The organism is Listeria floridensis FSL S10-1187, from assembly GCF_000525875.1.
In the GTDB taxonomy this organism is placed as follows: Bacteria; Bacillota; Bacilli; order Lactobacillales; family Listeriaceae; genus Listeria; species Listeria floridensis.
The window spans coordinates 287,046-344,716 of the sequence record NZ_AODF01000001.1; the positions used below are offsets into that span (position 1 = coordinate 287,046).

Consider the following 57,671-nt stretch of genomic DNA (forward strand, 5'->3'; position numbering starts at 1 on the left):
TTAACGCAATATTTGCAGAGCGGTTTGGATCGTATTCGATAGTTGCAACACGTCCAGGCACGCCATCTTTATTACGTTTGAAATCGATCACACGGTATTGGCGTTTGTGTCCGCCGCCGTGATGACGAACAGTTAACTTACCTTGGTTATTGCGGCCAGCTTTCTTTTTCAAAGGACGTAGCAAAGATTTTTCTGGAGTACTTGTAGTAATCTCAGCGAAATCAGAACTTGTCATATGACGGCGGCCGTTTGTGGTAGGTTTGTACTTTTTAATCGCCATGTTTTTCCCTCCTCGTTAGATTTTTTTATTCTAAACGTTCGTTTTAAACTTCAAAGAATTGAATTTCTTTACTATCAGCAGTAAGAGTAACAACTGCTTTACGGCGTTTGTTTGTATAGCCGACGTAACGACCCATGCGTTTTTTCTTACCTTTGTAGTTCATAACATTTACTTTCGTTACTTTTACTTCAAAGATTTCTTCGATCGCATGTTTAATTTGAGTTTTTGTAGCACGAGTGTCTACTTCAAAAGTATATTTCTTGTCATCAAGAATACTTGTAGATTCCTCGGTTACGACTGGGCGCTTAATGATGTCGCGTGCATCCATTACGCAAGCACCTCCTCTATCTTTTGGGCAGCTGCTTTAGTGATGATTAATTTATCATGACTAGCAACTTCTAGTACTGAGATACTTTCAGCTGGAATAACTGTAATGCCTTGAATGTTACGTGCAGATAGTTCTACATTCTCGCTTTCAGAAGCAACTACAATTAGAGCTTTTGTATCTACAGAGATATTTTTAAGGAAAGCTGCAAAATCTTTTGTTTTTGGCGCATCAAATGCTAAGTTCTCAAGTACAACAACGTTTTCGTCTAGTACTTTCGAAGATAGAATTGATTTAATCGCTAAACGGCGAACTTTCTTCGGTAATTTGTAAGCGTAAGAACGGGGAGTTGGTCCAAATACAGTACCACCACCACGCCATTGCGGCGAACGGATCGATCCTTGACGAGCACGACCAGTACCTTTTTGACGCCATGGTTTACGACCACCACCACGTACTTCTGAACGATTTTTTACTTTATGAGTTCCTTGACGTAAGGAAGCTCGTTGGCTCAAAATAACATCTACGACAACTTTTTCGTTTGGTTCAATACCGAAAACAGCATCGTTCAATGTGATTTCGCCAGCTTGTGATCCATCTTGTTTAAGTAAGCTTAGTTTTGGCATTCGTTAGTCCTCCTTTCCGAATTGGTTATTTTGCTTTTACAGCAGTTTTAATTTGAACTAATGATTTTTTCGCACCAGGAACATTACCTTTAATAAGAAGTAAGTTCTTTTCTACGTCTACTTTTACGATTTCCAAGTTTTGGATAGTGATTTGATCTCCACCCATACGACCTGGAAGAAGTTTATTTTTGAAAACACGGTTAGGCGCTACAGGACCCATTGAACCAGGGCGACGATGGTAACGAGATCCGTGGGCCATAGGGCCGCGAGATTGTCCGTGGCGTTTAATTACACCTTGGAATCCTTTACCTTTCGATACGCCTGTCGCGTCAACGATGTCACCTTCTGCGAATACGTCTACTTTGATTTCTGCACCAATCTCATACTCGTCTAAGTTTACATCGCGTAATTCGCGAATGAAGCGCTTAGGAGTAGTATTGGCTTTTGCTACATGACCTTTTTCGGGTTTGTTTGACAAAACTTCACGCTTGTTTTCGAAGCCAATTTGTACTGCTTCGTAGCCGTCAGTTTCAACTGTTTTCTTTTGAAGTACAACGTTATCCGCTGCTTCAATTACTGTAACTGGAATAAGTTCTCCGTTTTCAGTGAAAACTTGTGTCATCCCTACTTTTCTACCTAAGATTCCTTTGGTCATGAGTCACACCTCCTGTTAATAGTTAATTTTTCGAGCTTTTGTAGCTCATTTTTATTAAAGTTTAATTTCGATATCTACACCGCTTGGCAAGTCTAAACGCATCAAGCTATCAACAGTTTGTGGTGTTGGGTTGACGATGTCGATTAAACGTTTGTGTGTACGCATCTCGAATTGTTCGCGCGAATCTTTATATTTGTGAACCGCACGTAAAACCGTGTATACAGATTTCTCTGTTGGAAGTGGAATCGGACCAGATACAGAAGCACCAGAACGTTTCGCAGTTTCCACGATTTTTTCAGCTGATTGATCTAAAATACGGTGATCATAAGCTTTTAAACGAATACGAATTTTTTGTTTTGCCATTATTTTCCCTCCTTCTCGCCTATTTTTAAAATAGACATTCTCCATGGAAATTACCTGAGTACCCGCCATGGCAAAGCGGCCGGGTGTGTCAGCAACCTTCCACTTCATCACATCTACAACCACCCGTAACCGGGGGTCGTTCGCACAAAAGGGCAGACGAGTGCCTATCCATTTGCACTTTATCTATTATACACGGGTTACCCCTTGGAATCAACAGCTTTTTTTCAAAAAACTTTTCTATTCTTTTTATGACAGCGCTTTTTCATTTTGAAAGCTTTATATATAGAAGAAACAAAAAACCCTGGATAATTTCCAGAGTCTAATGTGCACGCAAAACAATTAACGCGGCAGTTAATAAGATAAAGACAAAGAGAGCCAGAATATCAATCCATTCCCAGTGCAGGACTTTAAATTTCGTTCGCCCCTCCCCACCGTTATAGCCACGAACTTCCATTGCATCTGCCAAGTCTTCTGCCCGGTTAAATGAACTTACGAATAGCGGAATGAAGATTGGAACTACGACTTTCATCTGTTCGAACAAGTTCCCTTCGCCGAATTCGATTCCGCGGGCGCGCTGCGCTTTCATAATTTTATCTGTTTCTTCCATCAACGTTGGAATAAAACGAAGCGCGACAGATATCATTAATGCAATGTCCGTTACCGGAACTTTGAGATACTTGAATGGCCGCAAGAGGTATTCAATGGCATCTGTCAGATCCATCGGCGTTGTCGTCAGTGTGATCGCTGTCGACAACACTATGATCAGGGTAAAGCGAATGAAGACATAAATTCCATTGATAATTCCAAAGGACGAAATCGTAAAAGGCCCAAAGTCAAGATAGATGGTGCCACCGCTTGTGAACAGCATCTGCATGATAACGGTAAACAGAATGAGCCAAAGAAGTGGCCGGATGCCCTTAATAAATACCTTGACGTTTATCCCCGTAAGCATAATGACACCTAAAGTAAAAGCGATCATCAGGCCGTAGGTTAGCGGATTGTTGGCAAGAAAAAGAATGGCAATGAAGTAGAATCCAGCTAACAGTTTGGTTCGGGCGTCTAGTTTGTGTATCCAAGAATCCCCCGGAACGAAACGTCCGAATATTAATTTATCGATCACACAAGACACGCCCTTTCATTTTAAATCAAATAGCTGATAACGACGCTCGCTGCCATTAGGATGACTAGTGTCGCATTGATCGTAACGAAGTTTTTGATCGCAATGACGAAGGTTTTCGATTTGACCTGCTCTTGATTGAACTTCTTCAGATTGCGGTAGATAATAGGAATTACTAGGAGCGCCAGCAACATTACCGGATTTAAGTAACCCAAAATTACAGCAGCAACTACGGCTGCAAATGACGCATAATACAGTGTGTTAAAAAGCACAACTCCCCACTTTCTACCTATATAATAAGGAAGTGTATATCTGTGGTTGCGTATATCTTCGTCGAGGTCACATAGGTTATTCGCGAGCATGATGTTTGCAATCGTGAAGATGCCCGGAAACGATACAATACCGATTTCAATAATCTCAAGCAGGTTGAAGCGGATATCGATCCACTCGCCGCGCCAAATCAAGTTGGCAATGCCAGCATCGAACGCGTTAACATACACGGCAAGGAAGAAAATTCCGAAACCCATTGTAACACCCGAGAAGATTTCACCAAGTGGCATACGCGAAAGCGGAACGGGGCCGAATGTATATAGAATGCCGATGCAGAAACAAACGAAGCCAATCAAGAGTACAAGCAAGTCCGTGCGGAAAACAAGCCACACGCCGAGACCTGTTGCGGTAAGAAACATCGCGAAAATCAGGATGATCACGTTTTTTTCGGGTATGCTAAATTGGCCGATAACGTTGCTTTTGACACGGTAGTCGTAATCGTGATTGTCAGTCGCTTTGCGGTAATCCATATAGTTATTAATCGCTGTAGTTGTTAAATCAAAAATCAGCATGGATGCAAAGAAAATAACGGTATTCATTACTTCAAGGTGATGCAGTTTATAAAGCACAAAGAGTGTTCCAAACATAAATGGATACACGCTCGCAATTTTCGTTCTGATTTCCACAAGTTCCAAAAACGCCTTGATAGACAACTTGCTTCCTCCTCTTACTCGATTAGTTTAAATGACTTGTCGCTCAGTTTGAAATTGTCTTTCAAACCTGAAGTCAGATAGATTTTTTTATCCTTTGTTACGAAGATCGCTTCGACATCCTTGAATTGTTCCACATATGCTAAGCCGCCCTTTACGCCTTTTGCAAACGCGGCAGTTGATAAGCCGTCGCCGTCAATGGATTTTTTTGAGATGATCGAAACACCAGCTACTTCATTATTGAACTGGTAGCCGGTAAACGGGCTCAAGATATGGTGATATTTGATGCCGTCAATTTCAAGGTAGCGTTCGTAGATACCCGATGTGACAACGGAAAGGTTCTTTCCTTCAAGTGAGCCGACTGTTTTCCCGCGGGCAAGTAGCGGGTTTTGGATACCGATTTTCCAGTCGTTCCCCCGAGCATTCGTTCCGCGAGCAAAGATATTGCCACCAAGGTCAATAATCGCTGAACGGACGCCAAGTTTCGCAAACACTTGATTCACTTCGTCCGCGATAAAGCCTTTTGCAATTCCGCCGAGGTCAAGCGACATCCCTTTTTTTGGAAGAAAAACGGTGCGGTCAGCTTCATTTAATTCAACTTGCTTGTAGCCAATCAGCGGCAAGACTTGCTTGATCTCCGCATCAGCAGGTTTGCGCGCATCCGGAAAGCCGATATGCCATAAATCTGTGAGCGGTCCGACCGAGATGTCAAAATCACCGCCGGAGGCTTTGCTATATTTGATGCCTTCTTGAATGAGACCGAATACATCTTTGTCGACTGACGTCGCTTTAATGCCGGCATTTTGATTGATCTTATCCACTTCGGATTTTCCATCATCGCTTGTCGTAATTGCGGCTGCTAGTTCCTTAATCCGGTCAAACCCTTTTTCGATCGCATCTTCTTTCCCTTTATCATAAACCTTGAGCGTAACAACTGTGCCCATCAAAAATTCTGTTTTTGAATACGGCTGGTCAAGCAGTTCTTTTTGGGGCTCATCAGTTGATGAACAAGCGCTAAGTGTGAGAAGTAGCGCGAGGCAGGCTAAGAAAAAACCCCCCTTTTTTCATCAAAAAATCCCCTTTCTCGTAATCTTTTCTAACGTTTCTACTATAGCGCAAATCGCGTTCGCGTGCCAGACTTTCTTGCAAAAAACCCCCAAAGTTAGAAACGTCTAACCTCAGGGGCATCTTTTTAGTATTTAAATCGAAACGTAAATCTTATTCTTCTTCAACTTTGTTGTAAACTTTGATTTCAGCTGTGTCGCCTTTTTGAGCGGCATTGATAAGTTGTGCTGCGTAGATTTTGAACGCGTCAGAAGAGTGAGTTGCACCAGATACTGTGTCAACGTCTGCTGCAGCTTGTTTATCAACTAGTGATTTGTTAAGTGCAGGGATGTATTCAACTGGGCCAGTACCCGATTTTTCTTTCATGCTCTTTTCGTATTCAGCATCGTCAGTTTTCTTTTGACCGTCTTTGTTTACATAGTTGTAATCAGATTCAGTAATTTTACCGTCTTTTACTTCAATCGAGAATGCTACACGGTAACCGTGCGAGTAGTTTTGTTCTTCAAGCGAATATTTACCGTCTTTAAGATCAGCTGTGTTGTCGATCTTAATTGTTGTAGTGTCGCCGCGTTGTGCTGCTTGGATCAATTGGTTTGCATAGTTGATGAAAGCATCTGAAGAGTGAGTTGCACCAGATACTACTTCAACTGCTCCAGCCGCTTGGTTTTTCACTAGCGATTCGTCAAGTTGTTTCAAGTATTCTTGAGGGCCAGTACCCACTTTATCTTTCATCATTTTTTGGTAGTCGGCATCTTCAGATTTCAATTTGCCGTCTTTATTTTTATAGTCATAGTTTGCTTTTGTGATTTTGCCATCTTTAACTTCGATTGACATGAAAGCTTTCCAGCCTTTATCATCAAAGTTTTGTTCTTCAAGTTTGTAAGTACCATCAGTCATAGTACCATCAGTTTTTGCATCAGCCGATTTCTTTTGTTCCGTTTGTTTCGGCTCATCGCTTGATTTCTTGTCAGAATCGCTGTTTCCGTTTCCGCAAGCTACTAATAACATACTTGAAGCTAATACAGCTGTAAGCCCCATTGCAACTTTTTTCAATTCCATAATTTGCTCCCACCTTTTGGTTTATTAAGAAATGTTTGTGATAACACGAGCATAGAAAGCTAAAACATGAGAAGCGCTATCACGAATACAAACAAATCATACCATCAACCATCTACTTTGTCTATAAGTTCCGTTAATGATTTAATTTAACAAATTTTCAAAATGAAACTTCTAAAACGTTGTTCTGCTTTGTTTTCTGTCATTATAAGGAAGTGAAGGGATAGATTGTAAACAAAAACACCGTTCCACCCAGAACCTACAGGGTATTTTGTCCCATGAAAACCGCCCCTTTTATGAGAAAGAACTATTTTTATGTTTTTACGATTTTTTTAGCTCAGATAGTGTAGACAAGCGGCCTTGATTTCTGTTACACTATGTTAGGTTATTATTGTACATTTTATATTGGACTAATTTATCATTTGTGAATAAAATAACAAGGAGTTGAGAAAGCATATGCCTGAAAAAAACATTGTTCTTATAGGGGCAGGGTATGCAGGTGTACACGCAGCGAAAAAGCTTGCGAAAAAGTACAAAAAAGATCAAGACGTTAAAATTACGCTGATCGATCGTCATTCGTATCATACGATGATGACAGAGCTTCACGAGGTTGCAGGAGGACGTGTTGAACCGACAGCCATTCAATATGATTTGCGTCGTTTGTTTAATCGTTCAAAAGTAAACTTAGTAACAGATAATGTAACAAATGTCGATCACGACAAAAAAGTGGTGACTACTGAACACGGTAGCTACCCATTCGATTACCTCGTTCTTGGTATGGGCGGCGAACCGAATGATTTCGGAACTCCGGGTGTTCAAGAAAACGGCTTTACGCTTTGGTCTTGGGAAGATTCTGTACGGTTACGCAACCACATCGAAGCAATCGTTACAAAAGCAAGCCGCGAGCAAGATGTTGAAAAACGTAAAGCAATGCTTCGTTTCGTTGTCTGCGGATCTGGTTTTACCGGAATCGAAATGGTCGGCGAACTGCTTGAATGGAAAGATCGTCTCGCAAAAGACAACAAGATCGATAAAGATGAAATTGAATTGATGGTTGTTGAAGCTGCGCCGACGATTCTTAATATGTTAGAGCGTCGCGATGCGGACAAAGCTGAGAAGTACATGGTTAAAAAGGGAATTAAAATTCTTAAGAGTGCTGCGATTGTTGAAGTAAAACCTGAAAGTATTCTTTTAAAATCAGGGGAAGAACTTCCAACGCAAACGTTAATCTGGACTGCCGGCGTACGCGCTAATTCGGACACGAAGGATTACGGCATGGAAACTGCTCGTGCTGGTCGTCTTAAAGTCAACCAATACATGGAAGCTGAGAAATTTGAGAATACGTATGTGATTGGAGACCTTGCTTACTTCGAGGAAGAGGAAGGCAAACCAACTCCGCAAATCGTTGAAGCTGCTGAACAAACTGGGATGACTGCTGCCAAAAGCATCATTGCTGAAATTAGCGGCGGGGAAAAAGAAGCATTCCAAGGAAAATATCATGGTGTTATGGTTTCCATCGGCGCGAAATATGGTGTTGCAAATCTTTCAGGAATGCACCTTTCCGGCTGGTTCGCTATCTTCATGAAACACATGGTTAACTTGTATTACTTCTTCGGAATCCGAAGCGGTTACTACATGTGGCAATACATCATGCACGAATTCTTCCACATTAAGGATCACCGTAATATTTTCCGAGGCTGGACTTCCCGCTATGGAAATGTCATCTGGAGCTTACCACTTCGTGTTTATCTTGGTTGGTTCTGGATTGATGAAGCTCTTGCGAAAATCTATGGCGAAGGAACGTGGGACAAAGTTAGTATCACTAACTTGAAACCAATGTTCCAAGGGCTTGGATCTGATTCATGGCTGACAGCTACAACATCGAAAATGCCATTTGACTGGCTTCAAACTGCAGCAACTTCTGGCGCGAGCCAAGCTGCTGGGGATGCTGCTGGTGAAGCAGCACAAAACGTTACAACACCGATTTTAAGCCACATGTGGGGCTGGTTCGAGTGGATCATGAAACTCTTAATGCCGAACCAAGATGTCGCTGTGTTTATGCAAAAAGTTGTGCCTTTCATCGAACTTGCAATTGGTCTTGCTCTTGTTGCTGGTTTATTCACTTGGCTTGCAAGCGTTGGAAGCATGGGCTTCCTTGCAATGTTCACACTAAGCGCAATGCTTGGATGGGATAAATTCTGGGCTCTTCCTGCTTCGTTCGCTATGCTTAACGGTGCTGGACGCACATTCGGTCTTGATTATTGGGTTGTTCCTTGGATTCAAAAACACCTCGGACATTTCTGGTACGGAAAACCTCGTGCAGTTTACAGAGATTCTGACAGGAAATAACGATACGATAAAAAGCAAGGAGCGAAGTCCCGTTTGTGGATTTCGCTCCTCTTATTTGTAAAAACGGTATATTTTTGATGATAAATCCTTTACAATGAGAGGGATAGAAAAAATGATTAGAGGGGGAAAAGTTGTGAAACCATATTTAAAAATGATCCGACGCTTCGATATTGTTATCATCGCTCTTTTGGTCATACTCTCTTTTTTTGCCTCTAGCTATTTTTTCATATGTAAAAGCAAATGAGCCGAAAGGTGCCGAAGATAACGGATTAATTGCTGTTGTCACGGTTGACGGCAAGGAATACAAGAAAGTTACGCTAACAGGACACAGCGGAACAGAATCATTCACCATTACACAAGATGACGGTGACTACAATACGATTGAAATAAAGGATGAAAAAATCCGAATTTCAAAAGCAAATTGCGGCGACCAAGTTTGCGTCCGTACCGGTGCTATTGGAAAACGCGGCGAGACAATTGTTTGTTTGCCGCATAAAGTTGTTATCGAAGTGAAGGCTTCTGATGGAAACTCCGGTGGTAACGATGACGATGATATGATCATTTCTTCATAAATCGTTTTTCTGATGCTTTTTGAAAGGAGTTAAAAACCGTGATAAAGATGACTAAAAATAAGCGCCTTGTTTATATTGCACTTCTTGCTGCACAGGCTGTTGTAATCAGCTTGCTTGAACGCGCTATTCCATTTCCATTCGCATTTGCGCCTGGAGCTAAGCTTGGTCTTGCAAATATTATTACTTGTATTTCGCTCTACACGCTTTCAACAAAAGATACTTTTATGATTATCGCAATCCGCCTTGTACTTTCTACCCTTCTCGGCGGAACAATTTCAACTTTCTTATATAGTGCGGCTGGTGCCATTTTGAGTTTTATCGGTATGTGGGCTGTACAAAAACTAGGACCAAAAAATGTCAGCATTATTGGCGTCAGTACAACTGGAGGGATTTTACATAATGTCGGTCAGCTTGTAGTTGCAAGCTGGATTGCTGGTTCGTGGAGTGTGATGCTCTATCTTCCAGTTCTCTCCTTTATCGGGATTCTTTCGGGGATTGCGGTTGGGATTGCAGCTAATTACCTGCTTCAAAATGTGCAGACGTTGCGTCTGTTTTTCGATGCCAAACAAGAACGTGCACTGAATAAATAGAAAAAGGAGTTTCACAATGCAACTTCATTCCATGTGGGAAAATTATCCCGAACTAAAGAAAGACCTTGCAGAAGTACTCATGACGATCGAAAAAAATATCCAAATTCGTGATAAGCGTGTTGAAGAGAATGTGAAGATGCTGATTCACGCGGGCGGAAAATTGCTTCGACCGGCCTTCGCTTTGCTCTCAGCTAAGCTCGGACCAGATTACGACCGTGAACGTGCGATTTCTGTTGCGGCAGCACTTGAGGTGCTTCATATGGCCACGCTGATTCATGATGATGTCGTGGATGAGTCAAAGCTTCGCCGCGGTCAGCCCACCATCAATTCGAAATATGGCAATCATTATGCGGTTTATACGGGCGACTATTTATTTACAATTTGTTTCAAGATTCTTTCGAAACATTCGGATTCGATTTCAAATATCGAGTTCAGCAGCAAGAACATTGAGAAAATCTTGATGGGAGAGCTTGACCAAATGCGGATGCGCTACAATCTAGATGTGTCCGTCAAAGAGTACTTGACGCGGATTTCCGGGAAAACGGCGCAGTTGTTCGCGCTAAGTTGCTATTCTGGTGCAACAGCAAGCAAAGCTCCGCGCACACTTGCTGTGAAGGCTTGGAACATCGGGCATTATCTAGGTATGGCCTTTCAAATCATTGATGATGTGCTCGACTACACCAGTACGGACACTGGGCTTGGGAAACCGGTTATGAACGATGTCTTGCAAGGGGTTTACTCATTGCCGCTGATTTATGCGATGCGCGGACGAAAAGCTGAATTTGGCCCGCTGCTGCTTAAAAAGGAAGCGATGACGGATGCGGATTTGGCTGAACTCATTCGGTTGATCGATGACTACCACGGGGTTGAGCAAGCGTTTGATCTTGCGCGTAAGTATACGAAAAAAGCGCAGAAGGAAATTGCGAAATTACCGGCCGGTGCGTACCGTGACCAACTCAGTAAGCTGACGGATGAAATTTTAGATCGGCAAATTTGAGGAAGGAAGGCTTGGAAATGAAGCGGTTTGGATGGATTACTGCTCTTTGTCTGCTGCTTCTTTCGGGATGTAGCGGTGCAGCAAAATCGGATGCGGATTTGGCCGCCCCGGCAATTGCCAAGGAAAAAGATCTTCGAATTGCTGTCGCAACGGACACGCATTACTTGGCATCTGAACTCACGGATGGCGGCGCAGCTTTCAAAAAGTATGTTGCAAACGGGGACGGGAAGGCGCTTGCTGAAAGTGATGCGATTGTTGATGCTTTCTTGGATGGGGTTCGGGCTGAAAAAGCGGATATGCTAATTTTAAGTGGGGATCTTACGAATAATGGTGAACGAAAAAGTCATGAAAAATTGGCGAAAAAGCTTGAACAACTTGAAAAAACGGGAACGAATGTGTATGTAATTCCCGGGAACCACGATATTAATAATCCTTGGGCAAGGAGTTTTCGAGGCGAGGAACAGCTCAAAACGGATAGTATAACTCCAGATGATTTCCGTTCGATTTATCAAAGCTTCGGTTTTAATGAGGCGGTTTCTAAGGATAAGTTTTCACTTAGTTATTTAGCAAAAGCTTCACAAGACGTGTGGCTGCTTATGCTTGATACTAGTCATTATAACTCAAACTATCAGCTTGGTGCGCCAGAAACAGAGGGTGGTCTTACAAGCGGGACTCTTGATTGGATCAAGGAATGCAGCAAGCTCGCACAAAAGAACGGCGCACGGATTTTGCCGGTGATGCATCATAATCTTGTGACGCACAGTGAAGTGCTGAGTAAGGCTATACGATCAATTATGCGGATGATGTGCGCCGAACTTTTATTGAAAGTGGGTTTGATCTGGCGCTTAGCGGGCATATTCACGCACAGAACATCGCGACGCAAGAATATCAATCCGGCAAAACGCTGACTGATATTGCCACCGGATCACTTGCAGTCTATCCACATAAATTTGGGGTAGTTTCTTTTCAGCTTTCCACCAAAAAATTCAGTTATACGGCAAAGGAGCTGAATGTGGAGCAGGCAGCGGATTTACCTGGATTTAATGAGCGTGATCGTAGAAATTTTTACGCTATCGGCTATGATAAAGCGATGAGCGAGATTGCATCAAGTGATGTGTTTGACCAATTTAGCGAGCAGGAAAAGCAAGCGTTAGCGAATACGATGGCGGTAAACAATCAAGCTTATTTCACTGGAACGGCACCAAAGGAAACGCCTGGATTGAAACTTTGGAAAAAGGTATCTAATCATTTTTTGAGGAACTATGTGCTTAGCACGGCTGGTAAACCGAAGCAAAATAATAATTACTGGGCAGAAAAATAAAAACAGCGGCATCTGGAGTTAGAATGCCGCTGTTTTTTTATTTTGTTACTGTAATTTTTTGCCGGATGAGTTCTTTGTATTGACTATTGACTCCGACAAGTTCATATTTGGCTCCGTCATTTTTGATCAGGTCGATGCATTTGAAAAAACAAATACATTGCCATTTGTTTGAGCTTGGGAAAGCACTTTGCCGTTTTTCCATAACCTTACTTTCGCAACCGGCGATTCGAATATTCCTGAAAGGGTTTTTGTTCCCGTTTTATAAATCGGCGCTGAGATCGTTGGTACCCGAGAATATGTGCCGCGTGCTGCCGAAAAAGTTTTGCCGTTCAGCAGGTTGTTAGTCGTCACAAGTTCTTTTAAAGTAATCCCTGTACCGTTTACCGAGACTAAGAATTTCACTTTCCCTTCTTTTGAAGTAATTATATTATTTGAAAAGGCCAGTTTTTGGCTAGTTCCCCTTACTTCTGCCACCGCTTTATAGTAGTTTGCAATTGTACTTCCTTGCGAGAAATGAAAACCGTTTCCGGTAAACTCGATTCCTCGACCAGATCCGACTTGTACCTCAAATAAACGAATTGGGTAACGAATGACTCCATCACCCGAGAATTGATTATTTCTTACGAGGATATTGGAAGGTTTCGTCGTATATTCACCGCGTATTCTCTGGTTGGATGACATAAAGGCTAAAATGTCCTTGCCATTCAGAGAAACTTGATTGTTTTCTACTACCACATTAGTTGCACCTGTTAATCGAATTGCATTTAAGAGAAGCATATTTTCTGGGAATCTTGCCGCGCCATATTTTTCTCGAAGTTTAGTGTTATCAGGCAATTCTTGTCCAGGCGTTCCCGCTTTCAGTACATTACCAGAAATTAAAAGGTTCGTATTTTCCGGTCCATAACTGTCAATACCTGAATCTGCCATGATATAGTTTTCTGTGTTTGGATCAGTCTGATAAGCTCGTTCATAGCTATAAAATCCAAAGCGCTGCATCCAGTCCGTTACAACATTATTTGAAACAATAATTTTGTCGATTGCATTCGGACCGCCGTTAAATCTATAAAGCTGGATTCCGCTTTTACCGGAATTTGTTACAACGTTGCCAGAGATGGTAGCACCGCTCGTAAATTCCAAAGCAATTCCATTTTGCTTCCCACTATTTTTCACTTGGTTATTAACGACTTGCGCAGTTTGAACTCTGCTAAGGCTGATTGTGCTTGATCCAATTTCTTTCGCATCCACGATTAGATTTTCAAGGCGAATATTTTTGATGAGTTTATAATTTGCGCGATTCTCTTCATCAAAGCCTGGTGAGAATTGAATGATATTCGCTCCATCGCTTTTGCCTGTAGTGTCATAGGTTAATGTTAAATCTTTAATTGTCACATTTTCAAGCTGAATCCCCGCACCCGGAGTTTTGTTTTTAATAATTCCGCTTACACCTGTGACAGCTTTTGTGAACACAAATTTTGACTCTGCAGCTCCCTTGCCGCTCAGTGTCACATTGGACGGGATTAATAGCGTACTGTCAAAATAGTACGTACCCGCTGGGATAGTTACTTGATTTATTTCACCTTTATTCGCCGATGCTTCTTCCATCATTTGATTCCATTTTTTCACATTGTCACTGCTAGCTGTCTTGTCGTTTGCTTTTAAAGTTACTTGAATCACGTGATTTGCTGCTGCGTTTCCATTTTCCGGTAAAAGGAAAAATACGCCCATCACTAAGAATAAGGCTACAATCCACTTTTTCATTGTTAACGCTCCTTTTTTTTAAAAAAAGAAGAGTTCGTTGATGTAGCTCAAGTGTCCTCTCTAAGACAAGATGCCTATAAAATTCAATTATTCTTTTTTCGTGTTTGCAACTTGATTTCCTATTGCTTGCTTCTTTTTCATTATTTTTTTCTTACCTTTTCTGTATTCTCGAGAGAAGCTAACTCCATTTTTGTTTTCCGGCCTCCTTTTCGTTCTCCATTGTATACTAAGATTGTGCATTTTTTCAACCGAAACGACTTGCATTTTAAAAATAGTTGTATCAATGGATTGAACTGGAATCTAGTTGCATTTTTTGAAATTATTTACCATTTTTCACAAATTATATGTATGCGCTTCCAAGCAAAAAAAGAATTCTGTATACAAATAAATACAAAGAACAAACTAATTTCTAATGTTTTTCAGTTTTCCAAAACGCTCTTCTAGCATTTGATGGGCGTTGATACTTTTTAGCCCATTAGTCTTCGCTGCGAAACTAGCAAAATTCAAGCCTGCTCCGAAAATTTGCAATGCACCATTTCCAAGGTCACCATCTTTTAGCGCTTCGATACCGTCTGTTAGAAAGTGATCGCTTTCATCCAGATGGCAATCCGGCAAATATTTTCCACCTTCAGCATAAAGCTTAATATTTTTTAGAATTTGTTCTGTCGTTGCCGCAGAGATATCAGCATCAAGCGCTATCAACATATCATTAATGGGTTCAACAAGGATTGCATAGCCCCCACCAAATTGTTGGCACTGTTTTTTTATTTCTAGTCTTCTTTCTTTTGCCATCACTTTCCCCACAACCTTTCTTTCATGAATTCGAGCTGCTAGTATTAACTATGGCCGCTGTTACGACAACCGCGCTTACGATAACCGCTTGTTCGATCGCGATGAGAGCTGTCAAACTTACCATCAGCTGTTCTGTCTGCTCCATGCTCAATTCGCTTGTTTTTTGCTCTACATATAAACTAAGCGCCAGCGCAGTTTGGAAATTCTTGTCAAAACGAAGTCCCGAAAGCATCTTCACTTCTGCGTACAACTGGTCAAACTGCTGGTCGAAATTCGATCCATTTAATACGAAAGCAAGCACGCCAATTGTACTATAGAAAAGCTCTTGAGGTTTAATATTTTGCTTCTCAAGCTGTTTAAGCACCGTACGCACACGCTTTACATACATAGGATCTTTCTTGCGACAAAGCAGTACCGAAATTCCGGCCAAAAATTGTAACCCATTATTTTTTTTGAATCCTATTTCATCAAAGCTTGTAAAATAGAATTCTGTTAAGTCGGCCAGTTCACTTGGTTCATATTCTTCGTCCAACATTGCGAGCAACACACTCATCGAGATATCTTCATTGCCTGTCAAAAACGGGTGATGTTGCTTAATCGCCTCATGCACTTTTTTAGCCCGAACGATCGTCTCAGCAACCTGATCCGAATCAAGAGACATAAGCGCTTGTGCGGCAAAGTACGTATACTCTGTACGCGGGAACTTTCCTTCAATCAACGCTTGATAATTCGCAAACAACTGCTCAACATCAGCCAAGTTTTCACGATTCTCTTTCAGCAAAAGTCCAGCAAGTGCCGCGCGAACATTTGTTGTTAATACGGTAAAAGTTCCAGCCCTTTCTTTAATCAATTGATTCACCTTGCTAAAGCGCTGAATATCAAGTTGTTCATCTTGACCGGCAAACAAACGAGCAACCAAGTAGCGAATCCGCTTATCAGTATACTTGACCGGGCTTTTCCTCAACTTCTCATAATTCTCTTTCAGCCGAGTAACCATCCGTCTCGCATCTCCATTTTGTTGTGTCATTCTTTTTGCCTCCTTCATGTTGGGTTTATGTTCCACTTTCAAGTATAGCGGAAAGCAGAAAAATTTTCCTTTTAAAAAAGCCGTCGCAGCATTTTTGCTACAACGGCTTTCTATTCATCAAAAGATGATTTTAATTATTTTTGGATGTTAGCTACAACGCCAGCACCAACAGTACGTCCACCTTCACGGATAGAGAATTTAGTACCGTCTTCGATCGCTACAGGAGCGATAAGTTCAACAGCTAATTCTACGTTATCCCCAGGCATTACCATTTCAGTACCTTCTGGAAGCGTAACGATACCAGTTACGTCAGTTGTGCGGAAATAGAATTGCGGACGGTAGTTGTTGAAGAATGGAGTGTGACGTCCACCTTCTTCTTTAGTCAAAACATAAGTTTCAGCTTTGAAAGTTGTGTGTGGAGTGATAGTTCCTGGTTTAGAAAGAACTTGTCCACGTTCGATATCTTCACGAGCAACCCCACGAAGAAGTGCACCAATGTTGTCTCCAGCTTCTGCATAATCAAGAAGCTTACGGAACATTTCTACACCAGTAACAGTTGTTTTAGAAGTTTCGTCTTTAATACCAACGATTTCAACTTCGTCCCCAACGTTAACTTTTCCACGTTCAACACGACCAGTTGCAACTGTACCACGACCAGTGATCGAGAATACATCTTCGACTGGCATCATGAATGGTTTGTCGTTATCACGTTCTGGAGTTGGGATGTAAGAGTCAACAGCATCCATTAATTCATGGATTTTGCCTTCCCATGCAGCATCTCCTTCAAGAGCTTTAAGAGCAGAACCTTTGATTACAGGAATGTCATCACCAGGGAATTCATATTCGCTTAATAGGTCACGAACTTCCATTTCAACTAGTTCTAATAGTTCTTCATCGTCAACCATGTCGCATTTGTTTAAGAATACAACGATGTAAGGAACACCTACTTGACGAGAAAGAAGAATGTGTTCACGAGTTTGTGGCATTGGGCCATCAGCAGCAGATACTACTAGAATAGCTCCGTCCATTTGCGCAGCACCTGTGATCATGTTTTTAACATAGTCAGCGTGTCCTGGGCAGTCAACGTGTGCATAGTGACGGTTAGCAGTTTCGTACTCTACGTGTGCAGTAGAGATTGTGATACCACGTTCGCGTTCTTCTGGTGCACCATCGATTTGGTCATAAGCAGAAGCTTGTGCCATTCCATCTTTAGCTAAAACAGTAGTGATAGCTGCAGTTAATGTAGTTTTACCATGATCGACGTGTCCGATTGTACCAACGTTAACATGGGGTTTTGAGCGGTCAAATTTTTCTTTTGCCATTTTAATAAAATCCTCCTTAATGTTTAAAAAAGTGATATTTAATAGTTGCTAAACGAAAAATCATTCAGCAAATACTTCCTAATTAAAGTTATACTTGAAGAACTCCGGAAATGCAACGATTATTCTTCGCCTTTATTTCCGCCGTTTTTCTTGATAATTTCTTCTGTAATCGACTTAGGTGTTTCTTCATAGTGATCAAATTGCATCGTGTACGTACCGCGACCTTGAGTTGCAGAACGAAGGTCAGTAGCATAGCCGAACATTTCAGCAAGTGGAACGAAAGCACGAACAACTTGAGCGTTACCACGAGCTTCCATACCATCTACACGACCACGACGGCTTGTGATGTTACCCATGATATCCCCAAGATATTCTTCTGGGATAACAACTTCAACGCCCATAATCGGTTCAAGAAGAACTGGATTACATTTTTTAGCAGCGTTGCGAAGCGCCATGCTTGCAGCAACTTTAAATGCCATTTCGTTGGAGTCAACATCATGGTAAGAACCATCAAATAGTTTCGCTTTAATGTCAATCAAAGGATATCCTGCAAGGACACCATTTTCAAGCGCGCCTTCAAGACCTGCTTGAACCGCTGGAATATATTCACGAGGAACAACCCCACCGACGATTGCATTTTCAAATTCGAAACCTTTTCCTTCTTCGTTAGGCTCAAAGTGAATCCAAACGTGACCATATTGTCCGCGACCACCAGATTGACGTACAAATTTACCTTCAACGTCTGCTGCTGTACGGAATGTTTCACGGTAGGATACTTGAGGTGCCCCAACGTTAGCTTCAACGCGGAATTCACGTTTCATACGGTCAACTAGGATATCAAGGTGAAGTTCACCCATACCAGAGATGATCGTTTGACCAGTTTCCGTATTTGTTTCAGTACGGAAAGTTGGATCTTCTTCTGCAAGTTTCGCAAGAGCTTGACCCATCTTATCTTGATCAGCTTTTGATTTAGGTTCAATCGCAACCGAGATAACTGGTTCAGGGAATTCCATTGATTCCAAGATAATTTGATTCTTTTCATCACATAGAGTATCCCCAGTTGTAGTATCTTTAAGACCTACAGCTGCAGCAATATCACCGGAGTAAACGATATCGATTTCTTCACGGTGGTTTGCGTGCATTTGCAGGATACGACCTACACGCTCACGTTTACCTTTAGTCGAGTTTTGCACGTAAGAACCTGAGTTCAGTGTACCCGAGTAAACACGGAAGAAAGTAAGACGACCAACATAAGGGTCAGTCATAACTTTAAATGCAAGAGAAGAGAATGGTTCTTCATCGCTTGCATGACGTTCGTCTTCTTCACCATCAGGAAGAGTCCCTTTGATTGAAGGAACGTCAATTGGAGCTGGAAGGTAGTCGATAACTGCATCTAACATTGGTTGAACACCTTTGTTTTTGAATGCAGTACCACAAACGACTGGATAGAACTCAACAGCTAGTGTTCCTTTACGGATCGCTGCTTTAAGCTCATCTTTTGTGATTTCTTCACCTTCAAGATATTTCATCATAAGCTCTTCGTCAAGTTCAGCAACTGCCTCAACGAGTTTACCATGATATTCTTCAGCAAGATCTTTCATATCTTCAGGAATTTCTTTGATATGAGGATCGTTGCCTAGATCATCTTCGTAGTATAATGCGTTCATTTCAATTAAGTCAATGATACCTTCGAAAGTATCTTCAGCACCGATTGGTAATTGAATTGGGTGAGCATTAGCATCTAGACGATCATGGAGTGTTCCTACAGAATAAAGGAAGTCAGCTCCGATTTTATCCATTTTGTTGACGAATACTACACGAGGAACCCCGTAAGTAGTAGCTTGACGCCAAACTGTTTCTGTTTGCGGTTCAACACCCGATTGAGCATCAAGAACTGCAACAGCACCATCAAGTACACGAAGAGAACGTTCAACTTCAACTGTGAAGTCTACGTGTCCCGGAGTATCAATGATGTTTACACGGTAACCTTTCCACTGAGCTGTTGTTGCAGCAGAAGTGATCGTGATACCACGTTCTTGTTCCTGCTCCATCCAGTCCATTTGGGAGGCACCTTCATGCGTTTCACCAATTTTGTGAATGCGCCCTGTATAGAAAAGAATACGTTCAGTAGTAGTGGTTTTCCCAGCGTCAATATGCGCCATGATACCAATATTACGTGTCTTTTCTAAGGAGAACTCTCTTGCCATGTTGTCTTTCTCCTTCCATATAACAATTTTTAAGCGGCCTGACCTTTTATGAGAAGGCCAAAACCAGCATTTTTCTTACCAGCGATAGTGAGCAAATGCTCTGTTTGCATCTGCCATTTTATGAGTGTCTTCACGTTTCTTAACAGAAGCACCTGTATTATTAGCAGCATCCATGATTTCGCGAGCAAGACGAAGTTCCATCGTTCTTTCACCGCGAAGACGAGCGTAGTTTACTAACCAACGAAGACCAAGTGTAGTACGACGATCTGGACGTACTTCGATTGGAACTTGATAGTTGGCACCACCGACACGGCGAGCTTTTACTTCAAGAACCGGCATGATGTTTTTGATCGCTTGATCAAAAACTTCCATTGGATCATTACCAGTTTCTTCTTTAATGATGTCAAAAGCAGAGTATAAAATCGCTTGAGATTTTCCACGTTTACCATCAACCATCATTTTATTAATTAAGCGAGTTACCAATTTCGAGTTATAAATCGGATCTGGCAAAACGTCACGTTTAGCAACAGGACCTTTACGAGGCATTGGATATCCTCCTTTCATAGAATAAACTTTTTAAATTATTTACTTGCTTTAGGTTTCTTCGTTCCGTATTTAGAACGGCTTTGAGCTCTATTTTCAACACCAGCTGTATCAAGAGCACCACGTACGATATGGTAACGTACCCCTGGTAAATCTTTTACACGGCCGCCGCGGATAAGAACAACACTGTGCTCTTGCAAGTTGTGGCCGATACCTGGGATATAAGCTGTAACTTCGATTCCGTTACTTAGGCGCACACGAGCATATTTACGAAGCGCGGAGTTCGGTTTCTTCGGAGTCATTGTACCAACACGAGTACAAACACCACGTTTTTGCGGAGAATTTACATTAGTAAGTTCACGCTTGAAAGTGTTTAGCCCCTTGTTAAGTGCTGGAGAGTCAGATTTTTTTGATTTAGATTGACGCGGTTTGCGAACTAATTGGTTAATAGTAGGCATTGGATGGGTTCCTCCTTTCCTGTTTTAGTAGTTCCACACATCCAGGTGGTTCATTTTTTCGAAAAAATAAAATTGCTGTAGATAATCTACAACATTCATTATTTTCAAGACCTCTATAGTAGAGGCACCTTGATTATCTTAACATTTGATGTTTTATGTGTCAAGCAGTTTATGAAATGTTATATAGAGCAAAACACCGATGTGTACAATTTGATATTATTGTTATTTTTGGTATAATCGAAAATAAAAAGGGAGTTTTACATCATGATGAATTGGAATGACTTATTAAGCACTACAAGAACCAATAGCAAAAATAGATTTAAATCGTCAAACGATATTCGTAATGCTTTTGAAAATGATTATCAAAGAATTATTATCAGCGCTTCCTTTAGAAGGCTACAAGATAAAACTCAAGTTTTTCCTCTTGATAAAAATGATTTTATTCGCACTCGATTGACTCATTCTATAGAAGTTTCACAAATCGCTAAATCACTTGGGGCTAAGGTAGGAAGTGATATTGTCGAAAATAAAATTGATTCGACATTCACTGAATCACATATAAAAACGCTTTCCGATTTACTAGCCTGTGCTGGATTACTTCATGATATGGGTAACCCACCTTTTGGACACTTCGGTGAATGTGCCATTCGACAATGGTTTGCACAAAATATGAATAAAATACAATTTGATGGTTCTACTTTAAAAGTCACTTTGGATACGCAAATGCAAGAAGACTTTCTTCATTTCGATGGGAATGCCCAAGTAATTAGACTTATTACAAAACTTCACCAATTGTATGAAGGAATGCAGGGTATGAACCTAACTTGTGCAACAGTAAACACTTTACTGAAATATCCAATTCCTTCATCCGAAGTAAATAAAGAAGACTCTAATGTAAAATACAAAAAGATGGGGTATTTTTCCGCAGAAAAAGATACTTTCAAAATGATTACGCAAGAAACAGGAACATTAAATTATAGGCACCCAGCCACTTTCTTGTTAGAGGCCGCTGATGATATAAGCTATCTATTAGCAGACCTTGAAGATGGGATGAAAAAAAAACCTTATAAGCTTAGGACAATTACATAAAGAATTAGCTTCACTAAAAAATGACCCTAACAAATTTGTGAGAGATTGTTATTCTGATTTAGAAAGAAAAAGCCTGCTTGAATCTAATCATGAATTTCTCTTATTTCAACAATGGATTACAAATAATGTACGCAGATTGTTAATAAATTCGGTTATTGATACATTTAACCAAAATTACAACGTGATCATGGAGGGTAGATTTACTGATGCATTATTGGATAAATCAGATGTTAAAAATCTAGCCGATGAATTAGAAAGAATTTGCATTAAATATATTTTTTCTAATTGTGATATTAGGAAAATCGAATTAACTGGAAAAAAAATCATTTTCAACCTTCTTGACACTTTTGTCCCCGCTGTATTATATTATGATTCAGATTTGGATGAGCCCAACAAAGACGAGAACAAGCGACTACGAAGCCTGCTTTCTGAAAATTATTTTAATGCCTATAAAAAAGCCTCTGATAAGAAAGACAGAAAAGAAAAGCTGTATTTACGTTTACTGCTAGTTACAGATAACATTTGTGGAATGACAGATAGTTATGCAAAAAGCCTCTACCAAGAGCTAAACGGAATCTCATAATAAAAGCCGTATGAGGCGAGATTGAACTCCTCATACGGCTTTTATTAATTCCACCGCTCTACCCTAGCAGATACACCTTCTCACTGTTCCTTCTTATAGGCTATTCCTCTTTTTTTAAAATTCTTTGATAGGAAGATAATGCAAATGCCAAGCCTCCCGCAACCAGCGCTAGCCAGCTAAACCCTTTTAAAACGATTGAACCAATAACAAAAACAGTAATGAAAATGCCAATATCTGTTAACCAAGCTTTCCGCTTTGTGTCATAGAAGATATTCTTTCTCTTTTTATTCACGTAACCTAGCGCCAAAAATGAGAAAATTCCAAGAACCATCATGAAAATAACCCAAGCGATATTTTTAAGAATAATACCTATAACAAACCCGATAACAAGAAATACAGCTGTGTCTGTTATCCATTTTACTTGTGATTTCTTTTCCAAAATTCCACCCTCCCTTTGTCTAGCGCCTTACCGTAGATAATGTAGTTCGAGCATTTCCCCAGTCTCTTTTGTTATTTGAGAACTCATCAATGATTTTGTAATAATAATATTGACCTGTGGAGCGCTGGTAAATACTTTGTCTCATCCATCTAAAATTTTTGAACTGGCTTCCTGCAAAAGTAGTGACTACGGTTTTTGCGACCTGATTTCCCATAGGAACTCTTGATAGCCCTCCCATAAGCAGCGCTCGATACATTTCATTTGTCGTACTTAAATCCACAATTTTTCTTGTTTGCAGTAAATATTTAGAACCTCCTCCACCAATGGATTGATTACTTCTGAGCAGAGAACTTTGCATTCCATTCGGATAGTCAACGATCTGTCTTGTGCGTTCCCATTTTTTCCATCTTGCAACTTAGAAGAATTAGATGTCATTTCTGCGGCACTAACCGGACTAAATAAAGGTGTAATGAAAGTGATAGCAAAGATTGTTAAAAGTAACAGACTTCTGTGTATAAAAGCTCTTTCATTCATTTCAGTAAAACATCTCCTTTTATGTTTTACCGATTATAGCATGCTCAAGAGTGATTTTGACTGATTTTTAGGAAAATTCACGTTTTTTTCACATATCTCTTTCCATTCCGTAACTATGTTCCGTTTTTTAAACTTACCTAGAGCTTTATCTCTTTGAAATGACCATCAGACATGTATCCACCGCTATTTCCCCAAACTATCCAGATAACCTTTCCTTACTTAAATAAAAAACACCCATCAAGATTGATGAGTGCTTTAAACTTATTTATTTTCTTCCCGAAGTCGTTCATACATCATAATAAACAAGACGACAAGCCCCACTGCAAGCAGTATGTGACCCAGACCGGCAATGCCAGAAACCGCCGCACCTGTTTCTTTGCCCAAAACAGTCATTGTACCATGGAATGTCAATAACCCAACGGTAAGCAGAAGTCCCGCATTGTAGATATAGTAAAAAGCGTTAAATTTCTTGCTCGCCATAATGCCAAAGTTTTTTTCAAGTAGCAAGACGATCAAAAACATGAACATTCCTAGCATAAGTAGATGTGTATGCAGCACAGAAAGCTGCGTTTTTCCGGTAAACTCGGTGTATTTTGTAATTTCGCGATAGTAAATTCCGGCTACAAGCCCTAACACACAGTAAAACAATGAAGTCGTCAATAATTTTTTCATCTGGTAATCTCCTTTTTTCTAAAAATTTATCCTAAACCATTTAGTTTTTGATACAAATCCTTTGCGTAGCTGTCGGTCATGCCACAGATAAAATCCGTCACAAGCAAAAGACGCAAGTATAATTTTACGGTTTCGTCTTGCCCCGTCGCGTTTTTGCGGTAGCAACCCACGTAGTTGTCCGAGATAAGTGACATCAGCCGCTTGTCTTTCGCGGTTTGTTGCTCAGGCGCTTTGCTATCGTAATAAAGCACCGCTGGGATGTAGCTGTCGAGTAGTGAAGCGATAATTTGACTGCCAGCAATTTCGGATTCAACTACGCCAGAGTTCGTATAGATATAATTACGTGAGAGGTTCTGCAAAATTTGTACGAGTTGAGCAGCCTCGGAAACATCAAGCAGCGACTCAGCGAAGTTTCCCTCCATAATTTCCTGATAATGATCATAAAACACCTCAAGCGACCGGTTGATCAGTTGGCCGCGAACGTTAGACGCGAGCCATTGCTGGGCAATGAAAGCTTCTTCTTGACCCTCGTAGCGGTCTGCTTTTTTCTTAAGTTCATTGAAACATGCCGCCGTCACTCGGTTATGATCGGGAAATTCTTCAAAGCCGCGTAAAATTTGCTGGATCGTTACGGTTCCTTTTTTGACGCCGTCTTCAAGATCAGCATTCAGGTACGCAATATCATCTGCCACTTCAAGCAGGAAAGTAAGCGGATGACGATGGCTATAGGCGCCGGTTGCAGCCGTTACTTCTTTAAAAAATTGCCTCATCTGCGTAGAAGTAGCCGAGTTTTTTGCTGCGAATTTGTTTTTTATTAATTTCTAAGGAAGAAACTGGATATTTGATAACACCATTTAGTGTTGCATGCGTCAAATTTAAACCATATTCATCAAACAGGTAATGCAGTTTGGATACTACACGCAGAACTTGGGCATTCCCTTCAAAGTGATAGAAATCTTGTTTCATTTGTTCAGTCAAGATAGCCGTTAGTTTTTTGCCGTCGTATTCAAGCACATCCAGATTTTCTTTAAACCACTCGCGGATTGATTCTTCGCCAAAATGGCCAAACGGCGGATTTCCCATATCATGTAGTAACCCTGTACAGGATAGGATATCGGCAATTTTTTCTGCATGTTCCGATTTGAAGCTCGGGTCAAGACCGTCTTCAATAATTTTATGCGAAACCATGTTGCCCATCGATTTGGCAATGGTCGAGACTTCGATCGAATGCGTCAGCCGTGTGCGAACAAAGTCGCTTTTTTCTAACGGAAAGATCTGAGTTTTATCTTGAAGTCTCCGAAATGATGCGCTCATCACGATTCGCTGATAGTCATTTTCAAACGCGCTTCTGATATCCGTGCTTTTGCTCCGCGTTACAGCTGATTCGCGGCGGCGTTTGTCATTTAAAAGTACATCCCACTCCATCTTAAATCCCTCGTTTCTTTTACTTCTGAATCAATTTTTTATAATATCTGTTCATAAAATCATCGACTATAATTTTAGCATGAGGTGCAATTTTTTGCGGGATTGAATTTGCTGGGTAAAACTTAGCTGCTCGTGTTTCATTTGTTGTTTGGACAAGCTCGCCCTTGTAATCTCGGCACACGTAAAGTAGCGTCACGAAAAAGCACTCATCCCCGTTTGGATAGGTATAGGTTTGCTCTTTCCCACTATAAACTTCGACAAATTCTAATTTACCAGCCGTAAGCCCCGTTTCTTCATAAATCTCACGTTTTGCTCCTTCTTCGACAGTTTCGCCAAGTTCAAGGGAGCCGGCCGGAAAGCCGAATAGATCGTTATCAGTCCGCTCAATAAAGAGAATTTCGTCTTGTTCGTTCAAGACGGCGATGCATACTCCGACAATGAGAAGCGGCCTATGACCGACCAGTTTTCTAAGTTCCAATACGTAATCCATGATTCCACCTCTTTTGCAGCATCTCCCTTTCTACTATAACAGAAAATCGGATTTTAGCGCCACAAAATTCGACAAGCAAAAACTCCCTACTTTTAAGAAAAAATCAGCAGAAATATTCTCCCACCGCTTGATCTCCCTTGACAACTCAACTCCCTCAAGCCTACACTTTTACCAAGTAAAGAATGGAGTGATTTTTATGCCGAAAGTAATCATCGGCGCCGGCGAAACGCGTATCCCCGGCTGGCTTTCCACTCAAGAAAATGAGCTTGACCTCTTGGACGCCAAAACTTGGCTCGCACTTTTTGACGAAAATAGTATCGATGCACTGCTTGCTGAACATGTGTGGGAGCACTTGAGCGCTGCAGACGGTGTTCTTGCTGCCAAAAATGCTTTTCGATTTTTAAAGCCAGGCGGTTATATCCGCATCGCTGTTCCCGATCGAAATTTCCGAAACGAAGCGTATCAAACTTTAGTGCAAGTTGGCGGTCCTGGACCAAAAGACCATCCTGCAGCATCACACAAGATTGTTTATGATGCCGCACAACTTTCTGCGAGCTTCGAGTCTGCCGGTTTTGAAACGGAGCTGCTTGAATACTGCGATCCGGATGGGAACTTTCATTATCGTTACTGGAATCCGGAAGATGGGTTGATTGGGCAGTCGCTGCGTTTTGATACACGCAATACGGAAAAAGAACTTGGGATGGTTTCGATTGTGCTTGATGCACATAAGCCACTTTTGATAAAAGCCTAGTTCAAAAGATATACGGGATGATAATAAATCCCAAGTAAACACAAATTAACAGCAGGTAAACGGTGAGGAGAATCGCCAGTTCCATTTGAATTTTTTTCCCACTCAGCATTCGCCAAAATAGGACGTTCAGAAAAATGAAAAAGACATTTAGCCATTCTATCACGCTGCTTGTTGACATTTTTATGTAAAAATTCACCAAAATCATCACGAGGGTGTAAAGCATAATTCCTATGTATATTCCGAACCAATATTCATTCATCGCTACATTTTTTCTCAGCATAAAATATGAATTTATAACATAAGCGGAAAAAAGTCCTGTGACAACGGTCAACAGAAATAATGGTAAATCGATTGGGTGCCCGCGACTTTCGCCAATACCTAAATGCTCTGTCACCAAAACGTGGACGTTATAAATTCCAAGAACTATTCCTAAAAAGGAAAAAAAGACTGGTAAACAGCAAGGAATTCGTTTTCCACTTCCATTTTATGAAGATAAATAGGGCACTGACGAGCGATAAGCCAATTACTGTCGCCAGCGTACTGCTCTTGATATCTTTCCATATGAATGGATAGAACATTAATAATGCCATATTCGCTAACAGAAGATAATTAAGAATGAGTGAAAGGCATTTGCTCCAAACGGATTTCCGCTTTTCAAAGATATCTAGATTGTGCATACAAATGCCTCCAGCAAGGAGTGTAAAAGCAAGCATTAGGATACTATATAAAATCGACATGTTTTTTCTCCCTTAAAGACTTCTTTCATAGATAGTAACAAAAAGTATCAATCACATAATAGAACTAGATTACCATACAAAGCAAGGCAAGAAAGATTACTTCATTTATGCAAGCAACCCGATACTTTTATTGTAGCATAGTCTTCATGTAGCAATTAGTGTAAAAGCAACTGTTTGCTAGATTTCCATCTAATTATTTCCCGGGTAATAAAAACATGTTAATTTTTAGTAAAGCACGACTCAATCGTTTCAAATCGGGGTATAAAAAAGTAGGAGCAACATCTGTGAAAGGGTGATGAGAAATGACGAACTATACGCGTATTTTAGTTGGAGTTGACGGATCAAATGAAGCCGAAGCGGCGTTCAGGCGTGGAGTGAAAATGGCTGTAAGTAGCGGTGCAGTGCTTGGCATTGCGTTTATTGCAGATATTCGCCGACTCGCCCCTTTACTTGATTACGAGCGAACTTTTATAAATAAAGCTAAAGATTATGGTGAAGAGCTTGTTGGCATTTATAAGAATGAAGCTGAAAAAGCTGGAGTAAAACTCATCGAAACATATGTTAATTTCGGAACACCGAAAAGTACTTTTGTGAAAAAAATCCTAAAAAATTTCCAAGCTGATCTAGTCCTTGTTGGGAAAAGCGGGCTTTCTGCAACGGATCAGCTGCTTCTGGGCAGTGTCACTGAATATGTGGCTAAGAATTCGCCCTGCGATGTGATCGTCGTTCACGGTCAAGCATGGGATGAGAAGAAAGAAGTTTGAATGAGAAAAACCCTCAGGAGCATGTGCTCCTGGGGGTTTTTCTCAATTTATGGATTGGTCGCTTTATTCTGGCTGCTAAAATAAGATTAGCTATATTCACTTCTGTTTTTGGCGCTTCCTAATGCTATTTTGTATATCTAATCCTAAAATTGTTGTAACTACCACCTCAATCAAAAATGAAGCTAATAAACCACTTGACTCCCCTTAACATCGCTATTGATTTTCTTTATTAAGCATGTACCTTTCGTTTATCAGTGGCCGAGGAACTCACAAAATAGCTGGTAATTTGACTTGTCCTCGAGCCTTTTCAGTATAACATGCCCACCGTTTGCTTTAGCAGTTGTATTTGTTCTTTCAAACCTTTTTTATTTCACCCTCATAATCTAGCAAAATAGTGGGTGAAGCCCTAAAATTTAAAGATATAACCTAGTGATTGCCACTTACTAACCATCACTACTTGATTCCGACTAGATAGCGCTTTTTATTCTACCCTTCCTGACCCTAGAGAAAATGTTGTTTTATCACCATCATCACATTCAATAACAATGGATTCTGTTCCCTTTAAGTAGTAATCTTCGATTACATTTCTAAATCCCATACTCCATAATAAAGAACCACCATTTTCATAAACAAGTACATCTAATTCACAAATGAATACAATATATTTAGAATCTGAATCTATCATTATTTCATATAACAAAGAAGGCAATTTTCCTTCAAACAATACAGTCTTAGTGGTATAGTCTAGACAAGCATAAATGCTGTTTATTCCTATGAATATATTATTTGATAAAGTTAACAACTTTATCTGGGTCTCCAAACCTATATCATAGTAAATAAATCCTATTTCACCCAAATTATTACTGAATTTTATGAATTTGTTACTCTCAGAAATTTCTTCACTGAATAAAAAAGAATTTTCATCTAAGCTTTGTTCTAGTCCAACCGCTGATTCATAAGATTTTTTCTCAAAAGAATCCATTTATTTCCCACCTTTGACAATTATTGTTAGTAGTCTATCTCCATCCCAAACAGATTCTATTTTTACGCCTCCGTTAGGACCTTTTAAAAAGCTCTCTTACAGTAGCTGTATAATTTACTGTTGGTGTATCAGGTAACTCCTTAGCTATATAGCTCCTAGATTCTGTTTTTAAAATATTGGAAGAATCATTCACTACATTTTTCAAATGATTATTCAAAAGTTCTCTGTTACTTGGCGTATCATAAATACCAATCTTACTTAATTCACTTTGCATAGTTTGTGACCTTTGAATGTTGTGTTTATTTCCCTTGGCTTTTCCGAAAAGATAGTCAAGTTTATTTCCTATCTCTGGATTTTTTAGTTTTCCAGCCTCACCGGCTTTCTCCATTATACCATCTGCCTTACTTCCCCCTCCAAGATTCACATCAAACCGCTGCAACGTAGCCTTCCATTTTTCCGTCTATGCAAGCACCTTCGAGCTACCAGAAGTCCCTAGACCGTCAACATCCGCCATCGCGAGTTGCTGTCGTGGCGGTAAGTTCAAACTATTCCCCCATTTCGCTCCGACTTTCCCGATCGTATCCAAACCGCACGATAACATTTCAATTCCGCTATGCGCGCATCCGCGAGCGCTCCTTTCAAACGCCTTACCCGCATCTCCGCTTGATTCTTCCCAATCCGAACCAAATCCTCTGCTTTCGACACCGCTGTTTGCTTCCCTCGCATTATCAGCTTACTAAGTTCCGCTAAGTGCCCCGTTTCCCCAAGCACTCGCGTCCCGCCAGACAACGCCTTCACGCCCGGAACTAGGTCAAACAGCGAAAATGCTCCACGTAATGCGCGTTCCGACGTAGCCATCTCACGCCCGGTCAGCCAATCATTTCCAGTCACTGCGGCGCTCATTTCTAAACTGCCATAAGCCATCCCAAGCACGAGACCAGCAGGAGGACAAAAAATCGCAACCCCGACGATCGCCACCGTCGCCGCAACATTGACCCAAAACTCCTTTTTCTCCTGTTCATCCTGAATCGACGTATACGCAAACGCACGCGTATTCAGCATCACCGCCCGAAAATCATTCTCTGAAACCGTCTCTTCCGGATTCAACTTCTTCCACGCCTGAAACTGGTTTTTCAACTGATCGGCGTACACATTACTCCCGCTAAACAAATCATCTATGGTCACTTCTGTTTTCGGCACTTCCCGCTGTTCCTGCGTATAGCTATTCACAAAAACCGTCTCTGTTTTCGTCGCTCCAATCCGATTCGTGGTCGTAAACTTGGACGCATCCAAATTCCGCATGCCTTCCACAAACCGATCTAGATCTTCAAAAAACGGCCGATCCATTTTCGTATGAACAAGTTCACCCACCCGCCCAGAAAACCGATGAAGCACGTCAAAATCCTCAAACAGTTCCTGCAGTTCCCCATCTAAACTCGTGTGACGAAACGAAATAACCCCATCACAATCCAAATTCCGAATGTCTTCCTCCGCCTCATCCAAATTCTCCGATACCTTTTTCAGCTCATCAATCGCACCCTTACCCCAGACACCTTTCCCGATCAAGTTCCCGATACTGTCATGCGCACGATCAAAATCACCTTCACGATAATCCACATCACGCATTGCCTTCACCTCCGCCGATGTTGAGCGCGGCCGCTATCTCCTGACCAATCTTTTCATCCGCTTGAACCATCTCATTCAAAATTTGGAAAACTAGCGTAGAAGATCGCTCATAATGATCCCTAAGCTCAAGCACACGCTCATTCGCATCCGGAACACTCTCCATCGTTTTCTTCGCATCACCCGCCGTCACATAATTCGCACTTTTAAGCGTGTTAATCGCCGGACCGATCACATGCTCAAACTCCCCCGCAATCGCAAGAAGATCCTTCGCAATATGCGTCATCTCCTCAGGATTAATCGTGATTCCGTTCGAACTCGTATAACCGCCCATCTGCTGTTGCGCCATTTAGAGCACCTCCTTTTCAGGAAACTTCATCTCTTCATAAAGCTTGCCAAGCAGCCAATAACCGCTTGCTTCATAATACTCATTCTGCTCAACATCAACCGCAATTAAACGCTCGTGCCAAACAAAAACGAAAAACTGCTGGTAAAACTTCGGATTCGACTCCTCACGTGGTATTTCTTTCGTCCGGAAAAATTCCATACTCAAAAAACGCTCATCCGGAACAGCTTCAGCCGCCCGCTTACGCTCGTCAAAAGTCAGCTTCTTGGTTAAAAATGTTGTTTCTTCCTCGCTGATTTCTCTCCGTAATAGGGGAAAATGATTTCTCAGTAACGCTAAAACGAACACCTTATCGAGCACTTCAAATCGATAAGCCTTGTTCTCTTCTATTTCAATCAAAATATAAGCATTTTCTGGATTAGTCTCGCTAAATCCAAATAAAAACTGGTTTAACCTAATATAGTTCTGACATTTTTGATACACTTCAAGCGCTTCAACTACCAAAGCGCCGCCGTCCGTTATTTGACCCGATTCATTCAAAATGTTCTTTGCCATTAAATTTTTATGAGCTTCTTCAAAGTTTCCTTCCAGTTCAAAAAGCGTTCTGCCAGGGAGTCCGAAAACCGTTTCGCCACCAAAAGCAGAAATCAGTAAAAATAATTCTTCGGTTTTAAAAGTATCGCTTGTCATAGGTTTTTCACCTCGCGTACCTCACTTGTATCCTCAAAGTCAGCCAAATACCCATTCAAATTTTTCAGCGCCTTGCTTTGCTTCTTAAATTCCTTCTTCACCTCAGCGTGATACTTTTCAATTAGCTCCATGTACGTCAAAAAAGCATCCCGCGCTTTACCGTCCCATTTTGCTGAACTTGCATAAGAAATAATCGCTTTACACTTTTTGTGCGTAGAACTGAGCGCATCTTCGACAATTTTGGCTTGTTGTTTAGCTGTCTCTACTTTTTCTGCACTGATTTTCACGTCTGCCATTTTCTAAGCCGCTCCTTCCGTTCCTCTGCTTCCCGTTCTTTACGGCGTTGCTCAAGCAGTTCCTCATGAACTACTTGAGCTTTATATTCTTCATATTTCTCGTAAGCCTTGCTTCTAGCACTTACAAGTTCCGACCGCTTTTCTTTCTCGCGGCTCAAATCCTTCTTTAACTTGTCCGTTAGTTTTTCCCGTTTTACATCAAAATGATTAGACGGTATCTTGCTGTTTGATAGATTCGGCACCGAATTTTGATAGCTCTTAATAAATTTTTCAGCCTCATCAATCCGCTTATCATGTTCGCGAACCGCTTCTTTCAAATAATCGTGTAGCTTGTCATAATCGTCTCGTTTCACCTCAGTAGGAGTCCTTCCAAATCCGAAAAGTCCCATCTTTCTCCCTCCTTGTTGCCTTTACAGCGGTGCTATAAGTTTAATTCGTTCTGCCTGACCTTGCTTAATGTAATAGGCTTCATACGGCGGTAGTGGCTGTTCTTTATACGGCTTGTTCATTACATCAAGCACGCTTTGGTCGCTGATTCTGCCGAGAAGTATTCCCGTTTTTTGTTTCTTAAATGCCGCCGATACATCATCATAAGCTCGATAAATCTGCCCGCTAACGGCACCTGCGACAAAAATAATACCATACGTGCGCCTTGATCAACTAAGCGCTGCAAACCAGTTTGCGAACTGATCGAAAGATTTTCCGCAAGAAATGCTGTATCTGCTACCACAACTACAACAGGCGTGATTCCCCGGATAAAGTCTTGTAGCAAACCATTTCCTCCCGATTCCGCTTGATAGTTTTGCCACGCTTGTTCCCTATTTTCAAGTAGCCCCGTCAGTTGCTCAACAACATGATCAAAGCTCGTCGTATCATTCCCATATAAGTTTATGCGACCGCGATAAGCTTGGAATCGTCCCGTCGATCCGTCAAGAATCGCCATGTCCGTATTCGCAGTTTGACTGAGAATCTCAAGCAACGACAGCATTGTCCGCTCAATCAAATCATTCATATCTGCAAGCACGAGTGTATGACCATTTTTTTGTAAATTCAAATCGATTGGCTCTACATCTTCAAAGTCGACCGCAAATGGAACCGCTCCGCTCGAAAGCATTGCCGTAACCTTCGAGTCAGCCAAGTATTCCTTAAGCGGCAACACATCCGGCACCATCGGAATCGGCGCTGGAACGGCTCCCTTCCAGTCCGCCTCCATTTTCGCAGCCTCATCTTGAATCGCTTCAATAATTTCAAGCGTATCTGCACCTTGAACCGGCAATGCCGCTTGGAATAACGTTGGATTTTCAAGCTTCACAAGCCCGCGTCCAGCCATTTCTTCAATCGTCAGATCCGTCTTACCGACAATATTGCGTGGTTCAGTCGGATCAATCATATAAAGCGAAATTTGTGTCTTAATATTCGCCAAAACCTGCATTCGAATCGCATTCGTGCGCACAGCGCTGATCGCAAGGTGAATCCCAACCCCAGCACCTTCACGTGCCACTTGCGCGACAAGTTTCTCAAAATCATCCTTATAAGCCGCTTCCTGTACCGAATCAAACGCATCAATCACAAGCAGAATCGAAGGAACTTCCGTACCACTTGCCTTTTCATACATTTCAATATTCGCTACACCATATTCGCTCAGCTTCTGCTTACGTTCCTTCAGTTCACGCGTCATCCGGCGAATCAGTTTATGCATCTTAATTTCCTCATCCACCATAATCGTATCCGCAACATGCGGCAAATCTTTCAGTGGCAAGAGACCATTCGTACCCAAATCCAGCAAATAAACATGCAAACGTTCCGGATTATGCTCACGAGCAAGACTCATTACAAGTGTTTGGAGGAACGTTGATTTACCATATCCAGGACTAGAAAACACCGCTAAGTGCCCATCTTTCGCCAAATCAAGTTGAAGCGGCTCCTGCGCTTGCATCTCTGGAATATCTAGGAATCCAACAATCGGCATAAGCGGATGCTTCGGAGCTTTCCAGCCGAAACGGTAATCAATCGGCGCTAAGTCCGGCAAGAAAATCTGCTCCGCAAGCGGTGGAAGCCAAGGACGCGGAAGCGGTTCAATCTGCTCGCTTTCCGTATAATCATGAATATGATCAATGACCGCATCAAGCTCAGAAGGCAACTTCGTCAGATCTTCTTTCTTATCTAAACCGCTTAAATCCTCCGTTAAAATGTCATACTGCCCAAGATCATTAATCGCATAGACCGTCGTGTCCAAATAATCTTCATTTTCCTTATCCGGCACATAATCCGCGCCGCTCCAAGCACTTTGGAACAACTCATAAATCTCATTATTACCGACTTGGAGATACGCCCGCCCTGGCAAAGTAATATCAGCCGCATCAGGCGTCTTCAAAATCTCATTTGAATCGCTCGCATTTTGCACTTTAAGCGCCAGTTTAAACTTCGAGTTCGACCAAATTTGATCATCAACAACGCCGCTTGGTTTTTGCGTTGCAAGAATTAAATGAATCCCAAGCGAACGTCCAATCCGCGCCGTTGAAACAAGTTCCTTCATAAACTCAGGCTGTTCAGACTTCAACTCCGCAAACTCATCCGAAATTAAAAACAAATGCGGCATCGCTTCCGTTGCTTTTCCTTGTTTGTATAATTTTTGATATTGATTAATATGGTTCACATCATGCTCGCCGAACAAGCGCTGCCGTTTTTGCAGTTCCGCTTTGATCGAAGCAAGCGCCCGCATCGACTGTGCCCCATCAAGGTTCGTAATTGTACCAAGTAAATGCGGCATGTTTTTAAACAAGTTCGCCATTCCGCCGCCTTTGTAGTCAATCAAAAGAAAGGCGACTTCATACGGATGGAAATTCACTGCAAGTGAAATAATATACGATTGGATAATTTCCGATTTCCCAGAACCCGTCGTTCCGGCCACAAGTCCATGCGGCCCATGTGCCTTTTCATGCAAATTCAGATTGACAATATCTTCCTTGCCGCGCAAACCGAGCGGCACCGCAAGACTCTTATACGTTTCATTTTTCGCCCAGCGCTGAGCGATCCCAAGCTCTTCCACACGCTCCACACCATACATTTCCAAGAAAGTAACCGATTCAGGAATCGAATTTTTCAAGTTCTGAAGATGATTAAGCGGCGCAAGCGCCCTCGAAATAGCTTCCTTATCGAATCCAGCAGGCAAGTGGTCTGGAACAAACGCGCGATCCACAAGTTCCCCTTGTTCCAAGATAATATTTCCACTATTTTGGTCGCGAATATCAACGACCGTCTTCACGTTCTCAGGCAGACTTTGCATCACATCTTGAACAAAAACAAGTGAAACGCCAAGTTCACTTGGATCTTCATTGAAAAACTCCATCACCGTGTGATCCAAAACAAGTTTTTCATCCGTAATTAAAACCACATAATGCGGCGCAAAAAATAATTTCTCATTTTGATTCGGGCGCTCCGCAATAGCTTGTTTCCGCTCTTTCAGAATCTGATAGAGCGAATTTAAAACCTGATCGCGCGAACGTTCATGATAAACAAAACCACGAACATTCACATCACGAATATTCGCATGCGGCAACCAGCGCATCCAATCCCATTCGGTTTTTTCTTCCTCAGGGAAAATCGTAACAAATTGCAAATCATAATAACTGTGAAACAAAGCCGTTTGCATCACGAGCATCTTAAGCTGTTCAAGCACGAGCTTACGCGGCCCAATATAACCAACCGGCCCATTCATTAGATCCGTTGCCACAGGAACATGTTTGACATCAAGATACTCGCCCTTAAGCCGCTCCGCTTCCGTCACAAGCTCATCCTTATCAAGCGTAAATTCTTCCTCACGAAAATCGACCGAAAAACTGCTCGGCTCCGTCCCCGTCCCAACACGGAATGTCAGGAAATCGTGATGCATCCGCGTTTTTTCATAAATGCGCGAATCAATCCGTAGCGCCATATCACGAATCTCTGTAATACTCGGATAGTGATAATCCAAGGCTTTACGCTGTTTCTCAGAAGCATCAAACAATTCTTTCGTTTTCCGTTTCAAATACAAATCGTAGTTTTCTTCGCGGTCTTTCATGTCAACCTTATATTTTTTGCTGTTTTTGATATAAGTAGTCAGTGACATAATCACCGTCATCCCTGTCATCGCAAGCGTCATCAAGATATAGATACCACGCGGCTGAAAAATCGAGATTAACACCGTGATCGCAATCATCACAAGCGGCGGTAGAATCAGTTTGAGAATCCCTTCTGTCGGCTTGGCCGGCTTGGCAGAAGGCTTTGAAAGTGTAATCTTGTCTTCCGGTGCGCGGTAGATAATCCGCGGTGAACGATGATAATCCGGATAATCTGCCCCAAAAACGCTGTCAGCCGCATAAAGCGAAGCAAGTCGCGTTTCAAAGCTGTTCTTTGGCCCCGTTAACGTAAGCTCATCTTGCCCAACAGCAATTTGAATCCCGCCGATGTACAGCTGATCACCAGCACCAAGCGCAATCGTCCCCTTTTCAGCACGTTCAAAATTGTAATAAATTTCGCCGCCGAAAATATGAGCCTCAAAAAGCGCTTCTTTCGTGTCGCGTAAGAGTACAAAATCGACCGGTAAGTTCCGCAAAACCACATCATTCTCGCTACCCGAACCGAAAGTCACAGAAAGCTCAGCCGAAACATCAAACGTCTCTACAACCAAATCATCCGCGAGAAAAAGCGACAAAGGTTTTGCTTCCTCCAGCTCAATTTTTGTCAGCGAATTAAACTCCAGCGCCGTGCTTCCAGCAAACCACGTCTCTTCTTGCAAATTTACATCAAAACCGCTATTCAGTTCAGGATAGCAAATATCATCTTCATGACCGCTACCGATCCGAACCACTTTACCCGGCTCCAAATGGTGTTTATGACAGGTTGTCCCGTTCGTCACAATTAGTAAAGCTTTGTTCATCATGGTTCATTCTCCCTTTATTCCGACTTCTCTTCATCACTGGTTAATTTCTCTTGATACTTTTTCAATTCCTCTTCAATTTTCGTTTGCTTCTCTACCGCTTGGTCACCAGAAATGCTCTTGTCATTTTGTACTTCTTCAAGCTGTTTAGTGAGTGCATATAAAATCAGCACATTATCTTGTAGCCGTTTTCCTGTATCAAGCGACGCATCGAAATCACCGCGCCCATTATAAATCCAGTACAGCAAGTTCTCTTGATCCGATTTCAAACTTAGCGTTTTCATAATGTTTTCTTTTTTCTTGTCATCAAGCTGTTCCCCTTGCAAATATGAAAAAGCCAGCTGATATTTCGCCGTTTGTGGAAGGTTTTCCGGTTTTTCATCCTCTAAATCCGTAATGACCTTTGAATAGTCCGTTTTCAAGAAATTTTCATTCGCCGTAAGGAGCCTATCTTGATAAGGCACTTTGAAAAAGGCAAAATAGCCAAGCGGAACCGCTAAAATCAGTGCCGCAATAATAAATCCAATAGCTAGCCCTTTGAAAGTACGAAACTTTTTGCGCGGAATAAGCGCCAGATTTTTTTCTACATTTTGTTGCTCTTTGATATAAGCTTCCTGAAGAATTTCCGTCAATTCCTGAACCGTCTTCGCTTCCGTAATTTGTTTTTCAAACGCCGTCCCACGCGCATTTTGAATCGCACCGGAGTAAAGATTATCGAAATTGTACTTCTTCGAAAACATCGCAATAATCAGGGCTTGGTATTGCTTGAAAAATTTGCCATCCGATAACTCATATGGCGGTAAAATATCTTTCAACCCGCGATGTATAATTTGCGGCATTAAATTATCATCAAAAACCAAATTTTCCGGGTGAATAAAAAACGTAAAACGCGTTCCAACAAGTCTTTCCAAAGTCCCTACATTTTTTAGTGCGCGCAGCTTCTCAAGCCGCGTCATCTTAAGTACAGCATCGAAGCGAGAAGCCTCTTCCGAAATCGTGTAATTCATTATGTACGCATCGTGTTCATGCTTAGCTACTGCCGTAACAAAATACGGCGCAGGCCTTTCCAGTAAAGCAAGCTGACCACGTTCTTTCACTCGCGTTCGGCTTTCTGGAAATATCACTTGGCAATTTCCATCTTCATAGTTAAAATCGTAGTTTACGCCATCCATTTCAATCGTTTTTTTCATCATCACGTCTTCTCCCTTTATAGAATTTGCAGAACATCCCCATCTGCAATATGGTGGTCCGTCAGTTTATCATCATCACTTAAAAGAATCCCTTTATTAACAGCCTTAATCGCACAAGTTGAACCGTTTGGCCGCTCAAGATTAAGCGTGTTTGCCAGATTTAAAATCAGCGCGCGAACCGTCTGGTGCAGCGGAATTCTCAGATCATAAGTCGGCTGACCCCAGCGTGTAAAGTCAACCGTTACATTAATGTGTGTCTTTTTTGCCATGTCCATCTCCTCCTATTCAAAAACCTTGCGGCTCACCGCATAGATACCGCCAGCAAGCACTAAACCCGCTCCTGCAAGAACAAAGAGTGTCGTTTTCCCCGCTTTATTTTCCTGCTCATCCGCATCTCCCTTATCAACTGATGCAGCTACTTGATATTCTCCATCAAATAGTTTCGCTTGCACTTGCTGCGCCGTTTGATCCGATTTCTCTTCACCCGTAAACAGCTGATCCTTCATCTTCTGATACGCATCTTGTTCCGCTTTCTTTTTTTTGACTAATCTCACGATCGAGCTTGTCCGTAAAAAGCGGTATCCCAAGTTTATCAAGCACCGTTTCCTTAGCGGCAGCTTCATCAGACGCCGCTTTCTCGGCGTCCGTTTCCTCCAAGCGATCCGTTTTAAGCTCCATCTTACCGTCATTATCTAAGTAGCCGTTTTCCGCAGCAACAGCATCCAAACTCGCGAAACTGCAGCTGATCAGAAAACAAAGTCCAAGGCAAACCCTAAGCTTTTTCATCGTGAAGCTCCTCCTTTTCGCCGGATCTATGAAAAACAAACAAATTAAGCACGATAAAGACAATCGCTGCGCCAATTAACGCATAAGTCAGCATCAAGAAATTGTTTTCTCCATTTAAAAGTCGATTGAGCAGAGTTTCTATATATTCAAGCGGCGAATAGGTTTGCAGTTTCCCGAACATCGAGTTGCGGTCTGTCGCTAATCCAATCGCATTCGTCAAGAATAAATACATGCTCATCAGCGCTAAAATCAAGAACATTCCGATCATACCAAGCTGCCGCAATAAATAAGTAAATCCAGCGACAAGCACAAGCATCACAAGCGTGCAAATCCCTATCCAAAGGACAAATCCGATTTCACCAACATCAAAAATTCTGCCTGATACCAATCCAATGACAATTCCTTCAAGAACCGCGGCTGCCGTTGTCAAAAACGTTAGCGGCAAGTTGCTTGAAGCAATCGAAAGCTCTTCCCGAAATACATCTTTTTGTCGCCTTTTCTTCTCATACGTTGCAATCACATAACCCGTAAATAGCGCTACGAGCGTAAAGATCAGCGTCATATAATAAGGTGTCGTTTTATCCCCCGCAATAATCGCCTTGCCATTAACTTTTTCTACCGGACTACTTAAGAAGTTATAGAGATTCTCATTTTGCCGTTCGCCGACACGGCTATTATTCATCACTTGCGAAAAATTCTTCGAGAATTTTTCATCAGCTTGAAGTTGTTTCGCGAGCGAGCTTGCAAGTGAGCCTGCTTCGTTAACTAAATTTTTTCCGCTTTGTTGAATCCCTTTTGCTTCATTATCAATTGCATCAAACGTTTTATATACCCCATCAGCCGCATCGAGGTTTGCACCTGTCGTTTGCGCAAGACTGGAACTTTGAGCAAGCAAACCGCCGAAATCGCCGCTAAGCGCCATCGTAGCTGCTTGTTCTTCAGCCGTTTTCCCAACCACATTCGTCTGGTCTTCCGCGAGCAGAACACTTTGCTTGCGCCAGTTTTCGATTTCTGCGAGCAGCTTCGCAAGACTTTCATTATTCGAAACCGCCTCAGCATTCGCCGCGACAAGTCGCGCCGAAAGATCGACCGAGCGCCCATCCGCGTCCGTCATCAGCACTTTATAGGCCGCAATTTGATCTTCAAAAGCTTGAAGCCGCGCCTTATAAGCCGTCACAACATGACTCGTCGATTTGTCTGCAATCGCCCCAATCAAATCGTTATTCGTACCGTAGAAAATTGAATAATATGATCCGGCGCTAGCCGCATCCGTCAGCGACTTACCAGAAAGATCGTCCGTCTTCCAGTCGATGCCATAATAAAGCGCAAACAGCTGCCCCGCTTGCTCGTACTGCTTCGTCACCCCAGTAATAAAACTCATTAGATCAAGCCCGCCAGACGTAATCTCATCATCCGTAAAATAAGCAGCCGGTTTTGTTTTAAGCGAGTATCCATCTGTTAAAATCGGTGCCGTAGCAACCTCCGCGGCGCCAGAATTATCTACCGGAAGATTCTGTTCCGCTTGGCCCGCTTCCACACCTTCCGAACCGTTGGATTCACCGCTTTCTTCCGAATTTTCACCTGTTCCCGGATCACTTGGATCAGCGCCGCCAGAACCGCCGGCTGTATTATCTTTCATTTCAACCGCCGAAACACCCCAAGAAGGCGATCCAGTGAGCGTCACAAAGTCCGTTGCAACCACATTTCCTTTCAGCTTAGGAACAGCCTTAAGCTCATAACTTACCGCATCAGCTTCATTTGCGAAATCGATGGTCATTTCTGTCCACGGCATTCCGCTTGTTACATTGACAGCAACCGGTATTTTATCTCCCGCTTGATTTGTTTTTATCACCGTGATGTCATTTGCACCAATTGCAAAGTGGGAATCTACCCATAGATGCAGTTTGACATTTTCTGTATCCGAGCTTTTAAGCGTAAAACTCTCCGTTTCAAGTTCAATACCATTTGTTCGCAAATCTGCTGCTTTCTGATCCAGCAACACGGCAATTTTTTCAGAGAAAGGATTGCTTTCCGTCCCGTCTGAATTAACCTTTGGCTTTTGCTGCAATTGCTCATTCGTAAAGTTATATTCCGGATATGTCAACATGAATTTCTTCGCAGCAAACTTCATTGATTGATACTGATCCACCGTAAAGCCGAGCTTCTCCATCACACTTGCATTATAATAATCAAGCTGTTTAATCGCATTTGCAAAATAATCGAGGAAACGCTTATCAATATCCGGTTTCAAATCCGCAATTCGATACTGTTCATTTTTCCCATCCGCTTGCCCCGATAAAATTTGCAGCAGTTCTGTTTTTACCGATTCTTGCAAATCTGCATTAATCGTCGTTTGTAACGTACTGTCCAGATTCGCAATTCGTTCATTTGTATCCTTAATATAATTTTGCAGTGCCGTAGCTTGAGACATCAACGAGAGCGATCCATCAAGCGTTTGAAGTTCACTGTAAAGCACACTATTTGCTTGCTCAAGCGCAGTTAAATCCGCCGAAACATCAGAACTCGAAAGCCCCGCCGTGTACTTCTGCAAATTATCCGAAAGAGCCGTTCCAAACGGTGCATTCGCTTCCTGCTGTGCAATTAGTGCATCAAGCGTCTTTTTATACTGTTCATTTGAAAGACCCGCTTCCTTGAGTGAAGCTTCATGCCCTTTTAGCAAATCTTGAAAACTTGTGAAACTTGTTTTTGAAACCCCAGTATAATCCTGAACCGCCTTAAACTGCTCCGTGTAGCCCGAAAGCGGATCATTAACCCCCGAATTAAAACGATCATTTTGTGTCTTTTGTTTGGCTACAAGTGTCTTGATATTATCCTGAGCTTCCTGCAAGTTCGTTAAAATGCTGGCGAAATAAACGTCGATTACCCGCTTATTCATATCCTCTAACAAATTAGATGCCGTTTTCTCCGCCTCAACCTTGAGATCATTATTGCCCGTATCATTAATCTTATAGTTCACGACAATTTTCTCCGGGTTGTCAGACGTCAAAGAGAGTGCTTTTTTTGAGAAATCACTCGGTATCACAATCATCAAATTATACACATCGCGCTTCAAACCGCTTTCAGCAACACCTCGGCTAACCGTTGCCCAGTCATGCGTCGTATCCTTCAACACACTCGTTTGAATTGCATCGCCGAAACGATAATTTTTACCAGAATAATCCGCGCCTTGATCTTCATTGACGAACGCAATGTTCATTTTATGTACTTCCGTACCTTGAATTTTCGTGTCACGGCTAAGCGTTTGATTGAGCCCGAGAACTGAAACAATCCCCGCCAGTGCTAACGCCAGCACTAAAAAAAAGCAAAATTTTCCATCTAATCTTCTTCATACCTATCCCACTCCCGTTTCTTAATGACCATCTTCTTTTATCCTAACAGTAAAATAAGCCATGTAACTCAAAGCTACATAGCTCTTCGTATCGTAGTTGAATCTCGTTGCATACAACAAAGTTCAAAAACCGAAGTTTTGCGATAATTAATTATCGTATTCTTCCTTTACATCATGATCTGTTTTGTTCTTTGAAGTATCCATTTGAGTTCAGAATGATTAAGTTTGGCTTAGCGAAGGTAAGTTCCCCTGTGAGCGAATGATTTCACTTTGAATACTTCCTTTTCCGTATAGCGTTGTTTTTTTTCTCTTTTCCCATCTTACCTAGCAAGTATAGCATAGAACATTGGCTATAATTGTGACAATAAATCGAACATTTGACGTTGTAATATTATTATCTCAAAATTCCATTTGTTGATGAAAAATAAGTAGATTTAATCGGACTTTCTTCCCTTTTTATATCGGAAAAGGTTATAATATAGCTAACTTACATTGAGGAGGATTTTATACTATGTCTGCATTAAAAGTTGCCCTTTCTTCTGACCATGGCGGTATTGAACTTCGCAAAACAATTGCTCATCTCTTGGAATCGCTTGACGTACCTTATCAAGAATTTGGTCCTGAAGCGAATGAATCTGTGGATTATCCAAACTTAGCTTTTACAGTTGCAAACAAAGTTGCGACAAACGAAGTCGATCGCGGCATTTTGATTTGCGGAACAGGTGTCGGAATGAGTATCGCGGCCAACAAAGTTCCCGGCATCCGGTGTGCGCTTGTCGGCGATACTTTCACGGCACACGCAACGCGTGAACATAACGATTCTAATGTCATCGCTCTCGGTGCACGCGTTCTCGGTCCGGGTCTTGCAGCAGATATTGTGAAAATCTGGCTCGAAACAGAATTTGAAGGCGGTCGTCACGAGACTCGTTTGAATCAAATTGCGGCATTTGAGCAGGCTGAACACTGATACTTATCCAGCTATCCACAACTTATCCACAAGCCAATGTTTTGTGGATAGCTTGTGGATATTCACTTTATTTTTATCTATTTTTATAGAGAAACGCCTAATATAGCTATTTTAAGTATGTGAATTTCGATTTTCGAGGTCGAATAACTTACTCTGTAGCGCTAAAATTGCTCACAAGTTATCCACAATATCCACAACCGGTGTGGAAAACCCTTTTTTTAATCCAGTTTTCCTTTTGTGGATAACTTTTATCTCTTTTATCATTTTTCTGCTAAGAAATACATTTTAAGAAAAAATTAGAGAAATGGATGTGTCACTATGAAAAAACTAACCATGGCTTTCTTCGGATTCGGAAAAAGTACAAATCGTTATCACTTGCTTACTTGCTAGAACGCCAGGATAGAATCTTTGTGAAAACTATTTACAATCCGCGCAATAAACCCGAACTGGAGAAAAACTATCCTGATACGATGTTCACAACGAAAGTGGACGATGTATTAAAGGACGAAGAAATCGATTTTATTTCAATTTGTACACCGGCATTCACTCATTATGAACTGGCCAAAATCTGCTTGGAGCACGGGAAAAACGTCATGATTGAAAAACCGTTTTGCGAGACACTTCGTGAAGCCAAAGAATTAATCGAGCTTGCAAATGAGAAAGGTTTGCTAATTATGCCGTTTCAAAATCGACGTTTTGATGGAGATTATCTTGCGGTTAAACAAGTTCTCGATAGCGGAAAACTCGGAGAATTGATTGAAATTGAATCACATTTTGATTATTATCGTCCGGATAGCAACTTGAATAAAGGACCAAATAGTGCTGGTGCAGTTTATGGACTTGGCATTCACTTGATCGACCAGATGGTGGCGTTGTTTGGCCGCCCACAGGCGGCCAGCTATGATATTCGCTCGATCCGAAACCCAGAAAACCCAGACGATTATTTCGAAATCAATTTGTTCTACTCAACTTGGAAAACAAAACTCAAATCCAGTTCGCTCGTTCTTACCCCTTATCCAAAATTTATTGTTCACGGCACGAAAGGGAGCTTTGTCAAGCACGGCATCGACCGGCAAGAAAAGGATCTTAAGGCAGGAATTATGCCTGGTGCTCGGCTGTTCGGGCAGGATTTCACGGAACATTATGGGACGCTTTCTTACATTGCGGAAGACGGAACGGAGCTTACGGAGCTAGTTGAAACTCCGCTCGGCGATTACGGCCGGGTTTATGATGCGGTCTACGATACGCTGCTTTTGGGGAAAGAAAAACTTGTTCAAGACAGCGAGATTTTAACAGATATTGAGATTTTGGAACGTGGTTTTGAAAAAGAAAGTCCGAGTTTAATACTACTTTAAGAAAAAACCGAGGTGGCTCTTTGAGCCACCTCGGTTTTTTGACCAGCAAATTTATTCTTCTGCCATGCGGTAGCCGACTCCGACTTCCGTCATGATGTAGCGCGGTTCAGCTGGGTTTTGCTCGATTTTGCGGCGAATATTGCTCATGTTGACCCGCAAAGTTTGGTTCTCATTGGCATAAGGGCCCCAAATTTCGCGAATGATAAAATCGTGCGTCAAGACTTTTCCAGCGTGTTTTGCAAGCAAGATTAGGATTTTATATTCGATCGGAGTGAGGTGAACTTCGGCACCGTCAACTGTGACAATTCGTTTCGCCAAGTCAAGCCGCAGTTCGCCTAGTTCAAATAAAGCGGTTGGTTTTTCCATAGCTTGGATATTTTGCTCGCTATGACGCAGAGCTGTTCGTATCCGTGCAAGGAGTTCTGAGGTGCCAAACGGCTTCGTCATGTAATCGTCTGCCCCAAGGTCAAGTGCTTCTACTTTTTCGCGTTCGTGCAGCCGTGCCGAAACCACAATCACTGGCACACTCGACCAGACACGCAGTGATTTCAATACGTCAAGACCGTCAACATCTGGCAGCCCGAGGTCAAGCAGAACAATATCAGGTGCATGAGATGCCGCAATACTGAGCCCTTCTTTTCCTGTGCTACTGCTGATTACTTTATAGCCGCTCGCTTCCAAAACGGCTTGGATAAATCGGCTGATTCCTGTTTCATCTTCGATCACAAGCACGAGTTGATTATGACTCATTCTCTTTTCCTCCTAATGGTAATGTAAATCTGAAAATCGTTCCACCGCCTGGATTTTCTGAGGCTTCCATTCTGCCGCCGTGCGCTTTGATAATTGACATACAAATGGAAAGCCCTATGCCAAGTCCACGTGTCATGTCAATCCGGTCTCGTTCAAGCGCCGCCAACCCGTCAAAAAGATGTCCCATGTTTTCAGGGGGAATCCCAGTACCGTCGTCTTTTACGGTAAAGATCACTTCATCGCCTCTTCCGCTCAAAATCGCATTCACCCATACTGAGGCATTTTCTCCGCCATGGCGCAAAGCATTTTCGATCAGATTCATCAAGACTTGTTCGATCAAAGTCCCATCCATCGGTACGAATAAAACTTGTTCTGGTACTTGAACGGAAATGTTTCGATAAGGAAAGCGCGTTTTAACGCGCTGCACAGCTTCGCCAACAATTTCCTCTACTGCTTCATCTTCTCTTTTCACCGTAAATTCTTTATCACTAATTCGTGTCACAGAAAGCAGATTTTCGACCATTCGAATTAGCCATTCGGAATCTTCTTTAATATCGCTCACGAGTTTTTGTTTGATGCTCTCATCAAGCTGGGTACCGCTTTCAAGAAGCGCGGAACTCGCTCCGAGAATTCCGGTTAAAGGGGTTCGCAAATCATGCGAGATTGCTCGAAGCAGATTACCGCGTATTTTTTTCTTTTTTCCGCCGCAACGAGGATATCTTGTTGTTCATCTGATAATTTCTGTTTCAACAAGGCGAGCGCAATTTGCGAGCCGATCATCCGCAAAAAATTACGATCTTCCTGCGAAAATGGTTCTTTCGTTTCGCTATAATAGAGTCCGATCACACCAAGTACGTTTCCCTCAGCTATAACGGGCATGTAATAACCGGCTGAACCACCAAGTGTGTCGGTAAAACGCCCAGCTGTCTTTCCATTTTTGAAAACCCAGTGCACAACAGCTTGTTCTGAATCACTTTCAAGCACCGCCGCGCCTGATTCGTCTTTTGCGGCAAGAAAAACACTGTTCTTTTGTTCGATCGGGTCAGCCGGATAAAAAATGACGGAACGGCCAAATAACTCACGAATGTAACTGGTTGAAAGGGTTAGGATAGCATTTAGGTTTTGTGCCGCAAGCAGTTTACGATTGAGTTCATATAAGGTTTCGGTATGTTTCTCACGGATAACCGCTTGTTTCGCCAAGTTTTTAATTCTAACTGTGAGCGTGCTTGTCGTAAGCGCAACTACAAGCATGATGCCGTATGTGACCGGGTAGCCGGCTTGAATGGTATTAAAAGTGTAGAGCGGCATCATGAAAAAGAAGTTAAACAAGAGTACCGCAAAAAATGAACCAATGATGCCATACCAATAGCCTGATGTTATCCGGGAAATGACAAGCACGGACAAGATGTAAACCATGATGATATTTTGATCACCAATGCCAAGCTGTGACAGTCCTTCCGACAGAATTGTTGCAAGCACAAGTGCAGCAGCCATTTTCATCGTATCGTACCAGGTAATCGATTTCTCCAAAAAGAACCGTGGCCGTTTTTCTGCTTTTTCCGGCGCGATTTTTACCATGTGAATTTCGGTTGTCTCAAGCCGCTGAAACAGCTCATCTTCAAGCTCCGCGCCGAGCAAACGATTATGCCGTCGCGATTTTCCGATCACAATATTCGTTACTCCTGAAAGTTTGGCGTATTCAGCGATTGTTTCCGCAAGATCGCTTCCAGTCACTGTTACGACTTCCGCCGAAAGTTCCTCTGCTAGTTCGAGATTCTCACGCAACCGTATTTGTTCTTCTTTTGAAAGCGGCTTGCCATCCGATACATGAAGCGCTGTAAACGAACCGTGAAAAGCTTCCGAGGCGCGCGCCGCCCAGCGAATCATTTTTTTAGCACCGAGTGAACTGTCAATGCATACCAGCCAGTTCATCCCGCCGCGCTTGCCCGCTTGCTGATTGGAACTACTAATCCGGTCAGCGGTCATTCTTGTTGCAATTTCCCGCAAAATCCGCAAGTTATCTTTCGTAAAAAATTTTGTGCGTGCCAAAGCCGCGCTGTCCGCCGTATAAATTTTATCTTCATCAAGCCGCGTTAAAAGCTCATCTGGTTCAATATCTACCAGTTTGATTTTATCTGCTTGATCGAAAAAACGATCTGGAATCGTTTCGTGCACTTCTGCATTCGTCAAACCAAACACGATGTCATTTAAACTTTCAATATGCTGAACATTGACCGTCGTATACACATTAATGCCTGCATCAAGCAATTCTTCAACATCTTGATACCGTTTGCGGTTACGCATTCCGTCTGGATTTGTATGCGCCAGTTCATCCACGAGAACAAGATCTGGATGTTTGACCAAAATACCATCCAGATCTAACTCCTCAAGTTCAATATTTTTATACGGAATCTTCTTACGCGGAATTTGCGGAATCCCGACAAGCAGCTCTTCCGTTTCGGGACGCATATGCGGTTCAATGTAGCCGATCCAAACATCCACACCACGCTTAAGCTCTTCATGCGCCTCATTCAGCATCGCAAACGTCTTTCCGACGCCTGCCGCATAACCAAAATAAATTTTCAGTTTGCCGCTCCCGCTCTTCTCACCCGTATCCCCGTTTTCCAGTTTTTTATCCGACTCGCTTACCATCCCCTAGGCCTCCCTTACCTTTTATCCAGCGTCAAATTCACCAGAAGCACGTTCACAACCGGCTCACCGACAATGCCAAGCACTCGTTTCGACGTGTATTTTTCAAAAACCGCTTTTACTGTGGAAACGGGGAGGTTGCGTGCACGCGCAATTCGTTCAGCTTGGTAGTTTGCTGCCGCAACCGAAATTTCTGGGTCAACGCCGCTCGCCGAAGCTGTCACGAGATCCGCCGGAATGTTCTTGTCGTTCCCTGGGTCCAGTTTCCGCAAAGCTTTTACACGTTTCTCCATCAGCATTTTCGCTTCCGCACTTGTTGGATCTAGATTTGATGCCGCACCGTCATCCGGCCGTCCAATCAAATATTTGGCTTCCGTAAACGTCTGTCCAATAAGTTTCGATCCTTTGTTTCCTTCTATTATACTGCCATTTGCCTGTTCATGAAAAGCCGCTTGTGCAATCACCGTAACAATCACCGGATAAACCGCACCGCAAAGTAACATCAAGAACAAGAAAACTAGCGCCGCTTGTTTCAAAAGCATCTTCATTTTCCTTACCTCCTAAGCAATGCCAATCCAAGTCAGAATTAAATCAATCAACTTAATCGCAATAAATGGAGCAATAAGCCCGCCAAGACCATAAATCAAAATGTTGCGGCTAAGCAGTTTCTGAGCCGGCATCTCACGATATTTAACCCCTTTAAGCGAAAGTGGAATCAAGAAAATAATGATCAGCGCGTTATAAATAATTGCCGAGAGAAGAGCCGTAACAGGACTCGTCAAATTCATCACATTCAAAACTTCCAGTTCTGGATAAATCCCGTAAAATAGTACCGGAATAATCGCAAAATATTTCGCCAAGTCATTCGCCACACTAAAAGTTGTAAGCGCGCCTCTTGTCATCAAAAGTTGCTTTCCGATACGTACAATATCAATCAATTTCGTTGGGCTCGAATCGAGATCCACCATATTGCCAGCTTCTTTTGCCGCTTGCGTCCCCGAGTTCATCGCAACCGCCACATCCGCCTGCGCAAGCGCAGGCGCATCATTTGTCCCGTCGCCTGTCATCGCCACAAGATGTCCATCCTTTTGATAAGAACGAATGAGTTCCAGTTTAGCCTCAGGCGTTGCTTCCGCCAGAAAATCATCCACGCCAGCTTCCGCAGCAATCGCCGCAGCTGTCATCGGATTATCACCTGTGATCATAATCGTCTTAATGCCCATTTCGCGCAAATCTTGGAACTTCTCTTTCACACCGTTTTTGACAATATCCTTCAAATAAACCACGCCAAGCACTCGGTTATTTTTCACAACTACAAGCGGCGTTCCTCCAGCACCAGCCACTTGCGCCACAATCTCATCACATTCAGCCGGATAAATACCTCCTTCCGCTTTAACAAATTCCTTCACCGCATCCGCAGCACCTTTACGAATCACATCGTCATTATAATTTGTCCCGCTCATCCGCGTTTTCGCCGTAAAAGGAACAAACTCCGCCTGCGAGCTCGAAAGTTCCCGCCCGCGAATATTAAAGCGTTCCTTGGCAAGCACCACAATGCTCCGTCCTTCAGCCGTTTCATCCGCTAGTGAGGAAAGCTGCGCCGCATCTGCCAGCTCTTCTTCTGAAACTCCCGCTACGGGCAAAAATTGACTCGCCCGACGGTTTCCAAGCGTGATCGTTCCTGTTTTATCGAGCAGAAGTACATCCACGTCTCCAGCAGCTTCAATCGCCCGACCACTCATCGCAAGCACATTGGCTTCATTCAATCGACTCATCCCAGCAATTCCAATGGAAGAAAGCAGGGCACCGATCGTCGTTGGCGCAAGACAAACAAGAAGCGCAATGACATTCGTAATGGAAATCGCCGAACCGCGTCCCGAAAGCTCGCTCGAAAATTGCGTAAACGGCAAAAGCGTTGCTGAAACTGCTAGAAAAATAATCGTCAGCGTGACAAGCAGAATTTGAAGCGCAATTTCATTTGGCGTTTTCTTCCGGCTTGCGCCTTCCACCATTGAAATCATTTTATCAAGAAAACTGCCGCCAGCCTCAGCCGTCACTTCAATCACAAGCGAATCCGAAACAAGCGTTGTCCCGCCAGTTACAGCACTGCGATCGCCTCCCGATTCCCGAATTACCGGCGCCGATTCACCGGTAATCGCACTCTCATCTACAGATGCCGCACCAGAAATCACTTCTCCGTCCATCGGAATCTGTTCACCTGCCAAAACAAGTACAATATCGCCTTTCTTGAGTTCCGTCGACAGAACTTCCGTATAATCATCCACGCTATCCCTCGATTTCAGCTTACGCGCCGAAACATCCTTGCGCGCCCCGCGCAGGCTACCCGCCTGCGCCCTGCCGCGTCCTTCTGCAATCGCCTCCGCAAAGTTGGCAAACAAAACCGTAAACCATAAAATCAGCGCAATCACAAACGTATACCACCGCGCCGCGTCTTCTATCCCGGCAAATGTTAAAAAATAAAGAACCGTTGTAAGAACAGCGCCAAGATACACAATGAACATCACCGGATTTTTAATTTGAACCTTCGGCGACAGCTTAAAAAATGATTGTACCGTCGCATCGCGGTAAATTTCTGCTTGATTCGTCTTCTTTTCCATCTTCATTTCCTCCTACTTCCCTGCCGTTAAAAAATCCGCAATTGGACCAAGCGCAAGACTCGGCAAAAAGCTAAGCGCTCCGACGAGCAGAATCACGCCGAGTAAAAGTCCGGCAAACATTGCGTTTTTCGTCGATAACGTTCCACTTGATGCAGCCACAGTTTTTTTCTTCGCCAAATTTCCTGCTAAAAATAACGTGGCAAGAAGCGGCAAGAACCGTGTCACTAGCATAATCAGTCCGCCTAACAAATTTGTAAACCCTGTATCTGCCGTAAATCCACCAAAAGCACTACCATTATTGTTCGCCATCGACGTAAAAGCATATAAGATTTCTGTAAAACCATGCGCTCCCCCGTTCGTAATCCAGCTTGTAGCGCTTGGAATCATCACCGCAGCAGCCGTCCCAAACAGCGACAAAAGCGGCGGACCGAGTATGACGAGACAAACCATTTTCATGTCAAACGGCTCAATTTTCTTTCCAAGATACTCAGGCGTCCGCCCAACGAGCAGACCTGCAATGAATACCGTCAAAATCACGAAAGCAATCATGCCATACAAGCCGCTTCCGACTCCGCCGAAAACGATTTCCCCAAGCTGCATTAGAAAGAGTGGCACAAGCCCGCCAAGCGGTGTCAAACTGTCATGCATGGCATTCACGGCGCCATTCGAAGCAGCAGTTGTCGCCGTCCCAAACAGCGCTGAGGCGCCGACGCCAAACCTTGCTTCCTTTCCTTCCATATTACCGGAAGTACTATCCACGAAAGCCATTTGCGCACCGCCAAATTGTTCTGCAAGCGTTATGCCGATAAGCGCAGCTGAAAACAGCACAAGCATTACCGTAAATAACACCCGCCCTTGTTTACTATCCTTGACCGCTCGTCCAAACGTGATAACAAGTGCTGCTGGAATAAGCAGAATTGCAAGTGTCTCAAAAAAGTTGCTGAGTGCCGTCGGATTTTCAAACGGAAACGCTGAGTTGGCTCCGAAAAACCCACCGCCGTTTGTTCCAAGCATTTTAATCGCAATTTGACTAGCTGCAGGACCAAGCGGAATCAATTGCTTCGTTCCTTCTTGTAGCGTTTCAATTGTTCCATAGGAAGCAAAACTTTGTACCACACCTTGCGAAACTAAGATGATCGCTAGAACAAGCGACAGTGGTACAAGTAAATACAGTGTAATTCGGATTAAATCCTTCCAAAAATTTCCTATTGAATGCGACTTTTTTAAAATAAAGCCGCGTATTAAGGCAAATAAAACGGCTATTCCCGTTGCTGCCGATACAAAATTTTGCACGGTCAGCCCAAGCATTTGTGATAAGTACGAAAGAGATGTTTCACCTGCATAAGCTTGCCAGTTTGTATTCGTGACAAAACTCGCCGCTGTATTAAAGGCAAGTCCGAACGACAAGCCCTTTTGATGTTCTGGATTAAGCGGCAGAACACCTTGGAGCATGAGTATCGCCATCAAAATGAGAAATCCTATCGCGCTGAAGAGAATGACCGACATGGCATATTTCTTTGCCGACATCTCTTCTTCGGCACCTTTTCCTAGCAGTTTATAAGCCCCTCGCTCGACCGGTGACAACATTTTTGTGAGAAATGTTGACTGAAACGTTAATAGTCGATAAATATAAATACCAACAGGAATTGCGAGTGCTAATAAAATAAGAAGGAAAAATACATCCTGCACAAATATCCTGCTCATAACTCTTCACCTCGAAGTAGCAAAACAAATAAATAAATCATTAATAACACAGTGATTATCCCCATGATTATCGTTAAAATTCCCACTTTCTTCACTCCTTTAACAGCCTCGCTTTTACTAAATCTATCCTAACAAAAACGGTATAAAGACAGTGTTAAGGTCGAAATGAATCGTATAAAGATTTCGTTAAGAAAATCCGTGTAAATTTTACACAGTTAATTTTGTATGTGTAATAGAAATTGTTTTTTGAAAACGCTGTATCTAAGCCGTTTCAGCAACTCCAAAAGTTGGCACGGAAGTTGCATATATAGTTAGTATAGAATGAAAAAAGTTAGGAGGTTTTGATTTTGAAAACCATTATGTTAGTTTGTTCAGCAGGTATGTCAACTAGCCTACTTGTTACAAAAATGGAAAAAGCAGCTGAAGCAGAAGGATTTGACGCAAAAATCTTTGCTGTTGCAGAAGCAGAAGCGGATAGTCATTTTGATGAGATTGACGTTTTGATGCTTGGACCACAAGTTCGTTTCCTTGAAGGAAAAATGAAACAAAAGCTTGAACCAAAAGGGATTCCAGTCGGCGTAATCAACATGACAGATTACGGCACAATGAATGGAGAAAAAGTTCTAGCAAATGCTAAAGAATTACTAGGGTAACTTTTTGTTAGCAAACAGCACTTATTTTGTTGTTTCTATATAATTTTATTTTAATTAATGGTCCTAAAAAGGGTCAAAAAAAGGAGAGTTTTAAAAATGAATGGTTTTATTGCATTTATGGAGAAACACTTTATTCCATACGCAGCTAAAATCGGTGGACAACGTCACTTAGTTGCAATCCGTGACGGATTCATCACAACAATGCCGCTGATGATTCTCGGGTCATTCGCAGTACTAATTAACAACTTCCCAGTCGATGCGTACATCAATTTTATGAATAATCTTTTTGGGGAAGGAAAATGGCAAGCCTTCGGCGGAAACATCTGGAACGGTACTTTCGCGATTCTTGGTCTTTTAGTAGCTTTTACGGTAGCATACAATCTTGCCAAATCTTACGATAAGGATGCTCTATCTTCTGGGGTTATCTCAGTTGCAACGTTCTTCACAATCGGCGCAATTGCTCCAGACGACAAAGGGATTCCTGCAACTGGTGGTCTAGGATCTGTTGGTCTTTTCCTAGCTCTTATCGTTGCACTTCTTACAGCTGAAATTTTCACTCGTTTGAGCGGAAATAAACACTTGATCATTAAAATGCCTGATGGTGTTCCACCAGCAGTTGCTCGTTCATTCGCAGCGTTATTCCCTGCAATGATCACAGTTTCTATCTTTGCACTTATCACTGCTCTTTTCCAAGCAGCAGGTATTACTAACTTAGTAAACGAATTCTACAAACTCGTTCAAGAACCGTTCATGGGACTTGCTAACTCGTGGGGTGTAGCATTACTTCTTGCTTTCATTTCTGCATTCCTTTGGTTCTTCGGTTTGCACGGTGCAAACATCATCGATCCATTTATGCAAACAATCAATGCTCCAGCAATTACAGCCAACCAAGAAGCTTTACAAGCTGGTAAAGAAATTCCTTACATCGTTAACAAACCATTCTTTGACTCGTTCGTTAACATGGGGGGAACAGGAGCTACACTTGGTCTTATCATTGCAATCTTCATCGTTGCACGTAGACACAAAGCTTACATGACAGTTTCGAAACTTTCGGCAGCACCTGGTATCTTTAACATCAACGAACCAATGATGTTTGGTCTTCCAATCGTGCTTAACCCGATCATGTTCATTCCTTATATCTTAACTCCAATGGTTATGGTTACAATTGCTTACTTCGCAACGAAATGGGGACTTGTTCCTGCTGCAACACTAATCACGCCTTGGACTACTCCGCCAATCATCGGTGGGGCACTTGCAACACAAAGCTGGGCTGGTGGGGTTCTCGCAGCAATCAACTTGGCTATCTCAGTAATCATCTATCTTCCATTCGCGAAAATGGCTCAAATCCAAGAGCTACGTCGTGAAAATGAAGCAGCTTAAGGTATTAACGAAATGAAGGACGTGTTAAAATGAATTCTGAATTAGAACAAACAATTATGGGTCTCATCGTTAACGGTGGGGCGGCTAAAAGCAGCGCGATGATGGCTATCCAAGCTGCTAAGGACGGTGATTTCGAAGCAGCTGATAAGAATCTAGCTGACGCTGATGCAGCTCTTCTCGAAGCGCATCACTCACAAACAGCGCTTATTCAAGGTGAAGCTCGCGGTGAAAAAACAGAAGTTTCTCTTCTAATGGTTCACGCGCAAGATCACTTGATGAACGGGATCACATTCAAAGATTTAGCAAAAGAAATCGTTGACCTATATCGTTCTCGTTAATAGTAAAACCCGCTTATTTTAAAATAGGCGGGTTTTTCTTTTAGAAAATTCGTGGCGCATTGAAGTGCCTTATAAAATCCCTTGATAAACCACTTTAACTTCAATTTCTTTTTCTCAACTGATTATTCTGCTCTAGTCCCTACTGCTCTTACCCCCACTCTATCTTCAAACCGTTTATAGTATCTATTTGACGAACAAAACTCTTATATAAACTTATATTTCTTCTAGCGCCTCGTGAAACCTTCCAAAAAGAAACGAGAAATGCATCATGATTTGTCCGATAAAAAATCCAACTATTTAATATTTTTCAAAAACAGATATAACAATTATACGTTTTACATTTACACGAAAACATGATGAATAACCATTTTCACTTCGATTTTAAAAAAACAGCAAAGCTTCCTTACATAAGCTAAGAAATTGGATACTCGAAAATCAGCTAGCTTAATAGCAAAAAAGCTTCCTGTCGATGTCGCACATCTCAAACGAAGTTTGTACATCGTGGAAAGCCTTTTTGTGTGCGCATTATCTGCACTGATTAGATGCCACCTTTATTTCGCTGTCGCTTGTTCCTTTTTACGCCGATCGAGCGGCAAGCCACCAAATTGCGCTTTGTAAAGCGAGTAAAAGTATGTCTTATTTTGAAAACCGACCTGTTCGATAATTTCGCTGATCGGCATACTGGTCGATTCAATTAAAAGATCGGCCGCGAGTAGCTTTTGCTTGTTCACGAGTTCCGTAAACGTCTGCCCCGTTTTTTGTTTCATGACATTACTTAGGTAATTTTTATTGTATCCCAGTGTTTCAGCCGCTTTCCCGAGTGTAATGTCGCGATATTCTTGTTCAATCAGCTTAAGCGTGCTAAGCGCTGCATTATGACTATCCGAATAAAGACTTTTCACTTCGTCCGACAAATACGTATCACATTTCCGCACCAGTTCTGTAAACAAAATCGGCAAATACAAGGTAATCATCTTCGTTGAAAATTCTTCATCCTGAAAATACTCCGTAATAATCTGCTCCAAAATCTGCTTAATATGCGGGATGTTCGCACTTTTAAAGATGATATATTTCTTCATCCGATTGCCGTCCACAGCCGAATTCAGCAAAAAATCATACACCAAACTGTTTTTCTTCTTCATTCCCGTGAGCCACTCCAAGTTGATACTTTGATCGCGAAATAAAATATTGATCAAAATATCCTCTTCCCCAAGCGCTGCTATAGAATGATGACAGCCGATATCAAGCAGAAGCAGCTCTCCTTCTTGAAGAACTTCCTCCTTCCCTTCAATCAGTTGATGTGAGTTGCCGCGAAGCATGTAGTTCAGCTCCAAAAATTGATGCGAATGCGTTGGATAATCTGCAAAACGATTGTGCTTGCTCACATAAATATCCTTGTTGCGAAAAAAATATTCATTCAGTAAATTCATCGTGCCATCTTCTTTTGAAAATGATTTTTTCGGATAATCCATCAAAAATTCGCCGGTTTCTTTTTGCTGTTTTTCCTTAGCATTTAAGCGATAAAGTTGCTTTTTTAGTCGCTCATTCACACAACCACCACCTGTATATTCGATACTATTATTATAATCATACGACATTGTAAGCGCAACCATCTAAGAATATATTATAAGTAAGCGCTTAACAAAAATACGTAGGAGGGTTAATTGTGAGTAGTGATGTGAAAGAAAATAAAAAGGGAACCATTGCCGTCTCCCTAACAAATTACTTAGACTCAGGTTGTATTGTTGCAGGTGCAAGTGGATTAACTTTATGGGCGCAAGAATTTGGGCTCGATAGTTTTGCAGTAGGTTTACTTGGTGCGGTGAGTGCAAACGCATTCGGATCGGCAATTGGCGCTTTAATCGGCGGCCATTTAGCTGATAAATACGGCCGTAAATTTATTTATACGTATAACATGCTTGTTTATATCTTAGGTGTTGCAATTATCATGCTATCAATGAACTTTACGATGCTTCTGGTCGGATTCCTAATCACCGGATTATCCGTCGGCGCAGGCGTACCAGCTTCATGGACTTATATTTCTGAAATGGCAAATCCAAAAATCAGGGCAAGAAATATTGGAATATCACAATTTGCCTGGTCATGCGGACCTGCCATTATATTCACACTAGGAATTTTGGTTTCACCGCTTGGTCTTCTTGGAAATCGCTTACTTTTCTTATCGCTTCTAATCGTTGCATTAGTTGCTTGGAACTTACAACGTAAACTAGATGAATCGAAAGATTGGGAAGCTGAACAAGCTAAAATTAAAGCTTCTGGTGCCAAACAAGCACATCCAATTAAAAATGCTTTTTCAAACTTAGTTAACGTTAAATCAATCTTATTCCTTGTCGGCGTATATATGTTCTGGAATCTAGTTGCCGGAGCAATGGGCTTCTTCATGCCATTCGTTTATGAAACAGTCGGCGGACTAACCAATACACAAGCAAACATGCTTCAAGCCGTTCTTTGGATTTTAACAGCAGCTGGAACTTACTTCGGATTTGCCAAATTCGGCGACCGCGTCAGCCACCGCTTCCTCTTCTTCATCGGAGCAGCTATGGCTGTTGCATCATGGATCGTACTGACTTACGTCGGTATGAGTTGGGTTGGTCTTTGGACATTCGTCATCTTGTGGGGGATCTCAGCTGGCATCGGCGCCCAAGCATTCTATGCACTCTGGTCAACAGAACTCTTCCCAACGCAATATCGCGGTGGTGTACAGGGCATTATGTTCTTTCTCGTTCGCGGTAGCGCTGGTATTTGGTCGATCATCTTCCCGGTTATCCTTGCAAATCTTGGATTCACAGTAGCCGGAACGATCATGATTGTGCTCTTGGCGATTTCGCTTCTAATCGGCGTCATTTGGACACCAAATACTCGCGGACGTACGCTTGATGATATCACAAAAGAACGTTACGGTAATTTAGATCAAACAACTGCAGTCAAATCAGTAGCAGCTTTAAAGGAAAGTGATTAATATGAAAAATTATGTCGCAATTGACATTGGAGCTTCAAGTGGTCGACTTCTCCTAGGCAAGGTTGAAAGCGAGAAGTTGATGTTAAGTGAAGTCCACCGCTTTAAAAACGGTTTTGCTTTCCGCGGCGGTCATGACAGATGGGATATTGAAGCACTAATCGCAGAAATCTTTACCGGCCTTGCGAAAGTGAAAAAAAATGGGCATCACAG

Annotated in this window: 52 protein-coding genes and 5 pseudogenes (2 of these 57 cut by a window edge); 17 read left to right on the forward strand and 40 right to left on the reverse strand. The window is 42.2% G+C overall.

All coding sequences use genetic code 11. From position 1 onward, the window contains the following. From rplB to pplA, 9 genes and pseudogenes are all read right to left on the reverse strand, one after another. A protein-coding gene (rplB, locus tag MFLO_RS01545) for a 50S ribosomal protein L2 (protein ID WP_036095867.1) crosses the window boundary here: on the reverse strand, window positions 1–280 show its start. 554 nt of this gene lie to the left of the window's left edge; 280 of the gene's 834 nt are visible here — the first part of the coding sequence; its start codon is at window positions 278–280; its stop codon lies beyond the left edge, outside the window. A 43-nt stretch (window positions 281–323) separates the two neighbouring features. After that, a complete protein-coding gene (gene rplW, locus MFLO_RS01550) occupies window positions 324–608 on the reverse strand; it encodes a 50S ribosomal protein L23 (protein WP_036095869.1) in 285 nt (94 codons plus the stop codon). Further along, window positions 608–1,231, reverse strand: coding sequence for a 50S ribosomal protein L4 (gene rplD, locus MFLO_RS01555; RefSeq protein WP_036095871.1), 624 nt, complete (start codon window positions 1,229–1,231; stop codon window positions 608–610). Before rplD ends, rplW begins: the two co-directional genes overlap by 1 nt. Window positions 1,232–1,256: 25 nt before the next feature. After that, on the reverse strand, window positions 1,257–1,886 hold the full coding sequence (gene rplC, locus MFLO_RS01560; protein ID WP_036095873.1) for a 50S ribosomal protein L3: 630 nt from the start codon (window positions 1,884–1,886) through the stop codon (window positions 1,257–1,259). A 54-nt stretch (window positions 1,887–1,940) separates the two neighbouring features. After that, window positions 1,941–2,249 carry a 30S ribosomal protein S10 gene (gene rpsJ, locus MFLO_RS01565; protein WP_007474836.1) on the reverse strand — a complete coding sequence of 103 codons (309 nt, stop codon included), beginning with the start codon at window positions 2,247–2,249 and terminating at the stop codon, window positions 1,941–1,943. Window positions 2,250–2,568: 319 nt separating this feature from the next. Continuing rightward, window positions 2,569–3,369, reverse strand: a complete 801-nt coding sequence (gene fmnA, locus MFLO_RS01570) for an FAD export ECF transporter transmembrane subunit FmnA (protein ID WP_036095878.1) — start codon at window positions 3,367–3,369, stop codon at window positions 2,569–2,571. A gap of 20 nt (window positions 3,370–3,389) precedes the next feature. After that, window positions 3,390–4,349, reverse strand: coding sequence for a 1,4-dihydroxy-2-naphthoate polyprenyltransferase (gene menA, locus MFLO_RS01575; RefSeq protein WP_036095880.1), 960 nt, complete (start codon window positions 4,347–4,349; stop codon window positions 3,390–3,392). 14 nt (window positions 4,350–4,363) lie between these two features. Continuing rightward, window positions 4,364–5,410 (reverse strand): annotated as a pseudogene (locus MFLO_RS01580) (FAD:protein FMN transferase); the annotation flags it as partial. A gap of 154 nt (window positions 5,411–5,564) precedes the next feature. Then, entirely contained in the window at window positions 5,565–6,470 is a 906-nt protein-coding gene (gene pplA / locus MFLO_RS01585; RefSeq protein ID WP_036095883.1) for an extracellular electron transfer flavoprotein PplA, read from the reverse strand. 453 nt (window positions 6,471–6,923) lie between these two features. Between pplA and MFLO_RS01590 the strand changes: the two genes are divergently transcribed. From MFLO_RS01590 to MFLO_RS15925, 6 genes and pseudogenes are all read left to right on the forward strand, one after another. Continuing rightward, window positions 6,924–8,816, forward strand: a complete 1,893-nt coding sequence (locus MFLO_RS01590) for an FAD-dependent oxidoreductase (protein ID WP_036095885.1) — start codon at window positions 6,924–6,926, stop codon at window positions 8,814–8,816. A 133-nt stretch (window positions 8,817–8,949) separates the two neighbouring features. Continuing rightward, window positions 8,950–9,388, forward strand: a pseudogene (locus MFLO_RS01595) (NusG domain II-containing protein). A 47-nt stretch (window positions 9,389–9,435) separates the two neighbouring features. Then, the gene (eetB, locus tag MFLO_RS01600) at window positions 9,436–9,978 is read left to right on the forward strand and encodes a flavinylation system FAD exporter subunit EetB (RefSeq protein ID WP_036096014.1); all 543 of its coding nucleotides are present in this window, start codon (window positions 9,436–9,438) and stop codon (window positions 9,976–9,978) included. Between the two features lie 16 nt (window positions 9,979–9,994). Then, window positions 9,995–10,975 (forward strand): polyprenyl synthetase family protein, encoded by a 981-nt coding sequence (locus MFLO_RS01605; protein ID WP_036095887.1) that lies wholly within the window; start codon window positions 9,995–9,997, stop codon window positions 10,973–10,975. Window positions 10,976–10,992: 17 nt separating this feature from the next. Further along, window positions 10,993–11,883, forward strand: coding sequence for a metallophosphoesterase family protein (locus tag MFLO_RS01610; RefSeq protein ID WP_149022939.1), 891 nt, complete (start codon window positions 10,993–10,995; stop codon window positions 11,881–11,883). Beyond that, the gene (locus tag MFLO_RS15925) at window positions 11,781–12,296 is read left to right on the forward strand and encodes a hypothetical protein (protein ID WP_206538299.1); all 516 of its coding nucleotides are present in this window, start codon (window positions 11,781–11,783) and stop codon (window positions 12,294–12,296) included. Before MFLO_RS01610 ends, MFLO_RS15925 begins: the two co-directional genes overlap by 103 nt. 126 nt (window positions 12,297–12,422) lie before the next feature. Here the strand turns inward: MFLO_RS15925 and MFLO_RS01615 are convergent, their stop codons facing one another. From MFLO_RS01615 to rpsL, 7 genes are all read right to left on the reverse strand, one after another. Continuing rightward, window positions 12,423–14,054 (reverse strand): right-handed parallel beta-helix repeat-containing protein, encoded by a 1,632-nt coding sequence (locus MFLO_RS01615; RefSeq protein ID WP_051993398.1) that lies wholly within the window; start codon window positions 14,052–14,054, stop codon window positions 12,423–12,425. A gap of 402 nt (window positions 14,055–14,456) precedes the next feature. Next, window positions 14,457–14,846: a hypothetical protein gene (locus MFLO_RS01620; RefSeq protein WP_036095890.1), complete on the reverse strand. Its 390-nt coding sequence runs from the start codon at window positions 14,844–14,846 to the stop codon at window positions 14,457–14,459. 22 nt (window positions 14,847–14,868) lie between these two features. Then, window positions 14,869–15,873, reverse strand: a complete 1,005-nt coding sequence (locus MFLO_RS01625) for a DUF4003 family protein (RefSeq protein ID WP_036095893.1) — start codon at window positions 15,871–15,873, stop codon at window positions 14,869–14,871. A 134-nt stretch (window positions 15,874–16,007) separates the two neighbouring features. Beyond that, complete coding sequence (gene tuf, locus MFLO_RS01630) at window positions 16,008–17,195, reverse strand: elongation factor Tu (RefSeq protein ID WP_036095895.1); 1,188 nt, start codon at window positions 17,193–17,195, stop codon at window positions 16,008–16,010. A gap of 119 nt (window positions 17,196–17,314) precedes the next feature. Beyond that, the gene (gene fusA / locus MFLO_RS01635; RefSeq protein ID WP_036095897.1) at window positions 17,315–19,402 is read right to left on the reverse strand and encodes an elongation factor G; all 2,088 of its coding nucleotides are present in this window, start codon (window positions 19,400–19,402) and stop codon (window positions 17,315–17,317) included. A gap of 75 nt (window positions 19,403–19,477) precedes the next feature. Further along, window positions 19,478–19,948, reverse strand: a complete 471-nt coding sequence (gene rpsG / locus MFLO_RS01640) for a 30S ribosomal protein S7 (protein ID WP_036095899.1) — start codon at window positions 19,946–19,948, stop codon at window positions 19,478–19,480. 35 nt (window positions 19,949–19,983) lie between these two features. After that, complete coding sequence (gene rpsL / locus MFLO_RS01645; protein ID WP_036095902.1) at window positions 19,984–20,403, reverse strand: 30S ribosomal protein S12; 420 nt, start codon at window positions 20,401–20,403, stop codon at window positions 19,984–19,986. A 264-nt stretch (window positions 20,404–20,667) separates the two neighbouring features. Between rpsL and dgt the strand changes: the two genes are divergently transcribed. Then, window positions 20,668–21,492, forward strand: a complete 825-nt coding sequence (gene dgt, locus MFLO_RS16155) for a dGTP triphosphohydrolase (protein WP_241433493.1) — start codon at window positions 20,668–20,670, stop codon at window positions 21,490–21,492. Window positions 21,493–21,679: 187 nt separating this feature from the next. Then, window positions 21,680–22,075 carry a hypothetical protein gene (locus tag MFLO_RS16160; RefSeq protein WP_241433494.1) on the forward strand — a complete coding sequence of 132 codons (396 nt, stop codon included), beginning with the start codon at window positions 21,680–21,682 and terminating at the stop codon, window positions 22,073–22,075. A gap of 100 nt (window positions 22,076–22,175) precedes the next feature. Here the strand turns inward: MFLO_RS16160 and MFLO_RS01655 are convergent, their stop codons facing one another. The 4 genes and pseudogenes from MFLO_RS01655 to MFLO_RS01680 all read right to left on the reverse strand — a co-directional run bounded on the left by MFLO_RS01655 (window position 22,176) and on the right by MFLO_RS01680 (window position 25,635). After that, the gene (locus MFLO_RS01655; protein WP_036095905.1) at window positions 22,176–22,514 is read right to left on the reverse strand and encodes a hypothetical protein; all 339 of its coding nucleotides are present in this window, start codon (window positions 22,512–22,514) and stop codon (window positions 22,176–22,178) included. A gap of 795 nt (window positions 22,515–23,309) precedes the next feature. Then, window positions 23,310–23,720, reverse strand: coding sequence for a DUF2871 domain-containing protein (locus MFLO_RS01670; RefSeq protein WP_036095913.1), 411 nt, complete (start codon window positions 23,718–23,720; stop codon window positions 23,310–23,312). Between the two features lie 26 nt (window positions 23,721–23,746). Next, window positions 23,747–25,145, reverse strand: a pseudogene (locus tag MFLO_RS01675) (deoxyguanosinetriphosphate triphosphohydrolase). A gap of 19 nt (window positions 25,146–25,164) precedes the next feature. Next, window positions 25,165–25,635 (reverse strand): NUDIX hydrolase, encoded by a 471-nt coding sequence (locus tag MFLO_RS01680; RefSeq protein ID WP_036095916.1) that lies wholly within the window; start codon window positions 25,633–25,635, stop codon window positions 25,165–25,167. Between the two features lie 196 nt (window positions 25,636–25,831). On the opposite strand from MFLO_RS01680, the gene MFLO_RS01685 reads away from it, so the two are divergent. Both MFLO_RS01685 and MFLO_RS01700 read left to right on the forward strand, forming a co-directional pair. Continuing rightward, a complete protein-coding gene (locus tag MFLO_RS01685; RefSeq protein WP_036095918.1) occupies window positions 25,832–26,386 on the forward strand; it encodes a class I SAM-dependent methyltransferase in 555 nt (184 codons plus the stop codon). A gap of 1,039 nt (window positions 26,387–27,425) precedes the next feature. Then, entirely contained in the window at window positions 27,426–27,887 is a 462-nt protein-coding gene (locus tag MFLO_RS01700) for a universal stress protein (protein ID WP_036095924.1), read from the forward strand. Window positions 27,888–28,368: 481 nt separating this feature from the next. Here MFLO_RS01700 and MFLO_RS01705 read toward each other — a convergent pair whose 3' ends face one another. The 13 genes from MFLO_RS01705 to esaA all read right to left on the reverse strand — a co-directional run bounded on the left by MFLO_RS01705 (window position 28,369) and on the right by esaA (window position 42,031). Then, entirely contained in the window at window positions 28,369–28,869 is a 501-nt protein-coding gene (locus MFLO_RS01705) for a hypothetical protein (protein ID WP_036095926.1), read from the reverse strand. Window positions 28,870–28,942: 73 nt separating this feature from the next. Next, window positions 28,943–29,308, reverse strand: coding sequence for a hypothetical protein (locus tag MFLO_RS15640; RefSeq protein WP_162148122.1), 366 nt, complete (start codon window positions 29,306–29,308; stop codon window positions 28,943–28,945). 101 nt (window positions 29,309–29,409) lie between these two features. Continuing rightward, window positions 29,410–30,495 carry a hypothetical protein gene (locus tag MFLO_RS01710; protein ID WP_051993400.1) on the reverse strand — a complete coding sequence of 362 codons (1,086 nt, stop codon included), beginning with the start codon at window positions 30,493–30,495 and terminating at the stop codon, window positions 29,410–29,412. Next, on the reverse strand, window positions 30,488–30,841 hold the full coding sequence (locus MFLO_RS01715) for a hypothetical protein (RefSeq protein ID WP_036095929.1): 354 nt from the start codon (window positions 30,839–30,841) through the stop codon (window positions 30,488–30,490). The genes MFLO_RS01710 and MFLO_RS01715 overlap by 8 nt, the downstream gene beginning before the upstream one ends. After that, window positions 30,842–31,528 carry a DUF5081 family protein gene (locus MFLO_RS01720; RefSeq protein ID WP_036095931.1) on the reverse strand — a complete coding sequence of 229 codons (687 nt, stop codon included), beginning with the start codon at window positions 31,526–31,528 and terminating at the stop codon, window positions 30,842–30,844. Further along, window positions 31,525–31,824 (reverse strand): WXG100 family type VII secretion target, encoded by a 300-nt coding sequence (locus MFLO_RS01725; RefSeq protein ID WP_036095933.1) that lies wholly within the window; start codon window positions 31,822–31,824, stop codon window positions 31,525–31,527. The genes MFLO_RS01720 and MFLO_RS01725 overlap by 4 nt, the downstream gene beginning before the upstream one ends. After that, entirely contained in the window at window positions 31,812–32,213 is a 402-nt protein-coding gene (locus MFLO_RS01730; protein WP_036095934.1) for a hypothetical protein, read from the reverse strand. The genes MFLO_RS01725 and MFLO_RS01730 overlap by 13 nt, the downstream gene beginning before the upstream one ends. Window positions 32,214–32,332: 119 nt before the next feature. After that, window positions 32,333–36,745 (reverse strand): type VII secretion protein EssC, encoded by a 4,413-nt coding sequence (gene essC, locus MFLO_RS01735; RefSeq protein WP_338151498.1) that lies wholly within the window; start codon window positions 36,743–36,745, stop codon window positions 32,333–32,335. A gap of 14 nt (window positions 36,746–36,759) precedes the next feature. Further along, the gene (gene essB, locus MFLO_RS01740; RefSeq protein ID WP_051993419.1) at window positions 36,760–37,932 is read right to left on the reverse strand and encodes a type VII secretion protein EssB; all 1,173 of its coding nucleotides are present in this window, start codon (window positions 37,930–37,932) and stop codon (window positions 36,760–36,762) included. A 17-nt stretch (window positions 37,933–37,949) separates the two neighbouring features. Beyond that, a complete protein-coding gene (locus tag MFLO_RS01745) occupies window positions 37,950–38,201 on the reverse strand; it encodes an EsaB/YukD family protein (protein WP_036095938.1) in 252 nt (83 codons plus the stop codon). Between the two features lie 12 nt (window positions 38,202–38,213). Beyond that, on the reverse strand, window positions 38,214–38,438 hold the full coding sequence (gene essA, locus MFLO_RS15645) for a type VII secretion protein EssA (protein ID WP_051993402.1): 225 nt from the start codon (window positions 38,436–38,438) through the stop codon (window positions 38,214–38,216). Then, window positions 38,413–38,718 (reverse strand): type VII secretion protein EssA, encoded by a 306-nt coding sequence (essA, locus tag MFLO_RS15650; RefSeq protein WP_051993404.1) that lies wholly within the window; start codon window positions 38,716–38,718, stop codon window positions 38,413–38,415. The genes essA (MFLO_RS15645) and essA (MFLO_RS15650) overlap by 26 nt, the downstream gene beginning before the upstream one ends. Beyond that, the gene (esaA, locus tag MFLO_RS01755) at window positions 38,705–42,031 is read right to left on the reverse strand and encodes a type VII secretion protein EsaA (RefSeq protein ID WP_051993406.1); all 3,327 of its coding nucleotides are present in this window, start codon (window positions 42,029–42,031) and stop codon (window positions 38,705–38,707) included. Before esaA ends, essA (MFLO_RS15650) begins: the two co-directional genes overlap by 14 nt. Before the next feature lie 547 nt (window positions 42,032–42,578). Between esaA and rpiB the strand changes: the two genes are divergently transcribed. Beyond that, on the forward strand, window positions 42,579–43,034 hold the full coding sequence (gene rpiB / locus MFLO_RS01760) for a ribose 5-phosphate isomerase B (RefSeq protein ID WP_036095939.1): 456 nt from the start codon (window positions 42,579–42,581) through the stop codon (window positions 43,032–43,034). 318 nt (window positions 43,035–43,352) lie between these two features. Further along, window positions 43,353–44,389: pseudogene (locus tag MFLO_RS01765) on the forward strand (oxidoreductase). A gap of 51 nt (window positions 44,390–44,440) precedes the next feature. Here MFLO_RS01765 and MFLO_RS01770 read toward each other — a convergent pair. Genes MFLO_RS01770 through kdpA form a run of 6 tightly spaced genes read right to left on the reverse strand, consistent with a single transcriptional unit; the run spans window position 44,441 to window position 52,110 of the window. Next, entirely contained in the window at window positions 44,441–45,139 is a 699-nt protein-coding gene (locus MFLO_RS01770) for a response regulator (RefSeq protein ID WP_036095940.1), read from the reverse strand. Continuing rightward, the gene (locus MFLO_RS16165; protein ID WP_241433495.1) at window positions 45,129–45,791 is read right to left on the reverse strand and encodes a sensor histidine kinase; all 663 of its coding nucleotides are present in this window, start codon (window positions 45,789–45,791) and stop codon (window positions 45,129–45,131) included. The genes MFLO_RS01770 and MFLO_RS16165 overlap by 11 nt, the downstream gene beginning before the upstream one ends. After that, window positions 45,776–47,791, reverse strand: coding sequence for a DUF4118 domain-containing protein (locus MFLO_RS01775; RefSeq protein ID WP_241433496.1), 2,016 nt, complete (start codon window positions 47,789–47,791; stop codon window positions 45,776–45,778). Before MFLO_RS01775 ends, MFLO_RS16165 begins: the two co-directional genes overlap by 16 nt. Window positions 47,792–47,805: 14 nt before the next feature. After that, window positions 47,806–48,336 (reverse strand): potassium-transporting ATPase subunit KdpC, encoded by a 531-nt coding sequence (gene kdpC, locus MFLO_RS01780; RefSeq protein ID WP_036095942.1) that lies wholly within the window; start codon window positions 48,334–48,336, stop codon window positions 47,806–47,808. 12 nt (window positions 48,337–48,348) lie between these two features. Further along, the gene (gene kdpB, locus MFLO_RS01785) at window positions 48,349–50,406 is read right to left on the reverse strand and encodes a potassium-transporting ATPase subunit KdpB (protein ID WP_036095944.1); all 2,058 of its coding nucleotides are present in this window, start codon (window positions 50,404–50,406) and stop codon (window positions 48,349–48,351) included. A gap of 12 nt (window positions 50,407–50,418) precedes the next feature. Continuing rightward, a complete protein-coding gene (gene kdpA / locus MFLO_RS01790) occupies window positions 50,419–52,110 on the reverse strand; it encodes a potassium-transporting ATPase subunit KdpA (RefSeq protein ID WP_036095945.1) in 1,692 nt (563 codons plus the stop codon). A gap of 347 nt (window positions 52,111–52,457) precedes the next feature. Here kdpA and MFLO_RS01795 point away from each other — a divergent pair, with 347 nt between their 5' ends. From MFLO_RS01795 to MFLO_RS01805, 3 genes are all read left to right on the forward strand, one after another. Further along, complete coding sequence (locus MFLO_RS01795; RefSeq protein WP_036095948.1) at window positions 52,458–52,763, forward strand: PTS sugar transporter subunit IIB; 306 nt, start codon at window positions 52,458–52,460, stop codon at window positions 52,761–52,763. 96 nt (window positions 52,764–52,859) lie between these two features. Further along, complete coding sequence (locus tag MFLO_RS01800; RefSeq protein ID WP_036095951.1) at window positions 52,860–54,143, forward strand: PTS sugar transporter subunit IIC; 1,284 nt, start codon at window positions 52,860–52,862, stop codon at window positions 54,141–54,143. A 29-nt stretch (window positions 54,144–54,172) separates the two neighbouring features. Beyond that, complete coding sequence (locus MFLO_RS01805; protein ID WP_036095952.1) at window positions 54,173–54,481, forward strand: PTS sugar transporter subunit IIA; 309 nt, start codon at window positions 54,173–54,175, stop codon at window positions 54,479–54,481. A 551-nt stretch (window positions 54,482–55,032) separates the two neighbouring features. Here the strand turns inward: MFLO_RS01805 and MFLO_RS01810 are convergent. Beyond that, entirely contained in the window at window positions 55,033–56,031 is a 999-nt protein-coding gene (locus MFLO_RS01810; protein ID WP_036095953.1) for a helix-turn-helix domain-containing protein, read from the reverse strand. A 128-nt stretch (window positions 56,032–56,159) separates the two neighbouring features. On the opposite strand from MFLO_RS01810, the gene MFLO_RS01815 reads away from it, so the two are divergent. Beyond that, window positions 56,160–57,461 carry an MFS transporter gene (locus MFLO_RS01815; protein ID WP_173400569.1) on the forward strand — a complete coding sequence of 434 codons (1,302 nt, stop codon included), beginning with the start codon at window positions 56,160–56,162 and terminating at the stop codon, window positions 57,459–57,461. A gap of 1 nt (window position 57,462) precedes the next feature. Then, window positions 57,463–57,671, forward strand: a pseudogene (rhaB, locus tag MFLO_RS01820) (rhamnulokinase); it runs 1,244 nt beyond the window's last position.

What these genes read in the sequence shown, in the direction of transcription:
- essC (WP_338151498.1), bottom strand. Translation starts at nt 36,745, where the DNA reads ATGATGAACAAAGCTTTACTAATTGTGACGAACGGGACAACCTGTCAT.
- rpsJ (WP_007474836.1), bottom strand. Translation starts at nt 2,249, where the DNA reads ATGGCAAAACAAAAAATTCGTATTCGTTTAAAAGCTTATGATCACCGT.
- rpsL (WP_036095902.1), bottom strand. Translation starts at nt 20,403, where the DNA reads ATGCCTACTATTAACCAATTAGTTCGCAAACCGCGTCAATCTAAATCA.
- MFLO_RS01725 (WP_036095933.1), bottom strand. Translation starts at nt 31,824, where the DNA reads ATGGCAGACGTGAAAATCAGTGCAGAAAAAGTAGAGACAGCTAAACAA.
- MFLO_RS01730 (WP_036095934.1), bottom strand. Translation starts at nt 32,213, where the DNA reads ATGGGACTTTTCGGATTTGGAAGGACTCCTACTGAGGTGAAACGAGAC.
- MFLO_RS01590 (WP_036095885.1), top strand. Translation starts at nt 6,924, where the DNA reads ATGCCTGAAAAAAACATTGTTCTTATAGGGGCAGGGTATGCAGGTGTA.
- essB (WP_051993419.1), bottom strand. Translation starts at nt 37,932, where the DNA reads ATGAAAAAAACGATTGAAATGGATGGCGTAAACTACGATTTTAACTAT.
- MFLO_RS01700 (WP_036095924.1), top strand. Translation starts at nt 27,426, where the DNA reads ATGACGAACTATACGCGTATTTTAGTTGGAGTTGACGGATCAAATGAA.
- MFLO_RS01610 (WP_149022939.1), top strand. Translation starts at nt 10,993, where the DNA reads ATGAAGCGGTTTGGATGGATTACTGCTCTTTGTCTGCTGCTTCTTTCG.
- MFLO_RS01620 (WP_036095890.1), bottom strand. Translation starts at nt 14,846, where the DNA reads ATGGCAAAAGAAAGAAGACTAGAAATAAAAAAACAGTGCCAACAATTT.
- MFLO_RS01775 (WP_241433496.1), bottom strand. Translation starts at nt 47,791, where the DNA reads ATGGTAAGCGAGTCGGATAAAAAACTGGAAAACGGGGATACGGGTGAG.
- MFLO_RS01680 (WP_036095916.1), bottom strand. Translation starts at nt 25,635, where the DNA reads ATGGATTACGTATTGGAACTTAGAAAACTGGTCGGTCATAGGCCGCTT.
- MFLO_RS01685 (WP_036095918.1), top strand. Translation starts at nt 25,832, where the DNA reads ATGCCGAAAGTAATCATCGGCGCCGGCGAAACGCGTATCCCCGGCTGG.
- MFLO_RS01670 (WP_036095913.1), bottom strand. Translation starts at nt 23,720, where the DNA reads ATGAAAAAATTATTGACGACTTCATTGTTTTACTGTGTGTTAGGGCTT.
- MFLO_RS01720 (WP_036095931.1), bottom strand. Translation starts at nt 31,528, where the DNA reads ATGACAAGCGATACTTTTAAAACCGAAGAATTATTTTTACTGATTTCT.
- rplD (WP_036095871.1), bottom strand. Translation starts at nt 1,231, where the DNA reads ATGCCAAAACTAAGCTTACTTAAACAAGATGGATCACAAGCTGGCGAA.
- MFLO_RS01715 (WP_036095929.1), bottom strand. Translation starts at nt 30,841, where the DNA reads ATGGCGCAACAGCAGATGGGCGGTTATACGAGTTCGAACGGAATCACG.
- rplC (WP_036095873.1), bottom strand. Translation starts at nt 1,886, where the DNA reads ATGACCAAAGGAATCTTAGGTAGAAAAGTAGGGATGACACAAGTTTTC.
- rpsG (WP_036095899.1), bottom strand. Translation starts at nt 19,948, where the DNA reads ATGCCTCGTAAAGGTCCTGTTGCTAAACGTGACGTTTTGCCAGATCCG.
- kdpB (WP_036095944.1), bottom strand. Translation starts at nt 50,406, where the DNA reads ATGGAAAAGAAGACGAATCAAGCAGAAATTTACCGCGATGCGACGGTA.
- MFLO_RS16160 (WP_241433494.1), top strand. Translation starts at nt 21,680, where the DNA reads ATGGAGGGTAGATTTACTGATGCATTATTGGATAAATCAGATGTTAAA.
- rpiB (WP_036095939.1), top strand. Translation starts at nt 42,579, where the DNA reads ATGTCTGCATTAAAAGTTGCCCTTTCTTCTGACCATGGCGGTATTGAA.
- pplA (WP_036095883.1), bottom strand. Translation starts at nt 6,470, where the DNA reads ATGGAATTGAAAAAAGTTGCAATGGGGCTTACAGCTGTATTAGCTTCA.
- kdpA (WP_036095945.1), bottom strand. Translation starts at nt 52,110, where the DNA reads ATGAGCAGGATATTTGTGCAGGATGTATTTTTCCTTCTTATTTTATTA.
- eetB (WP_036096014.1), top strand. Translation starts at nt 9,436, where the DNA reads ATGACTAAAAATAAGCGCCTTGTTTATATTGCACTTCTTGCTGCACAG.
- MFLO_RS01625 (WP_036095893.1), bottom strand. Translation starts at nt 15,873, where the DNA reads ATGACACAACAAAATGGAGATGCGAGACGGATGGTTACTCGGCTGAAA.
- rplW (WP_036095869.1), bottom strand. Translation starts at nt 608, where the DNA reads ATGGATGCACGCGACATCATTAAGCGCCCAGTCGTAACCGAGGAATCT.
- MFLO_RS01745 (WP_036095938.1), bottom strand. Translation starts at nt 38,201, where the DNA reads ATGGCAAAAAAGACACACATTAATGTAACGGTTGACTTTACACGCTGG.
- MFLO_RS01710 (WP_051993400.1), bottom strand. Translation starts at nt 30,495, where the DNA reads ATGCGTGATGTGGATTATCGTGAAGGTGATTTTGATCGTGCGCATGAC.
- MFLO_RS01800 (WP_036095951.1), top strand. Translation starts at nt 52,860, where the DNA reads ATGAATGGTTTTATTGCATTTATGGAGAAACACTTTATTCCATACGCA.
- MFLO_RS01605 (WP_036095887.1), top strand. Translation starts at nt 9,995, where the DNA reads ATGCAACTTCATTCCATGTGGGAAAATTATCCCGAACTAAAGAAAGAC.
- essA (WP_051993404.1), bottom strand. Translation starts at nt 38,718, where the DNA reads ATGAAAAAGCTTAGGGTTTGCCTTGGACTTTGTTTTCTGATCAGCTGC.
- fusA (WP_036095897.1), bottom strand. Translation starts at nt 19,402, where the DNA reads ATGGCAAGAGAGTTCTCCTTAGAAAAGACACGTAATATTGGTATCATG.
- MFLO_RS01770 (WP_036095940.1), bottom strand. Translation starts at nt 45,139, where the DNA reads ATGAGTCATAATCAACTCGTGCTTGTGATCGAAGATGAAACAGGAATC.
- essA (WP_051993402.1), bottom strand. Translation starts at nt 38,438, where the DNA reads ATGAAGGATCAGCTGTTTACGGGTGAAGAGAAATCGGATCAAACGGCG.
- MFLO_RS01615 (WP_051993398.1), bottom strand. Translation starts at nt 14,054, where the DNA reads ATGAAAAAGTGGATTGTAGCCTTATTCTTAGTGATGGGCGTATTTTTC.
- kdpC (WP_036095942.1), bottom strand. Translation starts at nt 48,336, where the DNA reads ATGAAGATGCTTTTGAAACAAGCGGCGCTAGTTTTCTTGTTCTTGATG.
- tuf (WP_036095895.1), bottom strand. Translation starts at nt 17,195, where the DNA reads ATGGCAAAAGAAAAATTTGACCGCTCAAAACCCCATGTTAACGTTGGT.
- dgt (WP_241433493.1), top strand. Translation starts at nt 20,668, where the DNA reads ATGATGAATTGGAATGACTTATTAAGCACTACAAGAACCAATAGCAAA.
- MFLO_RS01805 (WP_036095952.1), top strand. Translation starts at nt 54,173, where the DNA reads ATGAATTCTGAATTAGAACAAACAATTATGGGTCTCATCGTTAACGGT.
- MFLO_RS01705 (WP_036095926.1), bottom strand. Translation starts at nt 28,869, where the DNA reads ATGGATTCTTTTGAGAAAAAATCTTATGAATCAGCGGTTGGACTAGAA.